The 43,767-nt window shown below is 71.7% G+C and carries 42 protein-coding genes (1 of these 42 running past the window's edge); 19 read left to right on the forward strand and 23 right to left on the reverse strand.

The genetic code is table 11. The features are described from left to right. Positions 1-723, reverse strand: the 5' portion of a protein-coding gene (gene pstC / locus AB0F77_RS01490; protein ID WP_361939520.1) for a phosphate ABC transporter permease subunit PstC. It extends 219 nt beyond the left edge of the window; 723 of the gene's 942 nt are visible here — the first part of the coding sequence; the start codon lies at positions 721-723; the stop codon falls past the left edge of the window. A 263-nt stretch (positions 724-986) separates the two neighbouring features. Next, positions 987-1,373 (reverse strand): hypothetical protein, encoded by a 387-nt coding sequence (locus tag AB0F77_RS01495; protein WP_361939523.1) that lies wholly within the window; start codon positions 1,371-1,373, stop codon positions 987-989. A gap of 463 nt (positions 1,374-1,836) precedes the next feature. On the opposite strand from AB0F77_RS01495, the gene AB0F77_RS01500 reads away from it, so the two are divergent. Continuing rightward, positions 1,837-2,601, forward strand: coding sequence for a calcium-binding protein (locus AB0F77_RS01500; protein ID WP_361939526.1), 765 nt, complete (start codon positions 1,837-1,839; stop codon positions 2,599-2,601). Positions 2,602-2,753: 152 nt separating this feature from the next. Here the strand turns inward: AB0F77_RS01500 and AB0F77_RS01505 are convergent, their stop codons facing one another. Further along, positions 2,754-3,149 (reverse strand): hypothetical protein, encoded by a 396-nt coding sequence (locus AB0F77_RS01505; RefSeq protein WP_361939529.1) that lies wholly within the window; start codon positions 3,147-3,149, stop codon positions 2,754-2,756. 671 nt (positions 3,150-3,820) lie between these two features. Then, positions 3,821-4,549 (reverse strand): PH domain-containing protein, encoded by a 729-nt coding sequence (locus AB0F77_RS01510; protein ID WP_361939532.1) that lies wholly within the window; start codon positions 4,547-4,549, stop codon positions 3,821-3,823. Between the two features lie 271 nt (positions 4,550-4,820). Between AB0F77_RS01510 and deoC the strand changes: the two genes are divergently transcribed. Genes deoC through AB0F77_RS01525 form a run of 3 tightly spaced genes read left to right on the forward strand, consistent with a single transcriptional unit; the run spans position 4,821 to position 8,120 of the window. Beyond that, complete coding sequence (gene deoC / locus AB0F77_RS01515) at positions 4,821-5,777, forward strand: deoxyribose-phosphate aldolase (protein ID WP_361939663.1); 957 nt, start codon at positions 4,821-4,823, stop codon at positions 5,775-5,777. Beyond that, positions 5,774-7,237 carry an aldehyde dehydrogenase family protein gene (locus AB0F77_RS01520; protein WP_361939666.1) on the forward strand — a complete coding sequence of 488 codons (1,464 nt, stop codon included), beginning with the start codon at positions 5,774-5,776 and terminating at the stop codon, positions 7,235-7,237. Before deoC ends, AB0F77_RS01520 begins: the two co-directional genes overlap by 4 nt. Further along, positions 7,230-8,120, forward strand: a complete 891-nt coding sequence (locus tag AB0F77_RS01525) for an aldehyde dehydrogenase family protein (protein ID WP_361939535.1) — start codon at positions 7,230-7,232, stop codon at positions 8,118-8,120. Before AB0F77_RS01520 ends, AB0F77_RS01525 begins: the two co-directional genes overlap by 8 nt. A gap of 42 nt (positions 8,121-8,162) precedes the next feature. On the opposite strand, the gene AB0F77_RS01530 is transcribed toward AB0F77_RS01525, so the two are convergent. Beyond that, positions 8,163-8,549, reverse strand: a complete 387-nt coding sequence (locus tag AB0F77_RS01530) for a hypothetical protein (protein WP_361939538.1) — start codon at positions 8,547-8,549, stop codon at positions 8,163-8,165. Positions 8,550-8,676: 127 nt separating this feature from the next. Between AB0F77_RS01530 and AB0F77_RS01535 the strand changes: the two genes are divergently transcribed. Continuing rightward, positions 8,677-9,321, forward strand: coding sequence for a uridine kinase (locus AB0F77_RS01535; protein ID WP_361939541.1), 645 nt, complete (start codon positions 8,677-8,679; stop codon positions 9,319-9,321). Positions 9,322-9,536: 215 nt separating this feature from the next. Here AB0F77_RS01535 and AB0F77_RS01540 read toward each other — a convergent pair whose 3' ends face one another. Continuing rightward, positions 9,537-10,247, reverse strand: a complete 711-nt coding sequence (locus tag AB0F77_RS01540; RefSeq protein ID WP_361939544.1) for a SigE family RNA polymerase sigma factor — start codon at positions 10,245-10,247, stop codon at positions 9,537-9,539. Positions 10,248-10,463: 216 nt separating this feature from the next. On the opposite strand from AB0F77_RS01540, the gene afsQ1 reads away from it, so the two are divergent. The 5 genes from afsQ1 (at position 10,464) to AB0F77_RS01565 (ending at position 14,318) form a co-directional block, all read left to right on the forward strand. After that, positions 10,464-11,141, forward strand: a complete 678-nt coding sequence (gene afsQ1, locus AB0F77_RS01545; protein WP_361939547.1) for a two-component system response regulator AfsQ1 — start codon at positions 10,464-10,466, stop codon at positions 11,139-11,141. Further along, positions 11,138-12,727 carry a HAMP domain-containing sensor histidine kinase gene (locus AB0F77_RS01550; protein ID WP_361939550.1) on the forward strand — a complete coding sequence of 530 codons (1,590 nt, stop codon included), beginning with the start codon at positions 11,138-11,140 and terminating at the stop codon, positions 12,725-12,727. The genes afsQ1 and AB0F77_RS01550 overlap by 4 nt, the downstream gene beginning before the upstream one ends. Further along, complete coding sequence (locus AB0F77_RS01555) at positions 12,724-13,359, forward strand: hypothetical protein (RefSeq protein WP_361939553.1); 636 nt, start codon at positions 12,724-12,726, stop codon at positions 13,357-13,359. The genes AB0F77_RS01550 and AB0F77_RS01555 overlap by 4 nt, the downstream gene beginning before the upstream one ends. 104 nt (positions 13,360-13,463) lie before the next feature. Next, entirely contained in the window at positions 13,464-14,015 is a 552-nt protein-coding gene (locus tag AB0F77_RS01560) for a VanZ family protein (protein WP_361939556.1), read from the forward strand. Between the two features lie 93 nt (positions 14,016-14,108). Then, positions 14,109-14,318, forward strand: a complete 210-nt coding sequence (locus AB0F77_RS01565; RefSeq protein WP_361939669.1) for a PspC domain-containing protein — start codon at positions 14,109-14,111, stop codon at positions 14,316-14,318. Between the two features lie 82 nt (positions 14,319-14,400). Here the strand turns inward: AB0F77_RS01565 and AB0F77_RS01570 are convergent, their stop codons facing one another. Continuing rightward, positions 14,401-14,754: an ATP-binding protein gene (locus AB0F77_RS01570; protein ID WP_361939559.1), complete on the reverse strand. Its 354-nt coding sequence runs from the start codon at positions 14,752-14,754 to the stop codon at positions 14,401-14,403. Positions 14,755-14,904: 150 nt separating this feature from the next. Continuing rightward, complete coding sequence (locus AB0F77_RS01575) at positions 14,905-16,068, reverse strand: adenosine deaminase (RefSeq protein ID WP_361939562.1); 1,164 nt, start codon at positions 16,066-16,068, stop codon at positions 14,905-14,907. 113 nt (positions 16,069-16,181) lie between these two features. Here AB0F77_RS01575 and AB0F77_RS01580 point away from each other — a divergent pair, with 113 nt between their 5' ends. After that, positions 16,182-16,943, forward strand: a complete 762-nt coding sequence (locus AB0F77_RS01580; protein WP_361939565.1) for an alpha/beta hydrolase — start codon at positions 16,182-16,184, stop codon at positions 16,941-16,943. 179 nt (positions 16,944-17,122) lie between these two features. Here the strand turns inward: AB0F77_RS01580 and AB0F77_RS01585 are convergent, their stop codons facing one another. Continuing rightward, positions 17,123-18,085 carry a LysR family transcriptional regulator gene (locus tag AB0F77_RS01585; RefSeq protein ID WP_361939568.1) on the reverse strand — a complete coding sequence of 321 codons (963 nt, stop codon included), beginning with the start codon at positions 18,083-18,085 and terminating at the stop codon, positions 17,123-17,125. Between the two features lie 62 nt (positions 18,086-18,147). Here AB0F77_RS01585 and AB0F77_RS01590 point away from each other — a divergent pair, with 62 nt between their 5' ends. Together AB0F77_RS01590 and AB0F77_RS01595 are read left to right on the forward strand one after the other, a co-directional pair. Further along, positions 18,148-19,449 (forward strand): MFS transporter, encoded by a 1,302-nt coding sequence (locus tag AB0F77_RS01590; RefSeq protein ID WP_361939571.1) that lies wholly within the window; start codon positions 18,148-18,150, stop codon positions 19,447-19,449. Between the two features lie 186 nt (positions 19,450-19,635). Continuing rightward, positions 19,636-20,649, forward strand: a complete 1,014-nt coding sequence (locus tag AB0F77_RS01595; RefSeq protein WP_361939574.1) for a sigma-70 family RNA polymerase sigma factor — start codon at positions 19,636-19,638, stop codon at positions 20,647-20,649. On the opposite strand, the gene AB0F77_RS01600 is transcribed toward AB0F77_RS01595, so the two are convergent. From AB0F77_RS01600 to AB0F77_RS01645, 10 genes are all read right to left on the reverse strand, one after another. Beyond that, positions 20,533-20,919 carry an STAS domain-containing protein gene (locus AB0F77_RS01600; RefSeq protein ID WP_361939577.1) on the reverse strand — a complete coding sequence of 129 codons (387 nt, stop codon included), beginning with the start codon at positions 20,917-20,919 and terminating at the stop codon, positions 20,533-20,535. The genes AB0F77_RS01595 and AB0F77_RS01600 overlap by 117 nt on opposite strands. 26 nt (positions 20,920-20,945) lie before the next feature. After that, entirely contained in the window at positions 20,946-21,530 is a 585-nt protein-coding gene (locus tag AB0F77_RS01605; RefSeq protein WP_361939580.1) for a Uma2 family endonuclease, read from the reverse strand. A gap of 95 nt (positions 21,531-21,625) precedes the next feature. Further along, entirely contained in the window at positions 21,626-22,909 is a 1,284-nt protein-coding gene (locus tag AB0F77_RS01610; RefSeq protein WP_361939583.1) for a thymidine phosphorylase, read from the reverse strand. Between the two features lie 71 nt (positions 22,910-22,980). After that, on the reverse strand, positions 22,981-23,382 hold the full coding sequence (locus tag AB0F77_RS01615) for a cytidine deaminase (RefSeq protein WP_361939586.1): 402 nt from the start codon (positions 23,380-23,382) through the stop codon (positions 22,981-22,983). After that, positions 23,379-24,641, reverse strand: a complete 1,263-nt coding sequence (locus AB0F77_RS01620) for an ABC transporter permease (RefSeq protein ID WP_361939589.1) — start codon at positions 24,639-24,641, stop codon at positions 23,379-23,381. Before AB0F77_RS01620 ends, AB0F77_RS01615 begins: the two co-directional genes overlap by 4 nt. Then, a complete protein-coding gene (locus AB0F77_RS01625) occupies positions 24,638-25,762 on the reverse strand; it encodes an ABC transporter permease (RefSeq protein ID WP_361939592.1) in 1,125 nt (374 codons plus the stop codon). The genes AB0F77_RS01620 and AB0F77_RS01625 overlap by 4 nt, the downstream gene beginning before the upstream one ends. Beyond that, positions 25,759-27,429 carry an ABC transporter ATP-binding protein gene (locus AB0F77_RS01630; protein ID WP_361939672.1) on the reverse strand — a complete coding sequence of 557 codons (1,671 nt, stop codon included), beginning with the start codon at positions 27,427-27,429 and terminating at the stop codon, positions 25,759-25,761. Before AB0F77_RS01630 ends, AB0F77_RS01625 begins: the two co-directional genes overlap by 4 nt. A gap of 246 nt (positions 27,430-27,675) precedes the next feature. Continuing rightward, on the reverse strand, positions 27,676-28,728 hold the full coding sequence (locus AB0F77_RS01635) for a BMP family ABC transporter substrate-binding protein (RefSeq protein WP_361939595.1): 1,053 nt from the start codon (positions 28,726-28,728) through the stop codon (positions 27,676-27,678). Between the two features lie 225 nt (positions 28,729-28,953). After that, entirely contained in the window at positions 28,954-29,982 is a 1,029-nt protein-coding gene (locus AB0F77_RS01640) for a BMP family ABC transporter substrate-binding protein (protein WP_361939598.1), read from the reverse strand. Positions 29,983-30,255: 273 nt separating this feature from the next. Further along, positions 30,256-31,488, reverse strand: coding sequence for an amidohydrolase (locus AB0F77_RS01645; protein WP_361939601.1), 1,233 nt, complete (start codon positions 31,486-31,488; stop codon positions 30,256-30,258). Between the two features lie 298 nt (positions 31,489-31,786). Here AB0F77_RS01645 and AB0F77_RS01650 point away from each other — a divergent pair, with 298 nt between their 5' ends. Next, entirely contained in the window at positions 31,787-32,434 is a 648-nt protein-coding gene (locus AB0F77_RS01650; RefSeq protein WP_361939604.1) for a class I SAM-dependent methyltransferase, read from the forward strand. An 84-nt stretch (positions 32,435-32,518) separates the two neighbouring features. Here the strand turns inward: AB0F77_RS01650 and AB0F77_RS01655 are convergent, their stop codons facing one another. The 4 genes from AB0F77_RS01655 to AB0F77_RS01670 form a co-directional block, all read right to left on the reverse strand. Then, positions 32,519-33,607, reverse strand: a complete 1,089-nt coding sequence (locus AB0F77_RS01655) for a hypothetical protein (RefSeq protein WP_361939607.1) — start codon at positions 33,605-33,607, stop codon at positions 32,519-32,521. Positions 33,608-33,677: 70 nt separating this feature from the next. Then, on the reverse strand, positions 33,678-34,616 hold the full coding sequence (locus tag AB0F77_RS01660) for an N-acetylneuraminate synthase family protein (protein WP_361939610.1): 939 nt from the start codon (positions 34,614-34,616) through the stop codon (positions 33,678-33,680). A gap of 14 nt (positions 34,617-34,630) precedes the next feature. Next, positions 34,631-35,965 (reverse strand): N-acylneuraminate cytidylyltransferase, encoded by a 1,335-nt coding sequence (locus AB0F77_RS01665; RefSeq protein ID WP_361939613.1) that lies wholly within the window; start codon positions 35,963-35,965, stop codon positions 34,631-34,633. A gap of 65 nt (positions 35,966-36,030) precedes the next feature. After that, positions 36,031-37,362 carry a DUF6716 putative glycosyltransferase gene (locus AB0F77_RS01670; protein WP_361939616.1) on the reverse strand — a complete coding sequence of 444 codons (1,332 nt, stop codon included), beginning with the start codon at positions 37,360-37,362 and terminating at the stop codon, positions 36,031-36,033. Between the two features lie 198 nt (positions 37,363-37,560). Here AB0F77_RS01670 and AB0F77_RS01675 point away from each other — a divergent pair, with 198 nt between their 5' ends. From AB0F77_RS01675 to AB0F77_RS01695, 5 genes are all read left to right on the forward strand, one after another. Continuing rightward, positions 37,561-38,538: a glycosyltransferase family 2 protein gene (locus AB0F77_RS01675; RefSeq protein ID WP_361939619.1), complete on the forward strand. Its 978-nt coding sequence runs from the start codon at positions 37,561-37,563 to the stop codon at positions 38,536-38,538. Continuing rightward, positions 38,535-39,869, forward strand: a complete 1,335-nt coding sequence (locus tag AB0F77_RS01680; RefSeq protein WP_361939622.1) for an alpha-2,8-polysialyltransferase family protein — start codon at positions 38,535-38,537, stop codon at positions 39,867-39,869. Before AB0F77_RS01675 ends, AB0F77_RS01680 begins: the two co-directional genes overlap by 4 nt. Positions 39,870-40,217: 348 nt before the next feature. Continuing rightward, the gene (locus AB0F77_RS01685; protein WP_361939675.1) at positions 40,218-41,318 is read left to right on the forward strand and encodes an acyltransferase; all 1,101 of its coding nucleotides are present in this window, start codon (positions 40,218-40,220) and stop codon (positions 41,316-41,318) included. Between the two features lie 163 nt (positions 41,319-41,481). Beyond that, positions 41,482-42,645, forward strand: a complete 1,164-nt coding sequence (locus AB0F77_RS01690; protein ID WP_361939625.1) for an acyltransferase — start codon at positions 41,482-41,484, stop codon at positions 42,643-42,645. 97 nt (positions 42,646-42,742) lie between these two features. Continuing rightward, positions 42,743-43,678 (forward strand): class I SAM-dependent methyltransferase, encoded by a 936-nt coding sequence (locus AB0F77_RS01695; protein WP_361939628.1) that lies wholly within the window; start codon positions 42,743-42,745, stop codon positions 43,676-43,678. Positions 43,679-43,767 lie beyond the last annotated feature (89 nt).

Consider the following 43,767-nt stretch of genomic DNA (forward strand, 5'->3'; position numbering starts at 1 on the left):
CAGGTACACGGCGATGGTCTCGCCCAGCGCCCGGCCGAGGCCCAGCATGGTGCCGCCGATCATGCCGCCCTTGCCGAACGGCAGGACGACGCTGCGGATCATGCCCCAGCGGTGGGCGCCGAGCGCGTAGGCGCCCTCCCGCTCGCCGACCGGTGCCTGCGAGAACACCTCCCGCATCACCGAGCAGATGATCGGCGCCACCATCAGGGAGACGACCATGCCCGCGATGAAGGTGGAGGAGGTGAAAACGGTGGCGGTGGCGAGCGGGTCCCGCGGATCGGCGCCGTCGACCTCGAAGAGCGGTATCCACCCGAAGTACGTCGAGATCCAGCGGGAGACGGTGACCACGTGCCCCTGGAAGAAGAACAGGCCCCACAGGCCGTAGACCACGGACGGCACGGCGGCCATCAGGTCGACGACGCTGATGAGGGTCTGCCGGATGCGCGGCGGCGCGTACTCCGAGATGTAGAGCGCGGTGCCGAGGGCCAGCGGCACCGCGAACACGATGGCGACGAGCGCGATGAGGATCGTCCCCACGAGCACGGCCGCGATGCCGAAGCTGCCGCCCTCGGGCTCCCACGCCTCGGTGGTGACGAAGCCCCACTTCGCGATCGACAGCGCCTGCCAGGCCCGGTACGACAGGAAGCCGCCGACGAGCAGCATGATCACCAGAACCAGGGATCCGCCGCCCCGCAGGACGCCCCGGAACACACGGTCGGACACGCCCGGATCCGGGTACAGACGTCGCGGCGGCCGGTCCGCCGGAGTCGCTGGTCGCTCAGATATTCGCGTGGTCACGTGCCCCGAGGCTTCTGGGACGGAATGGACTCCACAGCGCACGAAAGTGAACGAGGCCACTCCAAGGGGCAACTTCCGGTGACGAACATGTGGTGATTCCACGTCGGCCGCCGGTCGACGCCCCCGTCACCGGCCGACGCCGGTCACCGCCGCCCGGCATCACCGCCGCCGGTCACCGCTCCCCGACGTCAGTCGTCGCCGTCCCACACGGTCAGCCGGCCCGCGCCGAGTTCCACGAGGAGCGCCCAGAAGCGGTCGTACGCCGTCCGGCACGTCGAGTGCCGCTCATAGGTCCGCGCGGACACGGCCGCGAGCCCGCCGCCGGAGTCCCGCAGCCGCCACGCCCAGCCGGTCCCCTCCTGGACGTGGTGCAGCTCGCCCTGCAACCCCTCGGCGTCGGCGCACAGCCGCTCGAACGCGGCACGGCACGCGCCGTGGTCCCCGTAGGACCGCGCCGCCACGGCGATCACCCGCCCGTTCGACGCGGTCAGCCGCCACCAGGAGGAACCGTCCGCGTCGATGTCCACGTGGCAGCGCGTGCCCGATAAGGCCGCGCCCCCCTTGAGTCCTGCCATCCCCACCCCTGTCGGCTCGTGTCGCGGGACGTCGTGTGCGCCGTTCGCAGCCGAGCGCCCCGACGACAAACGCAGGGTAAAGACGCACGTGCGACACGTGGTCGCCCGTTCGAGTCCACAGGGCTTGATTCACACAAAGGTTGTCTCGCATTCATCTTTCCGCCCCGGGGCGCCCACGGCCGGAACGTTCCGGCCGCGCGGGCCGGACCCGCCGGCGAGGGCACGGCACGGCCCGTGGCCGCCGGGTCGGCTGAAATTCGGATCGAATTTCTCCTTCGGTCTCCCGGGAAATCGATAAGGTCGATATTCGGCACTGTTTCCCCGGCAGGGAAATCCGCAGCCCATCACGATCTTTCGACAAAAGCGTTCCTAAATCTCCACAGGATGACTACGCTGCACACGTCAATTCGGGTCTGCCCGGGGGAAAGGGGCAGACTCCGGCTCTCATCCTTGGGGAATTCGCATGCGCATACACGCTGCCGTCGCCGCCGCGACCGGCGCCCTGGCCCTGTCCGCCCTCGCCGTTCCCACCGCACACGCGGACGAGACGTTCGGCGACACCAAGATCACGGGCGTCGTGGTCAACGGCGGCCGGCCGGTCGTCCTCGGTACGGACGCGAGAACCGTCACCGTCAAGGTCACCGCGACCGACCCGGCCGGCTTCGACGAGATCAACGCCACGCTGTACCACGGCTCCTACGGCGCCCAGGACGCCACCGTGCCCGCGGCGGCGGCCTGCGGGCCGACGACCGCCACGACCAGCACCTGCACGCTGACCTTCACCCTCACGCCCGGCACCGTCCCGGCCGACGGCACGCTGGCCGGCGCCTGGTCCGTCAGCGCCTACGCGCTCGCCTCGGACAGCGACGCGGTGTTCCTGGACAACGCCGCCGGCCTCACCGTGCAGCGGGACACCCGGGTCACCGTCGACGCCACGCCCGAGCGGGTGGCGCGGGGCCGCAGCATCACCGTCACGGGCGGGGTGCGCCACGCCGACTGGGCGACCGGCGCCTACGCCGCCGCGGCGGCCGGCCGGCCCGTGGAACTCCAGTTCCGCGCGGAGGGCTGCTCCTCCTACACCACCGTCAAGACCGTCAGGACCGCCGCGGACGGCACCCTCTCCACCACCGTCCGGGCGTCCTCCGACGGCTCCTACCGCTGGTCCTACGCCGGTACGGCCGACACCGCGCCGGCCGTGTCGACGGGCGACTTCGTCGACGTGCGCTGAACCTCGTCATTCCTGAAAGCAAAGGATGACACAGGCGCACCGCACGGCATTCTCCCGTGCGGTGCGCCGCTCCTTTTCCGCACCGGCCCTCCGGTATTCCCCACGTCGGGAAATACCGGAGAGCCGGTGCGGTTTCCCGCGTGCCCGGTGATTCAGCCCTGCGCCCACAACTCCGGACCCGCCACGGCCAGCCCGGGTAACAAGGTGCGGAAGCGTTCGTACGCGGAACGGCATGTGGCGTGGCGTTCGTACGTGCGTGCCGACCGGGCCAGGTGACGGCCCGCGGTGTCCCAGAGCACCCACACCCAGCCGCCGCCCTCGGAGCTGTGCTGGATGCCGCCGCCCATGTCCGCGTGGCCGCTGCACAGCCGGTGGAACGCGGCGCGGCAGCGCGCGTGGGTGTCGTAGGAGTTCAGCGACACCGCCACCGAGCGCCCGTTGACCGCCACGAGCCGCCAGCCGAATCTGCCGTCGCCGTCGATGTCGACCTGGCACCTGATCCCCGCCGCAGCGGCGGCAGGTCTTCCCGTCGCGTTGGAACGGTCCATTTCCCCACCCCCGCCACCCCTTCGAAGAGTAAAACCCGCAGGTACGGCGCTATGGGGCGGCAGGAGAAATCTACTGAGCCAGGCGTGACAGCGCGCGGACAAAAGTGACGGCCGCAACCATGCTTCATGTCGAAGTATCCCCTAGGCAACCCCTAGGAAAGACAGCCGGAAAGCGCTCACCGTCCATGCACCTGGCATGTGCCCAAGGACGCGGAGCCCAACGGGAGACGACCGACCCCGGCCGCGCGGGGCGTGAGACGGGGATGAGGTGGGGCCGCGGGGCGGGGCGGCGCGGGGCGCGGGGGCGGCGCGTGGAGAGCACGCGCGGGACGGCCACCGATCAGCCGTGTGAACAACGCTGCAGGTCAATACACCTAGGCCGCCCCTCGCCCCGCGGCCGACCATCCGCTGCATCGGCGGCCACTCAACCAGCGCCCGTCGCTCCCTCGGCGGGCGCACGTCGCCCCGTCGGCAGGCACCCGTCACTCCCCCGCCGCCCGCTCAAACGGCGCCCCGCTCCTCGGCCGACCGCCCGGTCGGCGCCCACCGCTTGCTCGGCCGACCCCTCAGTCCATCGGCGGGCACCTGAACCAGCACCTTTGCCCCCTCGCCCACCGCCCGGCCAACACCCCGCTCTCTCGGCCGGCCGCGCGGCCGGGGCTCGCCGGTCGTCAGGCGATCGCGAACAGGATCGCCAGCAGGATCGCTCCGGCCACCGCGGGTGCCATGACCTCGTAGGCCCAGCGGACCGTGACCTCGCCCTGCGCCGACTCCTCGTGCTCCCTGCGTTCCAGCGTCTCGCGCAGGTCGTCCATCACCCTGTCGCCCTCGGCGCGGATCGGCCCGGTGTGACCGGCGACGTCCCGCGCACCCCCGCCGAACCCACCGAGCCCGCCGAACCCTCCGAGACCGCCACCGAGGCCGCCCGACCGGCGCCCGCCGCGCCCCGCCGCGCCGTCCTGGGCCGCTGCCGCCGCCCTGGCCTCCCGGTTCGCCGCCCTCTTGCGGGCCCGCAGCGACACGGGCACCGCCCACAGCTGGTACTTGGCGCCGGACTTGACGACGACCTCGTTGGAGTAGCCGGAGCGCAGCGAGGCGATCTCGCCCCAGGGCAGCGTGATCACACGGAACGGGTTGCGCACCTTCAGCCGGTCCTCGCCGGAGAAGACGGCCGGGCGCAGGCTGAAGGCGATCACGAGGGGCACGGCGAGGATCAGACCCGCCAGCGCCATCCAGGGGGCGTGCCCGTGTCCCGTGACCAGGGCGTCGATGCCCAGCCACAGGATGATGACGAGCAGCAGCACACCGCCCACCAGCCCGGAGGGCGAGCGATGGACCCGGTCCCTGGCGGCGGGCGCCGGGGGCTGGGGCGGGGGCGACTGGTCGTCGGGAGTCGTCATGCTGCGATTCTGCCCCACGCCCCCGAGAACCGACCGACCGACCGGGTTCGCCCACGCCCGGCGGGGGGTGCGGGACCTGGGAACGCCGGGCGCCGGAACGCCGAACAACAGGGCGCCGGACAGCGAGGCCCCGGGCACCGGACAGTGAGGCCCCGGGCGCCGGGTCACCGGGCGCCCGGTGACGGACCGGCAAGGCTCCGCAGGACTCCGCAGGAGAACGTCCCCCGGCCTGTACAGCCGCTACGCGCGTAGATATGCTCGCCTGGTGACCATGCCCACTACTCCACCCGCTCACGCTCTCGCCGACGTCACCGCGTCCGACAGCACGCTGCGCCGCTTCCTGCACGGGCTGCCCGGCGTCGACGCGGTCGGCCTGGAGGCGCGCGCCGCCTCCCTCGGCACCCGTTCCATCAAGACCACCGCGAAGGCGTACGCCATCGACCTCGCGATCTCGATGGTCGACCTGACGACGCTGGAAGGCGCGGACACCCCGGGCAAGGTCCGGGCGCTCGGCGCCAAGGCGGCCCACCCCGACCCCACCGACCGGACGACGCCCACGACCGCGGCCGTCTGCGTCTACCCCGACCTGGTGGCCGTCGCCAAGGAGGCCGTCGCCGGGTCGGGCGTCAAGGTCGCCTCCGTCGCCACCGCCTTCCCCTCCGGCCGCTCCGCGCTCGACGTGAAGCTGGCCGACGTGCGGGCCGCCGTGGCCGCGGGCGCGGACGAGATCGACATGGTCATCGACCGCGGGGCGTTCCTCGCGGGCCGCTACCTCCAGGTGTTCGACGAGATCACCGCCGTGAAGGAGGCGTGCGGCGCGAACGCCCGGCTGAAGGTCATCTTCGAGACCGGCGAGCTGTCGACGTACGACAACATCCGCCGCGCGAGCTGGCTCGGCATGCTGGCCGGGGCCGACTTCATCAAGACGTCGACCGGCAAGGTCGCCGTCAACGCGACTCCCGCGAACACCCTCCTCATGCTGGAGGCCGTGCGCGACTTCCGCGCCCAGACCGGCGTCCAGGTCGGCGTGAAGCCCGCCGGCGGCATCCGCACCAGCAAGGACGCCGTCAAGTTCCTGGTCCTGGTCAACGAGACCGCCGGCGAGGACTGGCTGGACAACCACTGGTTCCGCTTCGGCGCCTCCTCGCTCCTCAACGACCTGCTGATGCAGCGTCAGAAGCTGGCCACCGGCCGCTACTCCGGCCCCGACTACGTGACGGTGGACTGATCATGGCTTTTGAGTACGCCCCCGCGCCCGAGTCCCGCGCGATCGTCGACATCGCGCCCTCGTACGGCCTGTTCATCGACGGCGAGTTCACCGACGCGGCCGACGGCAAGGTCTTCAAGACCGTCTCCCCCAGCACCGAGGAGGTGCTGTCCGAGGTCGCCCTGGCCGGCGCCGAGGACGTGGACCGCGCGGTGCGGGCCGCCCGCAGGGCGTTCGAGAAGTGGTCGGCGCTGCCCGGCTCCGAGCGCGCCAAGTACCTGTTCCGCATCGCCCGGATCATCCAGGAGCGCAGCCGCGAACTGGCCGTCCTGGAGACGCTGGACAACGGCAAGCCGATCAAGGAGACCCGCGACACGGACCTCCCGCTGGTCGCCGCGCACTTCTTCTACTACGCGGGCTGGGCGGACAAGCTCGGCCACGCCGGGTTCGGCCGGAGGACGACGGATGGACACAGCGGCGTGAATCCGCGTCCGCTCGGCGTCGCGGGCCAGGTCATCCCGTGGAACTTCCCGCTGCTGATGCTGGCGTGGAAGATCGCCCCGGCGCTGGCGACCGGCAACACGGTCGTCCTCAAGCCCGCCGAGACCACCCCGCTGTCGGCCCTGTTCTTCGCGGACGTCTGCCGCCAGGCGGGCCTGCCCAAGGGTGTCGTCAACATCCTTCCCGGGTACGGCGACACGGGCGCCGCGCTCGTCGCGCACCCGGACGTGAACAAGGTCGCGTTCACCGGCTCGACGGCCGTCGGCAAGGAGATCGCGCGCACGGTCGCGGGCACGGACAAGAGGCTCACGCTCGAACTGGGCGGCAAGGGCGCCAACATCGTCTTCGACGACGCCCCGATCGACCAGGCCGTCGAGGGCATCGTCGCCGGCATCTTCTTCAACCAGGGCCAGGTCTGCTGCGCGGGCTCCCGGCTGCTGGTGCAGGAGTCGATCCACGACGAGCTGCTCGACTCCCTGAAGCGCCGCCTGACGACGCTGCGCCTCGGCGACCCGCTCGACAAGAACACGGACATCGGCGCGATCAACTCCGCCGAGCAGCTGGCCCGGATCACCGCGCTGGCCGAGCAGGGCGAGGCGGAGGGCGCCGAGCGCTGGTCCCCGGCCTGCGAACTCCCGTCGTCCGGCTACTGGTTCGCGCCGACGCTGTTCACGAACGTCACCCAGGCCCACACCATCGCCCGTGACGAGATCTTCGGCCCGGTCCTGTCGGTGCTGACCTTCCGCACCCCGGACGAGGCCGTCGCCAAGGCCAACAACACGCAGTACGGCCTGTCCGCGGGCATCTGGACGGAGAAGGGCTCGCGCATCCTGGCCGTCGCGAACAAGCTGCGCGCGGGCGTCGTCTGGTCCAACACGTTCAACAAGTTCGACCCGACCTCGCCGTTCGGCGGTTACAAGGAGTCCGGTCACGGCCGCGAGGGCGGTCGTCACGGTCTGGAGGCGTACCTCGATGTCTGACGAACGACTTTCCGTCTTCAAGACCTACAAGCTGTACGTGGGCGGCAAGTTCCCGCGTTCCGAGAGCGGCCGGGTGTACGAGGTGACGGACTCGAAGGGCAAGTGGCTGGCGAACGCGCCCCTCTCCTCCCGCAAGGACGCCCGTGACGCGGTCGTGGCCGCGCGCAAGGCGTTCGGCGGCTGGTCGGGCGCGACGGCGTACAACCGCGGGCAGGTCCTCTACCGCGTCGCCGAGATGCTGGAGGGCCGGCGCGAGCAGTTCACGCGCGAAGTGGCCGACGCGGAGGGCCTGTCCAGGTCCAAGGCCGCCGCCCAGGTCGACGCGGCGGTCGACCGCTGGGTCTGGTACGCGGGCTGGACCGACAAGATCGCGCAGGTGGTCGGCGGCGGCAACCCGGTCGCGGGCCCGTTCTTCAACCTCTCCTCGCCCGAACCGACGGGCGTGGTCGCGGTCCTGGCCCCGCAGGAGTCGTCGTTCCTCGGCCTGGTCTCGGTGCTCGCCCCGGTGATCGCGACCGGTAACACGGCGGTGGTCGTGGCGTCCGAGGGGTCGCCGCTCCCCGCCCTCTCCCTGGCCGAGGTGCTGGCCACGTCCGACGTGCCCGGCGGTGTCGTCAACGTCCTGTCCGGCCGTACGGCGGAGATCGCGGCGCCCCTGGCCGCGCACCAGGACGTCAACGCGATCGACCTCGCCGGAGCCGACGAGGTGCTGGCCAAGGAGCTGGAGATCGCGGCGGCGGACAACCTGAAGCGCGTCCTGCGTCCACAGCCTGTGGACAACTGGACGGAGACGCCGGGGACCGAACGGATGACGGCGTTCCTGGAGACGAAGACGGTCTGGCACCCGACAGGCGCCCTGGGCGTATCGGGCTCGTCGTACTGACGGGTCCTGGCGGGTCCTGACGTCCTGGCGGGTCCTGGCGGGTCAGTCGGCCAGGGTTCCCAGGAGCCCGCCCGCCATCGGCACCGAGCCCAGCGACTCGGCCTGGGCGATCGGGGCCGTCAGGGTGTGGGAGGCCAGGGGCCGGAAGTCGGCCAGCTGGGTGGCCACGCCGTTGTCGAGGGGGTCCACGCCCGTGCCCGCGAGGGGGTTGGGCTTGAGGTCCTGGAGCGCGCCGACGGAGTACCGCAGCGAGGTCGTGAGGGCCGACAGCCCCGCCCCGGGGTCGACGTCGCCCAGCGGGGCGGGCCGGGAGGGCGCGGTGGCCGCGGACGCCGTGGCCGTGGCCGCGCCCAGGGCCGCGCCCGCGGTGGCGAGGGCGATCAGCGCGCGCCGCGCGGTGGAACGGGAGGGGGAGGCGTGTCGTGCCATGACGGGTACCACCTTCGGATGCGCAGGGTGATTGTCTCGGCACGAAGGGTAGTTGAGGTGTGACGCCCGTTCCAAAGCCGACCCGCGGGGTCGGCAGCGGGCGCCCGATGCGTCAAACTGGTGTTCCGTGAGCATTCATCCCCCGTCCTCCGCCCGTGTCGTGCTGCTCTGCGGTCCCTCGGGCTCGGGCAAGTCACTCGTCGCCGCCCGCTCCGGGCTGCCCGTCCTGCGCCTCGACGACTTCTACAAGGAGGGCGACGACCCGACGCTGCCCCTGGTGGCGGGGAGTGCGGACATCGACTGGGACCATCCCGGCTCCTGGGACGCGGACGTCGCCGTGGACGCGATCCTGCAACTGTGCGCGACGGGTTCGGCCCCGGTGCCGGTGTACGACATCGCGCTGAGCGCCCGCACCGGCGAGGAGACGCTGAGCATCGGACGCACCAAGCTGTTCGTCGCGGAGGGCATCTTCGCGGCCGAGATCGTGCGGCGCTGCCGTGAACTCGGTGTGCTGGCCGACGCGTTGTGCCTGAACCGGGGCCCGGTCACCACCTTCAGACGGCGCTTCCTGCGCGATCTCGAGGAGGGCCGCAAGTCGGTGCCGTTCCTGCTGCGCCGCGGCTGGCGGCTGATGCGCGCGGAGCGCGCGATCGTCGCCCGCCAGGTCTCCCTGGGCGCCCGCCCCTGCGACCGGGACGAGGCGCTGGGCCGGCTCGCGGCGGCCGCGGTGGGCCGGCAGGCACACGGCAGCAGGACACAGACGGCGGCCTGAGGAACGTACGGACGGACGGACAGCGCCGACAGCACGCTCGGGCTCCGTACGCACGAGAACGGGACTGGACGGACCCCCCGGCCCTCCAGTCCCGTCTCCCGCTCCGCCGCGTGTCCCCCGTGGCGGAGTTCCCCCGTGCGGTCCCCCGTGTTCCCCCGTTCCTGGTCCCCCCGTTGCGGGTTTCCCCCGATCCCCGTGTGGTCCCCCCTGAACCTTCAGGCCACCAACTCGCCGAAGGCGTCCTCCTCGTCACGGCCGAAGCTGAGGACCTCGTCCTCGCGCAGCCGGCGCAGCGAGCGCCAGATGCTGGACTTCACCGTGCCGACGCTGATGCCGAGGATGTCGGCGATCTCCGGGTCCGTGCGGCCCTCGTAGTAGCGCAGGACCAGCATGGTGCGCTGGAGTTCGGGCAGCCGGGCGAGCGCCTGCCACAGGACCGCGCGCAGTTCGGTGCCGCGCATCGCGTCCGTGTCGCCGGGCGTCTCCGGCAGTTCCTCGGTCGGGTACTCGTTGAGCTTGCGGCGCCGCCAGGCGCTGATGTGCAGGTTGGTCATGGTGCGGCGCAGATAGCCGCCGACCGCCGCCTTGTCGGTGATCCGGTCCCAGGCCCGGTACGTCGAGAACAGCGCGCTCTGGAGCAGGTCCTCGGCCTCGAAACGGTCTCCGGTGAGGTGGTAGGCCGTCGCGTACAGGGAGGCGCGGCGCTCCTGGACGTAGGCGGTGAACTCCGCCTCCGTCAGCGAACGACGCTCCCCCGTGTCCTCCCCGTGCGCGTCGACCACCGAGATGTACGCGCTGTGCTGACGTCCGGTTCCGCGGGCGCATCCGCGCCCTCCCCCGACGGAACCCGACATCTCGGTCCCCCGGTGCATGTCGTGCAGGCGCGTGACAACCGCGCTGGTGTCCATGCCGTGCAGCGTGTTCATCTCGCGCCCCCCGTCGTGGACTTCTGTGTTCGGTTTGCTTCCTTGCCTGTGCCGAAAAGCTTGCCCGGGCCACTTCATGGCCGTGTCCGCCGACTGTCACAGACCTGTCACAGAGGCCGCCCCTACGTACGCGTGGCGCGGTCGTGGACGGGGCGCCGCGTGTACGTAGACGTACGGGTGTCGAATCCGGCCCTGCCATGGGCCAGAATGAGCCCCGTGCCTTCCCTGTTGCTGATCGAGGACGACGACGCCATCCGCACGGCCCTGGAGCTGTCCCTGACGCGCCAGGGACACCGGGTGGCCACCGCTGCCACCGGCGAGGACGGTCTGAAGATGCTGCGTGAGCAGCGGCCGGACCTGATCGTGCTGGACGTGATGCTGCCCGGCATCGACGGGTTCGAGGTGTGCCGGCGCATCCGGCGCACGGACCAGCTGCCGATCATCCTGCTGACCGCGCGCAACGACGACATCGACGTGGTGGTCGGACTGGAGTCCGGTGCCGACGACTACGTCGTCAAGCCCGTGCAGGGCCGGGTGCTGGACGCGCGCATCCGCGCGGTGCTGCGGCGCGGGGAGCGGGAGGCCAGCGACTCGGCGACGTTCGGCAGCCTGGTCATCGACCGTTCCGCGATGACCGTGACGAAGAACGGCGAGGACCTCCAGCTGACGCCGACCGAGCTGCGGCTGCTGCTCGAACTGAGCCGGCGGCCCGGACAGGCGCTGTCCCGGCAGCAGTTGCTGCGGCTGGTGTGGGAGCACGACTACCTCGGCGACTCCCGCCTGGTGGACGCGTGCGTCCAGCGGCTGCGGGCCAAGGTGGAGGACGTGCCGTCGTCCCCGACCCTGATCCGTACGGTCCGTGGCGTCGGCTACCGCCTGGACGCCCCTCAGTGACGGACGCTCAGGGGGGATTCCGCGGCTGGGCCGCGGAGCGCAGGGGAGCCGTGTCACGGCTGCGCTTCACGAGTCTGCGGCTGCGCCTCGTCGTGGTCTTCGGGCTGGTGGCGCTGACCGCGGCCGTGTCGGCGTCGGGCATCGCGTACTGGCTGAACCGCGAGGCGGTGCTCACGCGCACCCAGGAGGCGGTGCTGCGTGACTTCCGGCAGGAGATGCAGAACCGGGCGGGTTCGCTGCCGGTGCGGCCCACGCAGGACGAACTCCAGCGCACGGCGGTCCAGATGGCGGGCAGCAGCCAGCGCTTCAGCGTGCTGCTGGTCGCCGAGGACGCGGACGGCCGTACGGTGTACGGCACTTCGGGCGGCCTGAGCGGGTTCGCGCTGGAGGACGTGCCGACGTCGCTCCAGGCCGCGGTGGGCAAGCGGCAGCGGACGACGGGCGGCAACTCGTCGGCGTACCACCTGTACTGGCAGCGGGTCGTGGACCACGGCACGCCGTATCTGGTGGCCGGGACGCGGGTGATCGGCGGCGGGCCGACCGGCTACATGATGAAGTCGCTGGAGCCGGAGGCGAAGGACCTCAACTCGCTCGCCTGGTCCCTGGGGATCGCCACGGGGCTGGCGCTGATCGGTTCGGCGCTGCTCGCGCAGGCCGCGGCGACGACGGTCCTCAAGCCGGTGCACCGGCTCGGGGTGGCGGCTCGGCGGCTCGGCGAAGGCCGCCTCGACACCCGGCTGCGGGTGTCGGGCACGGACGAACTCGCCGATCTCTCACGGACGTTCAACAACGCGGCCGCGGCGCTGGAGAAACGCGTCGACGACATGGCCGCGCGCGACGAGGCGTCCCGGCGGTTCGTCGCGGACATGAGCCACGAGCTGCGGACGCCGTTGACCGCGATCACGGCCGTGACGGAGGTGCTGGAGGAGGAGTTGGAGTCGGAGGGCGGCGGCATCGACCCGATGGTCGAGCCGGCCGTGCGCCTGGTGGTCAGCGAGACCCGGCGGCTCAACGACCTCGTGGAGAACCTGATGGAGGTCACCCGCTTCGACGCGGGGACGGCGCGGCTGGTCCTGGACGACGTGGACATCGCCGACCAGATCACCGCCTGCATCGACGCGCGGGCCTGGCTGGACGCGGTGGAGCTGGACGCCGAGCGCGGCATCCACGCGCGGGTGGACCCGCGCCGGCTCGACGTCATCCTCGCCAACCTGATCGGCAACGCGCTCAAGCACGGCGGGTCGCCGGTGCGGGTGTCGGTGCGGACGGCGGAGGACGATCTCGTGATCGCCGTACGGGACCACGGTCCCGGCATCCCGGAGGACGTGCTGCCGCACGTGTTCGACCGCTTCTACAAGGCCAGCGCCTCCCGGCCGCGTTCCGAGGGCAGCGGGCTCGGTCTGTCCATCGCGATGGAGAACGCCCACATCCACGGTGGCGGCATCACGGCGGCCAACTCCCCCGAGGGCGGTGCGGTGTTCACGCTCCGACTGCCCCGCGACGCATCGGAGCTCGCGGAGGAGCGGGAGAAACCGCAGGAGCAGCCCCAGGAACCGGGCGACGGGGAACAGGGGGGCACACGATGAACGACGCGTCCAAGGACACCCGCCACAGCGCCGGGTGGCGGCTGCTGATGGGGCTTCCGTTGGTCGGGCTGTTGCTCGCCGGGTGCGGGATCCGGGCCACCGAGGTGCCCACCGACTTCGGCGGGGCGCCGTCCCGGGTGCCGTGTTCGCTGGCCGAGCCGGACCTGTCGGTGCAGTCCTCGCGGGGTGTGCCCGTGCAGGTGTTCCTGCTGTGCGGCTCCTCGCTGGTGACCGTCGACCGGGCCGTGCGCGTCCCGGACGGCACGGCGGACGCCCGGCGGCGGCTGATCGTGGCGCAGGGGCTGCTGGACCAGCTCGCCCAGTCGCCGTCGGCGACCGAGAAGAACGCCGGGTACACGACCCACGTGCACGGCGGGATGAGCGTGGGCGGTCCGCGCCGGGGCGACCCCGAGGACACGCTGCGGCTCAGCTCCGCGCCGGAGCAGCTCACGTCGTACGCGCTCGCCCAGATCGTGTGCACGTTCTCCGACTCCGCGGCGGCCGAGGGCGACGGCTCGGTGATCCTGGGCGGCCCGGACGGCGAGCCGCTGCGGCGCTACGAGTGCTCCGACGACGTGCGCTCCCGGCCCGGTGACACACCTCCGCCGTCGACCGTGGTGACGGCGGGGTGACCCGCCGGGGCCGGGCTCGGCCGTAGGCACATGTGTGCTGGACCTCACCCGTGCGCGGGATCGGACGCGGAACCGTTCGCGCGCGGGGCCGCGTCTAGGGCAGCGTGCAGCGTCAAGGCTCCATCGGCGGCAGCGTCGCCATCCGTATCCGTGTCACCGGGTGTCTCCTCCTCGTCGCCCATCTCGCGCTCGTCGCCTGGTTCACGCTGCGCCCACTGGACGTGCCCTGGGTGACGCCCGCCAATCTGCGTCCCCTGGCCGGCATCCGCGCCGACCTGGCCCTGGGCCCGCTGACGGCGGCCCGGCGGATCGGCGAGGGCGTGGCGCTGCTCGCTCCGCTGGGTGTGCTGCTGCCCATGGCGCACGGCCGGCTCACCGTCTCCCCGCTCGCCTCGCTGGTCCGTACGACCGCCGCGGGCGCCCTGATCTCGCTGGGCATCGCCCTGTTGCAGACCGGTGTGCCGGGGCGGGTCGTGGACGTGGACGTGCTGCTGCTGAACACGGCGGGCGTGGCGCTGGCGCATCTCGCGGTGGTGCCCGCGGCCCGCTGCGGGCTCCGCCGCAGGGGTGAGCGCAGGCACCCGGCGGCCGCCCTCCAGGAGGAGGCTCCTCAGGGGCGGACCCCGACGATTCCCAGGGTCGGGATCGCACCGTAGAGCGAGGCTTCGCCCCTGTTCGTCCGCGTAGCGTGGAGATCAGACGGGGCGACCAGCGGGGGAGCCCCGGACGACGCTCACGAAGGAGCCATGATGACCGCCCTGGCCCGCCCCACCAACGGCCGCATGATCGGCGGAGTGTGTGCCGCGCTGGCACGGCGCTTCGGCACCTCCGCGACCACGATGCGGGCGATCTTCCTGATCTCCTGCCTGCTGCCCGGCCCGCAGTTCCTGCTGTACATAGCGCTGTGGATCCTCTTCCCGTCGGAGGAGAAGGCCGCGGGCGCGCGGACGGCCTGGTAGTGGGGCACGGCGAGGGGTACGGCGGCGGGGCGCACCCCGGGAGGAGGGGTGCGCCCCGTCGGCGGGTGCGCGGGCGGAGGGGTCAGCCGAGCGGGATCCCGTTCACCGGCAGGCCGTGCGTGGGCAGGCCCTTGAGCGGCAGTCCGCCGAGGAGGCCCGTGACCGGCGCGGCCGGGCCGTCGGCGAGCACCTTCTGGACGGCGGGCTGGGCGGCGGCCAGTCCGGTGCCGACCGCGCCCTGGCTCTGGGCGAGCGCCTCACCGGCGCCGGGGAGCGTCCGGGCCACGTTCTGCGCCGGGAGCGTCTGGGCGACGCCGCCCAGGGCCTGGGTGGCGTCCGGGACGGCCGGGGCCGCGGTGGCGGCGCCCGCGCCGACGGCGGCGAAGGCGGCACCGAGGGCGGCGACACCGAGGGTCTTGGCGGCAGACTGCTTCATGGTGAATGCGTCCTTGAATGCGATGACGGGGGATCAAAAATCAATCGAGCGGTCCACGACCGTAAACACGGCGACCCGCCCATCGCAAACATCGAAATGCGGACGGTTCGTGAAGACCGTCCGCATTCCGTACAGGTGGCCCGCGGGGAATCAGCCCTGCTCGGGGGAAGAACCGCTGGTGGAGGCGGTCTGCCGGAACAGCCATTCGGATTTCAGTTCGGCGTATCCGGGCTTCACCACGTCATTGATCATGGCCAGTCGTTCATCGAAAGGAATGAACGCTGATTTCATCGCATTGACGGAGAACCACTGGAGGTCGTCGAGCGTATAACCGAACGCCTCGACGAGGTGCTCGAATTCCCGGCTCATTCCGGTGTGCGACATCAGCCGGTTGTCGGTGTTGACGGTGACCCGGAAGTGCAGCCGGCGCAGCAGCCCGATCGGGTGCTCGGCGTAGGAGGCGGCGGCCCCGGTCTGGAGGTTGGAGCTGGGGCACAGCTCCAGCGGGACGCGCTTGTCGCGGACGTACGAGGCGAGCCGGCCGAGCTCCACCGAGCCGTCCTCGCGGACCTGGATGTCGTCGATGATGCGCACGCCGTGGCCGAGCCTGTCGGCGCCGCACCACTGGAGGGCCTGCCAGATGGACGGCAGCCCGAACGCCTCGCCGGCGTGGATGGTGAAGTGGTTGTTCTCGCGCTTGAGGTACTCGAACGCGTCCAGGTGCCGGGTGGGCGGGAAGCCGGCCTCGGCGCCCGCGATGTCGAAGCCGACGACACCGCGGTCCCGGTAGCGGTTGGCGAGTTCGGCGATCTCCAGGGAGCGGGCGGCGTGCCGCATGGCGGTGAGCAGGGCGCCGACACGGATGCGGTGACCGTTCTCCCGGGCGAGCCGCTCGCCCTGCCGGAAGCCCTCGTCGACCGCCTCGACGACCTCTTCGAGGGTGAGCCCGGCCTCCAGGTGCTGTTCGGGGGCGTAGCGCACCTCGGCGTAGACGACGCCGTCCTCGGCGAGGTCCTCGGCGCACTCGCGGGCCACGCGGACGAGCGCGTCGCGGGTCTGCATCACGCCGACGGTGTGGGTGAAGGTCTCCAGGTAGCGCTCCAGAGAGCCGGAGTCGGCGGCCTCGCGGAACCAGATCCCGAGTTTGTCGGGGTCGGTCTCGGGAAGGCCCGCGTAGCCGTTCTCCCGGGCGAGTTCGACGACGGTGCCGGGACGCAGGCCGCCGTCGAGGTGATCGTGCAGCAGGACCTTGGGGGCGCGGCGGATCTGGTCCGGGGTCGGGACGTGCCCGCTCGGGGCGGTCTGGCTCGTCATGGACGCACTCTAGATCCTACGCGCGTAGAACGCGGGGGGCGCGCGGTCGCCGATACGCAACGGTGACCGCACGGAAGGGTCGCGTACACCCGCACTTCTGACACTGTTCTGTCATGGGACAGCAAGCGACGCCGGTGCGAACGGCCAGGCTGGGAAGGGCAGTCGGCCAGGAGCCGACGGCGGTGAGCGGGGTGGCGCTGCTGCTCCCCGCGGGCCAGGAGGTGTCGGCGCGCAAGCCGTCCTCCGTCTGGGCGACCCAGTCCGTGCGCGCGGTCGGGCGGGCGCTGACGCGCGCGGGGCGCGGCGAGGGGCTGGCCACGCACGCCGTGCACTACCGCTACCGCGGGTGGAACGGCAGCGAGGCGCATCTGGCCGCGGACGCGCTGTGGGCGGTCGACGAGGTGCAGCGGCGCTACGGGGACGTGCCCGTGTGTCTGGTCGGGATCGGGATGGGCGGCCGGGCGGCGCTGCGGGCGGCGGGGCACGACGCGGTCACCTCCGTGGTGGCGATCGCCCCCTGGCTGCCCGAGGACGACGTGGCGGCACCGCCCGAGCCGGTACGGCAGCTGGTGGGGCGCCGGGTGCTGATCGTGCACGGCACGAACGACGAACGCACCGATCCCGAGCTGTCGTTCCGGCTGGCGGCGCGGGCGAAGAAGGCGAACCGGGACGTGTGCCGGTTCGAGGTGCACGCGGACGGGCACGGGCTGCACCAGTACCGGGAGGAGGTGCTCGCGCTCACCTCGGACTTCGTGAGGGGCGCCCTGTTCGGCCACGCGCTCGCCCGCCCCCTGGAGGACGCCCTGGCCGCCCCGCCCCCACTCGGCCTCCGCATGCCCCTGGCAGCGGGCTTCGGCCGCTCACTGCGCGGCTAGTGCCCCGACAGGCAACGTTCGCCCGTCGGGGCACTAGTCCCTGCGGGCGGCCGAGCCGGAACCCACGGCTTACGCCCAGCCGCGTACGCCCTCCCGGTGCCCCCCGGCCCAGGCATTCCTCCCCCGCCCGACGATCCGTCGCGGCACCCCGGTGAAAAACCCGGCGCACCCGCGGAGCGCTACGCGAGGAGCTTGCCGCGGCGGGACAGGAGGAACTTCTTGAAGGCGGCCACCGGGGGTGTGTCCGGGTGGCCGTCGAGCCAGGCGACGCCGATCTCGCGGACCGCCCTGGGGGCCGTGACCGTCAGTTCCACGACTCCGGGACGCGGCACCGCCGGTGGTGGCAGCAGGGCGACGCCGAGCCCGGCCGCGACCAGGCCCCGCAGGGTCTCGGCCTCCTCCCCCTCGAAGGCGATCCGGGGCCGGAACCCCGCCTCCTGGCAGAGGTCGTCGGTGATGCGGCGCATCCCGTACCCGGGTTCCAGCGTGACGAAGGTGTCGTCGGCGGCCTCGGCGAGCCGCACCCGGCGGCGGCCGGCGAGCCGGTGGTCGGCCGGGACGACGAGCCGCAGCTTCTGCTCGTCCAGGCGCCGGCCCACGAGGTCGGGCGCGTCCGGGACCGGCGAGGTCAGACACAGGTCCAGCTCCCCCGCGCGCAGCCGTTCGAGCATCGCCTCGCCGTAGTTCTGGACGAGGCTGAACCGCACGCGCGGATGATCGGCGCGGAAGGCGTGCAGCAGTCCGGGGACGGTCTCGGCGCCCATCGTGTGCAGGAAGCCGAACGCCACCTTCCCGGTGGCCGGGTCGGCGTCCGCGCGCACCTCCTCGGCGGCCCGCTCCAGCTCGGCGAGGGCCCGCTCGACGAAGGGCAGGAAGGTGCGCCCCGCGGGGGTGAGGGAGAGGGTGCGGCCGTGCCGGGCGAACAGGTCGACCCCCAGGTCCTGTTCCAGCCGGACGACCGCCCGTGACAGGGTCGACTGCGGCACCTGGAGCTCCTGCGCGGCCCGCGTGACGTGCTCGGTGCGGGCGACCGCGGCGAAGTGGGCGAGGCGCGGGGCGAGCAGCGCGACGACGTCGTCCCGCAGGTCTTTTGCGTCACCGTCCGACGACGACCACCCCGCCGAGCTCTGCTGATGCACCATGGGAACGATTATGGCGTTTCCATGCATTGGACGCATGAACGGCGGCTGCTTAGCGTGGACACATGCCTGCCAGTACCGGGGCGTCCAACGCGGTGGACGCCGACGCCGCCCCCGCCCCCGACACCTCCCCCGAGCCCACCCCTGGCACCGACACCCGGATGACCCCGGGCGGCCCCGGCTACCGCCGGATGAGCCTCGCCCTCTTCCTCGCCGGTGTCGCGACCTTCGCGCTCCTCTACTCCACACAGGCACTGCTGCCGCTGATCTCCGGCGAGTTCGGGGTGGCGGCGAACGAGGCGAGCTGGACGGTGGCCGCCGCGACGGGCGGACTGGCCCTGTTCGTCCTGCCGATGAGCGCCCTGTCGGAGCGCTTCGGCCGCCGTACGGTGATGACCGCCTCGCTCGCGGTCGCCGTGTCGGTCGGTCTGCTGGTCCCCTTCGCACCGTCGCTCGGCCTGCTGGTGCTGCTGCGGGCGGTGCAGGGCGCGGCGCTGGCCGGGCTGCCGGCCTCCGCGACCGCCTACCTGGCCGAGGAGGTCGGGCCGCGCGCGCTGGTCACGGCGATCGGCCTGTTCGTCGCGGGCAACAGCATCGGCGGCATGAGCGGCCGGGTCATCACCGGCTGGGTGGGGCAGGAGTGGGGCTGGCGGGTCGCCGTCGGCGTGCTCGGTGTGCTCGCGGTGGGCTGCGCGGTGGCGTTCCGGCTGCTACTGCCGGCGCCGCGCCACTTCACCCCGGGTTCGCTGCGCCCCCGCGTGCTCGCCCGCACGGTCCGCGACCACCTCGCGAACCCGCTGCTGCGGCGGCTGTACGCGATCGGCGCGCTGTTCATGACGGTGTTCGGCGGCGTCTACACGGTGATCGGCTACCGGCTGACCGAGGCGCCGTTCAGCCTCCCGCAGGGATTCGTCGGCTCGATCTTCCTCGTGTACCTGGTCGGTACGGTGTCGGCGTCGACGGCGGGCCGACTGGTCGGACGCCTGGGCCGCCGGGGCGCGCTGTACCTGGCCGGCGGGACGACCGCGGCGGGGCTGCTGCTGTCCCTGGTGCCGTCGCTGCCGCTCGCGCTGCTGGGTCTGGTGCTGATCACGGCGGGCTTCTTCGCGGGGCACGCGGTGGCGTCCTCGGCGGTGAGCAGGACGGCGACCGAGGGGCGGGCGCAGGCCGCCGCGCTGTACCAGTCGGCGTACTACGTCGGCTCCAGCGTCGGCAGCACGGTCGGCGCGATGGCGTTCCACGCGAGCGGCTGGGCGGGCACGGTCGGGGTCGGCCTGTTCGCGGTCGCCGGAGTCGTGACGATCACCGTGCTCGGCTCCCGCGCGGCGCGGCTGACCGGCGGCACGGACCCGGTGCCCGCGCACTGAGCCACCCCCGCCTCCCTCGCCTCCGGCCCCTGGCCCCCGTCGACGACCCTGCGCCCCCGGGAGAAACGCCCTCCGAGCTGGGCCTTCGTCGGCTCCGGGGGCCGTTGTCAGTGGGCTGCGGTAGCTTCCGAAGTGCTGGGGCGCGACGACGCGCGACAGGGACGCCACAGGGGTGGGTGGACGACGATGACCGACAGCACGGCGACGACGGACCTCGACAGCGCGCTGGAGAAACACCGCGTCGAACTGACCGGCTACTGCTACCGCATGCTCGGCTCCTCCTTCGAGGCCGAGGACGCGGTGCAGGACACCCTGGTCCGCGCCTGGAAGAGCTACGGCACGTTCGAGGGCCGCTCCAGCCTCCGCTCCTGGCTGTACCGGATCGCGACGAACGTGTGCCTGGACATGCTGACGGCCGGAAGCAAGCGGGCCCGTCCGATGGACCTCACGGAGTCCACCCCGCTGGCCCGGGCGGCCCTCGCCCCGCGCCCGGACAACACCTGGCTGGAGCCGGTGCCGGACGCCCGGGTGCTGCCCTCGGTGGACGACCCGGCGGAGGCCGCCGTCGCCAAGGAGTCGGTGCGGCTCGCCTTCATGGCCGCGCTCCAGGGGCTGCCGCCGAAGCAGCGGGCGGTGCTGATCCTGCGGGAGGTGCTGGCCTGGCGGGCCAGCGAGGTCGCCGAGCTGCTCGGCACCACGGTCGCGTCGGTCAACAGCGCCCTCCAGCGGGCACGGGCGACGCTCGCCGAGCGGAACGACAAGGGCACGGAGGCGGCGGTCTCCGACCCGCTGGACGAGGAGCAGCAGAAGCTTCTGGAGCGCTATGTGACGGCGTTCGAGGGGTACGACATGACGGCGCTCACCGAGCTGCTGCACGAGGACGCGGTGATGACGATGCCGCCGTTCGACCTGTGGCTGACCGGGCACGACGACATCACGGGCTTCATGACGACGCTGGGCTCGGCGTGCGCGGGGTCGCGGCTGGTGCCGGTGCGGGTGAACGGGATGCCGGGTTTCGCGCAGTACAAGCCGGACCCGGAGGCGGGGGGTTTCAGCCCGTGGTCGATCCAGGTCCTGGAGATATCACGGGGCCGGCTGACCGGGTTCCACTTCTTCCTCGACACGAAGCGGTGGTTCCCGCTGTTCGGGCTGCCCCTCCATCTCGAAGCGGAGGCCGACGAGATCGAGCAGGGCGAGTAGCGCGGGATCGGGGGCGCGCAGTCTGATCCGCCCGCCGGCCCGCCGCGCGGTCAGCTCCAACCGCGCCAGCAGCTCGACGGTCCCGAGCCCGCCCGCCCCGACCCCACTCACGTCACAGACGACGACCCCGCCCCCACCCACGCCCAACAGCCCCCGCAACACCTCGCACACCCCGTCCACCTCCCCCTTCCCGACGCGCCCGTCCAGCACCAGCACAGCGGGTGTCGTGTCATCCACGTGCGGTAGACCGCGCAGACCGACGGAAGTCATCGGCGTGGCGCCACGGGAGCGACGTACTAGGCCACGGGGAACTCGCCGGTGTCGATGACCACGTCGAAGGGCGCCGGGATCGTGAGCGCCTCGCCGAACTTCGCGGTGCGCAGGTGGCGGTAGACATCCCCCGCCGGCTCGCCGTACAGCGTCGCGGAGGGCCCTTCGGGAGCCCAACGGTCCACCAGGAGGTAGAAGGGGATGCCCGCGGTCGCGTAGGCGGCGGGTTTGCTGACCCGGTCGTGCCGGGCGTTGGACTTGGAGGTGACCTCGACGACGAGTTCCGCCACGGCGGCCGGACCATGGGTGTCCATGTCCGCGCACTCCCCCACGGGGGTCACCACGATGTCGGGGATGAGCGGGCCCAATCGCGACGGCACGGCGATGGCCAGAGTTTGGAACACCCCCCAGTCCTCGGGGATCACGGGGTACAAGCGACGCTGAATGCGTGCCGCAATCACGTGGTGACGGTAGGCGGGAGCGGGTGACACGGTGACGATCCCCTCGATGATCTCCACCTTGCCGCCCTCAGGCCATTCCATCTCCTCCCAGAACCGAACAAGGTCGTCCCAGCTCTGCTCGGGGTCATGGCTGACGGTGAGTGCGATCATGGCGGTCTCCTAACGACGCGTCACCGATGGGAGCATGCCGAACGGGACCGGCGCCGGTCCACCGATCCCGTTCACCCGAATGAGGAAACCGCAGGTCAGGCGATACGTTCCAGCACGACCGGAGTCGGTGTGAACGGCGTGCCGGGAGCCGCGACGTCGTACGAGCCCTCCAGGGCGGTCAAGGCGTACGCGAAGCGTTCCGGGGTGTCTGTGTGGAGGGTCAGGAGGGGGTGGCCCTTGGTGATCGTGTCGCCGGGCTTGGCGTGGAGTTCGACGCCGGCCGCCGCCTGCACCGGGTCCTCCTTGCGGGCGCGGCCCGCGCCCAGGCGCCAGGCGGCGACGCCGATGTCGTAGGCGTCGAGGCGGGTCAGGACGCCCGACTCCGGCGCCCGCACCACGTGCTGCTCCCTCGACGTGGGCAGCGGGGCGTCCGGGTCGCCGCCCTGCGCGGCGATCATGCGCCGCCAGACGTCCATCGCGGAGCCGTCGGCCAGCGCCTTCGCCGGGTCCACGTCCTTGACGCCCGCCGCGTCCAGCATCTCCCGGGCCAGGGCCAGGGTCAGTTCCACGACGTCGGCGGGGCCGCCGCCCGCCAGGACCTCGACGGACTCGCGGACCTCCAGCGCGTTGCCCGCGGTCAGGCCCAGCGGGGTCGCCATGTCCGTGAGCAGCGCGACCGTCCTGACGCCGTGGTCCGTGCCCAGGCCCACCATCGTGGACGCCAGCTCACGGGCGTCCTCGACCGTCTTCATGAAGGCGCCCGAGCCGACCTTGACGTCCAGCACCAGCGACCCGGTGCCCTCGGCGATCTTCTTCGACATGATCGAGGAGGCGATCAGCGGGATCGCCTCGACCGTGCCGGTGACGTCCCGCAGCGCGTACAGCTTCTTGTCCGCCGGTGCCAGCCCGTCACCGGCCGCGCAGATCACCGCGCCGACCCCGTCGAGCACGGACAGCATCTCCTCGTTGGACAGCAGCGCGCGCCAGCCGGGGATCGACTCCAGCTTGTCCAGCGTGCCGCCGGTGTGGCCGAGGCCGCGGCCCGACAGCTGGGGCACGGCCGCACCGCACGCCGCGACGAGCGGGGCCAGCGGCAGCGTGATCTTGTCACCGACGCCGCCCGTGGAGTGCTTGTCTGCGGTGGGGCGGGACAGCGCCGAGAAGTCCATCCGCTCGCCGGAGGCGATCATGGCCGCGGTCCAGCGGGCGATCTCGCGGCGGTTCATGCCGTTGAGGAGGATCGCCATGGCGAGCGCGGACATCTGCTCGTCGGCGACCTCACCGCGGGTGTACGCGTCGACGACCCAGTCGATCTGCTCGTCGCTCAGCTCGCCGCGGTCCCGCTTGGCGCGGATGACGGAGATGACGTCCATGGCCATGGCTGATGGCTTCCTTCCGGAGGTGCGAAGTGCGCGGCCCCCCTGCGCCGGTCAGGGGGGCCGTACGGGAGTTACTTGGCGAGATGGTCCGGGCCGAAGGCCTGGGGCAGCATCTCCGACAGCGGGACGACGCCCGCCGGGGTGTCGAGCAGCAGATCAGGGCCGCCGAACTCGTAGAGCAGCTGGCGGCAGCGACCGCACGGCACGAGCAGCGCGCCCGTGCCGTCCACGCAGGTGAAGTGGGTGAGCCGGCCGCCCCCGGTGCGCTGGAGCTCCGAGACGAGCCCGCACTCGGCGCACAGGCCGAGCCCGTACGAGGCGTTCTCGACGTTGCAGCCGGACACCGTGCGCCCGTCGTCGACCAGGGCCGCCGCGCCGACGGGGAAGCCCGAGTACGGGGCGTACGCGTGGGACATCGCGTCCCGCGCCCCGGCGCGCAGCGCCTCCCAGTCGACGTCGGCGGTCGGGGTCACGTGCCCTGTCCCTTCCGGTACGGCAGACCGTCCGCCTTCGGCATCCGCAGGGACTGCGCGGACAGCGACAGCACGAGCAGGGTGACGATGTACGGGGTGGCCGTCACGAGCTGGCGCGGGACCTCGTTCGTGGTGGCGTACCAGACGAACATCAGGGCCGAGATCACCAGGGTGACCAGCGCGGGGACGTACCGCTTGCGCCAGGCGAGGTAGGCCGCTCCGAACACCAGCAGGATCGCCAGCAGCAGGATCAGCGCGTGGACGTTCACCGTGCCGCCGCGCAGGTTGAGGCTGTCGGTGTAGCCGAACAGGCCCGCGCCGAGGGCGAGGCCGCCCGGCATCCAGTTGCCGAAGATCATCGCGGCGAGGCCGATGTAGCCGCGGCCCGCGGTCTGGCCGTCGAGGTACACGTTCGAGGCGACGATCGACAGGAAGGCGCCGCCGAGGCCGGCGAAACCACCCGAGATGATCACCGCGATGTACTTGTACTTGTAGACGTTGACGCCCAGGGACTCGGCCGCGACCGGGTTCTCGCCGCAGGAGCGCAGCCGCAGGCCGAAGGCCGTGCGCCACAGCACCCACCAGGTCAGCGGGACGAGCGCGACCGCGATCACGGTCAGCGGGGAGAGGTCGGTGACCAGACCGCCGAGCAGGCCCGCGACATCCGAGACCAGGAACCAGTGCTTCTGGTTGAGGGTGTCGAGCCAGCCGGACAGTCCGGGGATGTCGAAGGTGCCCAGCGAGTCGATGGGCGGGGACTGCTTGGCCGAGCCCTGCGGGGCGTCGGCGAAGGTGAACTTCGACAGGTAGCGGGTGGCGCCGAGCGCCAGGATGTTGAGGGCCACACCGGAGACGATGTGGTTGACGTTGAAGGTCACGGTGGCGACGGCGTGCAGGGCGGCGCCCAGCGCGCCGCCGATGATGCCGAACGCCACACCGGCCCACGGGCCCCACTGGTAGCCGGCCCAGGCGCCGAACCAGGTGCCGAGGATCATCATGCCTTCGAGGCCGATGTTGACGACGCCGGAGCGCTCGGACCACAGGCCGCCGAGGCCCGCGAGGCCGATCGGCACGGCCAGGCGCAGGGCCGTGGACATCTGGCCGGTGGAGGTGATGCCGTCCGCGCCGGTGATCAGGCGGACGATCGAGGTGAGCACCAGCACGCCGGCGATGACGAGCAGGAGCACGGGGAGCGAGAGCCGGCGGCTGCCCCGGCCGGGCTGCTGCGTCTGCGGCTTCGCGACGGTCGCGGTGGTCATCGGGCCGCCACCTCCTTCTGGGTGTTCTGGGCGGCGGCCGCGGCCAGTTCGGCGCCGACCTGGCGCTGCTGGCGGCGCAGACCCCACTGGCGTACGGCCTCGTACGAGATGACGACCGCGAAGACGATCAGGCCCTGCATGATCGTGGCGATCTCCTTCTCGTACGCCACCGGGGTCGCGTAGTCGAGGGCGGGCGAGGCCTTCTCCAGGAAGGCCCAGAGCAGGGCGGCGAGGGCGATGCCGCCTGGGTTGTTGCGGCCGAGCAGGGCGATGCCGATGGCGGTGAAGCCGACGCCCGTGGGGAAGCTCAGGCTGTAGGTGTGGGTGTCGCCGAGCAGCAGCGGCAGGCCGGCGAGGCCCGCGACGGCGCCGGAGATCAGCATGGAGATCAGCACCATGCGCTTGGCGTTGACGCCGGAGGCCGCGGCGGCGGACTCGGAGGCGCCGGTGGCGCGCAGGTCGAAGCCGAAGCGGGTGCGGTTGAGGGCGACCCAGTACAGGACGCCGAGCAGGACCGCGAGGAAGACCAGGCCGTAGATCTCGCCGACGTCGGCACCCAGGTTGATGCCGGGGAACCAGCCGGACTTCGCCATGACGCCGGTCGTCATGTTGTTGCCGACCTGGACGCCCCAGACGTCGGCGAGGGTGATGTAGCCGATGAGGGCGGTGGCGATGGAGTTCAGCATGATCGTCGCGACGACCTCGCTGACCCCGCGGGTGACCTTGAGGACGCCCGCGATGCCGGCCCAGAAGGCGCCGGTGAACATGGCGGTCAGCAGGAGCAGCGGGATCTGGAGGACGCCGGGCAGGGCCACGTGGGCGCCGACCACGGCGGTCATCACCACGGCGAGCCGGTACTGGCCGTCGACGCCGATGTTGAACAGGTTCATGCGGAAGCCGAGGGCAACCGCGATGGCGGCGATGTAGTACATCGACGCCTGGTTGACGATCAGCACCTGGATGTCGGAGTAGGGCAGCTGCTCCAGCATCAGGCTGTACGGCTCGATCGGGTTCTTGCCGGACGCGACCAGCACGATCGACGTCAGCACGATCGCGAGGACGAGCGCGATGACCGGGCCGGCCACCGCGAGGAGCACCCGCTCCTTGTTGAACTTCTTCATCGGGCCTCGTCCTCCGGACCGGCGGCTTCCGCGTTGTCGGAAGGGGATTCCACGTGCTCGAGGTGACCGGAGGCGGCGCCGGTCATGGCGGACCCGAGCTCCTCCGGGGTGATGGTGGCCGGGTCGGCGTCGGCGACCAGACTGCCGTTGTAGATCACCCGGAGGGTGTCCGACAGGCCGATCAGCTCGTCGAGGTCGGCGGAGATCAGCAGCACGGCCAGGCCCTCGCGGCGGGCCTCGCGGATGCGGTCCCAGATCTGCGCCTGGGCGCCGACGTCCACGCCGCGCGTGGGGTGGGCGGCGATCAGGAACTTGGGGGCGTGGCTCATCTCGCGGCCGACGATCAGCTTCTGCTGGTTGCCGCCGGACAGGGAGGCGGCGGTGACGTCGATGCCGGGGGTGCGGACGTCGTACTCCTCGACGATCCGGCGGGTGTCGGCCTGGGCGCCCTTGGGGTCGAGCCAGAAGCCCTTGGCGTTGGGCTTCTCGGTGACGTGGCCGAGGATGCGGTTCTCCCAGAGGGGGGCCTCCAGGAGCAGGCCCTGGCGGTGGCGGTCCTCGGGGATGTAGCCGACGCCGGACTCACGGCGCCTGCGGGTGGGCCAGGGCGTGATGTCCTCGTCGAGGAAGGTGATCGTGCCGGAGTCGGCGTTCTTGAGGCCGATCAGCGCGTCGATCAGCTCGGTCTGGCCGTTGCCCTCGACGCCGGCGATGCCCATGACCTCGCCGGCGTGGATGGTGAAGGAGACGTCGTCGAGGACGCGCTTGGCCTCGCCGGCGCCCGCGAACTCGGTCAGGCCCTCGCCCGCGGGTTCGGCCTCGACGCCGAGGGAGGTGCCTGCGGCGTAGACGGTGAGGCCCTTGACCTCGACGACGGCGCGGTCGGTGACGGTGGACTCGGCGGTCTCGGGGGTGGGCAGCTCGCTGCCCACCATCATCTCGGCGAGCTGGCGGGGGGTGGTCTCGGCGGGGACGGCCGTGCCGACGGTGGTGCCGCGGCGGATGACGGTGATGTCGTCGGCGACCGAGAGGACCTCGCCGAGCTTGTGCGAGATGAAGATGACGGACAGGCCCTCGGACTTGAGCTCGCGCAGGTTGTCGAAGAGCGCGTCGACCTCCTGCGGGACGAGGACGGCGGTGGGCTCGTCGAGGATCAGGGTGCGGGCGCCGCGGTAGAGGACCTTGAGGATCTCGACGCGCTGGCGGTCGGCGACGCCGAGGTCCTCGACGAGTTCGTCGGGGCGTACGCCGAGGCCGTAGCGGTCGGAGATCTCCTTGATCTTCTTGCGGGCGCCGCCGCCGATGCCGTGCAGCTTCTCGCTGCCGAGGACGACGTTCTCCAGGACGGTGAGGTTGTCGGCGAGCATGAAGTGCTGGTGGACCATGCCGATGCCGCGGGCGATGGCGTCGGCCGGGGACGAGAAGGCGACCTGCTCGCCGGCGACCGCGATGGTGCCCTCGTCCGGCTTCTGCATGCCGTAGAGGATCTTCATGAGGGTCGACTTGCCCGCACCGTTCTCGCCGACCAGGGCGTGCACGGTTCCCTTCCGGACCGTCAGGTGGATGTCGTGGTTGGCCACGACACCCGGGAATCGTTTGGTGATCCCCGCCAGCTCGACCGCGACTGTCGACTCTGCGGTGAGCGGAGGGCTGCTGGACGCGTCGATGGCGCACTCTCCTCGGGAAAAGGGCCGCTCTACGCGCGTAGCGTCCCTGCTTTACATACTGCTCGGACCCGATCGATCTCGTTGAAATCCCGATCCGTTCCGAGCATTCTGCCGCGCGAACGGGGCGCGGGCAGGTGATCCTCCCCGTGCCCCGTTCAGTAGCGGTTACGGTGTTGTCACGGCCCGGATTCGGCCATGGTCACGACCGGCCGCCGGTGGGCGGCGCGGCCGTGGTCGCGCCGTGCGTCAGGAGGTCTTCACCTGGATGGAGCCGTCCTTGATGCCCTGCTCCGCCTTCTCGACGGCGGCCTGGAGGTCGGCGTCGCCCTTGAAGGCCGGGTTGGACTCGGAGATGCCCACGCCGCCCGACTTGAGGTCGCCGCGGATATCGCCCGACAGCGGCTTCTTGTCCTTGAGGACGGACTTGGACAGGTCGTACACCGCGCCCTCGACGTTCTTGAGGGCCGAGGTCAGGATGTAGTCCTTGTACTTGGCGAGCGCGGACTGCGCGTACTGGTCGGAGTCGACGCCGATCGCCCACACCTTGTGCTCGGCCGCGGCCTTGATGACGCCCTGGCCGGACAGGCCGGCCGCGTGGTAGACGACGTCGGCGCCGGCGTCGATCTGGCCGTTGGCCGCGTTCTCGCCCTTGTCGGGGCTGGAGAAGCCGCCCTCCTGGGCCGTCTCGGTGAGGTACTGCTTCTCGATCTTGATCTTCGGGTCGACCGACTGGGCGCCCTGGACGAAGCCCGCCTCGAACTTGTGGATCAGCGGGACGTCCACACCGCCGATGAAGCCGACGTGGTGCTTCTTGGAGGCCTTGGCCGCGGCGACGCCGGCGACGTAGGAGGACTGCTCCTCGTGGAACACCATGTCGGCGACGTTCTTCGCCTGGACGGTGTTGTCGTCGATGATGCCGAAGGTCACCTTCGGGTACTTCGCGGCGACCTCCTTCACCGCGGGGGCGTAGGAGTAGCCGACGCCGATGATCGGGTTGTAGCCCGACTTGGCCAGGGTCTCCAGGCGCTGCACCTTGTCCGCGTCCGTCTCGCCGTCCTGCGGCTCGATGTCCCTGCCGCCGACGCCGAAGTCCTTCTCGGCCTTCTGGAGGCCGGCGAAGGCCGCGTCGTTGAAGGACTGGTCGCCCTTGCCGCCGACGTCGTACGCCAGGCCGATGCCCTTGGACGTACCACCCTTCGCGGCGGAGGACGAGGTCGACGAGCTTCCGCAGGCGGAAACCGTGACGGCAAGGGCCGCGGTTGCAACGCCTGCAACCGCGATACGGGACACCCGGCGCATGGAACGAGACTCCTTTGTGCAAGCGCCCATACCAGGCGCTGGTTCCGCGGCAGCGTAACGCGCGTAGACCAGACGGAAAACCCCTTCTGTCCGGTCCGTTATCGAGCTGTGGCCACACTCACGCCCCAAGGTTACGGACAGCAAGACGCCCCTCGCACGAGGCGAGGGGCGCCGGGTCCCGGGCACCGCGGGTCGGGCCCGCGGATGCCGCCAGGTGCCGGTGGATCACTGGGTGTTGACGGTGATCTTCCCGGAGATGATGTCCTGCTTCGCCTGGTCGACCGCGGTGACGACGTCGGTGAGCGCCTTGTACTTCGGGTTGGAGTCGGCGAAGCCCACCCCGCCCGACTTCAGGTCGCCGCGCACCTCACCGCTGAGCGGCTTGCCCTCGTACACGGACTTGGTCAGGTCGTAGACCGCGCCGCCGACGTTCTTGAGGGCGGAGCCGAGGATGTAGTCCTTGTACTTGGCGAGCGCGGACTGCGCGTACTGGTCGGAGTCGACGCCGATCGCCCACACCTTGTGCTCGGCCGCCGCCTGGATGACGCCCTGGCCGGAGAGACCCGCGGCCTGGTACACGACGTCCGCGCCGGCCTCTATCTGGCCGTTGGCCGCGTCCCTGCCCTTGTCGGGGCTGGAGAAGCCGCCCTCCTGGGGCGTCTGGGTCAGATACTGCGACTCGATCTTGATCTTGGGGTTCACGGACCGGGCGCCCTGGTCGAACCCGGCCTCGAACTTGTGGATCAGCGGGATGTCCACACCGCCGATGAAGCCGATGTGGTTCTTCTTGGTCGCCTTGGCCGCCGCGACGCCGGCCAGGTACGAGGACTGCTCCTCGTGGAAGACCATGTCGGCGACGTTCTTCGCCTGGATGGTGTTGTCGTCGATGATGCCGAAGATGAGCTTCGGGTACTTGGCGGAGACCTCCTTGACCGCCGGGGCGTACGCGAAGCCGACGCCGATGATCGGGTTGTAGCCCGACTTGGCGAGCTGCTCCAGGCGCTGGACCTTGTCCGCGTCGGACTCGCCGTCCTGCGGCTCGACGTCCCGCCCGCCGATCTTGAACTCCTGCTCGGCCTTCTGGAAGCCCGCGAAGGCGGCGTCGTTGAAGGACTGGTCGCCCTTGCCGCCGATGTCGTACGCCAGGCCGATGCCCTTGCCCGAGTACTTCCCGGACTCGGAGCTCGACCCGCCGGACTCCGAGCTGGACTTGCCGCACCCGGCGGCCGCGAGGGCGACGACCGCGACGGTCACCGCAGCTTGGGAGAACCTCGTCCTCCGCGAATTCAGACGCACAGCAAGCACCCTTCGTCCCCACGGCGCCGTCACCGGGCCGCTGTCCCCGACCGCCGCACACGGTGGCGATTTCGGCGCACAGTAACGCGCGTAGAAGAGGAGGGGAACGGGGTTGCTCCCCGCCGTTACCGAACCGTGCCGCCCGCGCGTTACGGGCGGGCGCCGCGCATTACGCCGGGATGACACAACCGGACGAAGGGGCACCGAACCGGCGCCCCCTCGTCCCCGGTGTCAGCGCTCCGGGTGCAGCAGGGCGGCGGCGGTGAACATCTCGACGCCCACCGTGATCGCGTGCTCGTCGGCGTCGAAGTCGCCCTGGTGCAGGTCGCGCACGGTGCGCTCCCCCGGCCTGCGCACCCCGAGCCGGGCCATGGCGCCCGGGACGTGCTCCAGGTACCAGGAGAAGTCCTCGCCACCGAGGCTCTGCTCGGTGCCCTCGACGGAGTCGGCGCCGCGCCGCAGGGTCATCGCGTCCCGCAGCAGCTCGGTGACCGCGGCGTCGTTGACGACCGGCGGCACACCGCGCACGTAGTTGATCTCCGACTTGGCGCGGTGCAGGGTGGCGACCTCGTCGACGGCGGCGTGCACCACGTCCGGGGCGGTGCGCCACGCCTCCAGGTCCAGGCAGCGCACGGTGCCCGACAGCTCGGCGTGCTGCGGGATCACGTTCGGCGCGTGGCCCGACTCGATGCGCCCCCAGGTCACGGCGAGCCCGCTGCGGCTGTCCACCCGGCGGGCGACCAGGGCGGGCACGTCGACGGCCACCCGGGCGGCGGCGGTGACCAGGTCGGTGGTCAGGTGCGGCCGGGCGGTGTGGCCGCCGGGGCCGTCCAGGGCGATCTCCAGCCGGTCGCAGGCGCTGGTGATCGCGCCCGTGCGCAGGCCGATCCGCCCCGCGTCCACCCGGGGGTCGCAGTGCACGGCGATGATCCGGCCGACCCCGTCGAGCACCCCGCACTCGATGGCGTCGGCGGCGCCCCCGGGCAGCACCTCCTCGGCGGGCTGGAACAGCAGCCGCACGGGGCGGGGCAGCAGGCCCTGGCGGTGCAGGTCGGCGAGGACGAGGCCGGCGCCGAGGACCACGGTGGTGTGCACGTCGTGGCCGCAGGCGTGCGCGCGGTCGGCGACGGTGGAGCGGTACGCGCACTCGCTCTTGGTGTCCGGGATCGGCAGGGCGTCGATGTCGGCCCGCAGCGCCAGCATGGGCGCGTCGGGCGCCTCCCCCTCGTCGAGACCGATGTCGCACACGAGTCCGGTTCCGAGGGCGAGCACGCGTGGGCTCAGGCCCGCCTGCTCCAGCCGGGCCTTGATGGCGGCCGTCGTGCGGAACTCCTGGTTGCCGAGCTCGGGGTGCATGTGGAGGTCGCGCCGGAACGTGACGAGTTCGGCGTACAGCGCCTCGTCCAGCACGCCGGGGAGCGCTGCTGCCCCGGGGAGATCATCGGCCTCGGACTCTGGGGACATCAATTGGTTCACCCTCTGAAGGGTAGGACGTCAGGCCGGTCGGCCGACCTGCGATCAACAAAACTTCAACCTGTCAGGGCAAGAAAATCCGACCGTCGACGCATAGCTGACAACCGAGATGGGTACACTCGCCCGGCTTCCGGCCGGATGATCATGAAACCCCTCTCCTACCACTCCAACGGATACCACGGGGCGCCTGCGTCACGCTGAGACAGTCCACCCACCGAAACCCCCCAGCCATCCGCCCGCAACCGGACCGCACCCGTCCGGCACTTGGCCCCCGGTAGCCTCCGCCCCCGTGACCGAGCCTTTTCTGAGTACCACCCGTATGTCCTACGACAACATCGCCAAGGACTACGCCGCCCTGCACCCCGACGGGATGGCCGCGCACCCGCTCGACCGGAGCCTCCTCGGGGTCTTCGCCGAGCTGGTCGCGGCCAACTCCTCCGCCCCGGTGGCCGACCTCGGCAGCGGACCCGGCGGTGCGGCCGCCCGGCTGCACGCGCTCGGGGTTCCCGTGTTCGGGATCGACGTGTCGCCCCGTATGGTCGCCCTCGCCAGCGAGACGCACCGCACGCTGCGCTTCCACGTGGGCACGATGACGTCCCTGGACCTCCCGGACGAGAGCCTGGGCGGCATCCTCGCGGCGTACTCGACCATCCACGTGCCGGACGAGGCCCTGCCGAAGGCGTTCGCGGAGTTCCACCGCACCCTCGTCCCCGGGGGCCACGTCCTGCTGGCCTTCCAGACGGGCGCGCAGGACGGGGGACGGCGCCTCACGGAGCGGTTCGGACGCGAGATCGAGCTCGACTACCACTGGCGGACCCCGGAGACGATGGCGGCCCACCTCGAAGAGGCGGGCCTGTTCCCCCGCACCCGCATCCTGCGCGAGGCCCACGACCCGGAGACGATCCCCCGGGCCTTCGTCTTCGCCCAGAAGCGCTGACCCGGAAGTGAACCAGGAGTGATCCCCGGCCCGGCCACCCGGCCGGGCCGGGACCGACGGGCCGGGCCGGGCCGACGGGGGTGGCTACGCCGCTCCGGGGGCCGCCACCGCCGCCAGGTGGTGGACGTCGCGGGCCGTTCCCGTGACGCCGGACAGGAAGCCCTGGGCGCGCGGCGAGGCGTGCGCGGTGAGCCAGGCGGGGTCGATGTCGCACACGGCGACCCTGACCCCGGTGCCGGCCAGCGCCAGCGGCAGGGTGTGCACGACCGTCGACGGGAAGCTCAGGACGGTGCTGCCGATGGGCCCGCGCCGGGCGATCAGCTCCAGCGGCAGGTCGGGCCGTACGATCTCCAGCCCCGTCTCGGCGGCGAGCCGGTGGAGCTTCTCGGTGCTCTCGCGCCGGTGGGCGAAGTAGCGCGTCGCCCCGTGCGTCTTGGCCAGCGCCCGGACGGCCTCCAGATACCGGTCGCCGTCCACCACCCCGGTCTCGACCAGGGACGTGCCGACCATGTCCGCGCCCTTGGTGATGCGCGGGGGCCCGAAGCGGGCCCGGGTCCAGCCGAAGTCGTTGGCGCTGACGGTCACGTCCTTCGGCGTCTGCTCCATCGGCATGGAGGAGAACACCTCCACCCGCCGGCCGCCCCGGGGGGTCAGCCTGCGCCGCGCGGAGGACGAGACCGGCGCGAACAGCAGATCGCGCGCGCCGGGCCGCCCGCCCTTGCGGTGCCAGCGCACCAGGCGCTCGCCGCGGGCGAGCTGGGCGACGAACTCCATCGTCGCCGTGCCGTCGTCCACGACGACCAGCTCCTTGGCACGGGTGATCGTCAGGAGCAGCTGCACGTACCGGGAGAACGGGTCGCCCATGACGACCCGCTGGGCCCGGCGCAGCGCCCCGGCGAGTCCGCCGATGGTGTGGAAGGGCGCGGTCGCACCACCGCGCGCCTCCTCCCAGCGGACCTGGTGTCCCTCGTCCCGGGCCAGGTCGGCCATGCGGCGCAGCTGGCCCCGGGTCATGGGGTCGGTCGGGGACAGCACGACGACGAGGAGCTCCGCCGCACCCCCCGGCAGCGCGTGGAGGTGCGCCCACTCCAGCACGTTGAGCAGCTGGACCGGGCTCTCCACGAAGGCGAGCGTGCGGGGGGTGGAGCCGGCGTGACCGGCGCGGGGGCTCATCGACGTACGACCGTCCCGTCGTCGTAAGGCGTTAAGGACACGCGGTGGTGCTCGGTTGTTCGGACCGGCGTCAGACGCCGAGGGGCTCGCCCGCCGCGGCCGCGATCTCGGCCTCGGCGACGGCACCGGCGACACGGCGCAGCTTCTTCATCGGGCCGAGCTCGGAGTCGTAGACCTTCTTGACGCCGTCGCCCAGGGATGCCTCGATGATGCGGATGTCGCGCACGAGGCGCTGGAGGCCCTGCGGCTCGACGGAGGCGGCCTGGTCGGAGCCCCACATGGCGCGGTCGAGGGTGATGTGGCGCTCGACGAAGGTCGCCCCTAGCGCGACCGCGGCGAGGGTGGTCTGCAGACCCGTCTCGTGGCCGGAGTAGCCGATCGGCACGTTCGGGAACTCCTGCTGGAGGGTGTTGATGACGCGCAGGTTCAGCTCCTCCGCCTTCGCCGGGTAGGTCGAGGTGGCGTGGCACATGAGGATGTTGTCGCTGCCGAGGACCTCGACCGCGTGGCGGATCTGCTTCGGGGTCGACATGCCGGTGGAGAGGATGACCGTGCGGCCGGTGGCGCGCAGCGCCTTCAGCAGCTCGTCGTCGGTCAGCGACGCGGACGCGACCTTGTGGGCCGGGACGTCGAACTTCTCCAGGAAGGCGACGGCCTCGGTGTCCCACGGGGAGGCGAACCAGTCGATGCCCTTCTCCTTGCAGTAGGCGTCGATCCGGGCGTAGTCGTCCTCGCCGAACTCCACACGGTGGCGGTAGTCGATGTAGGTCATCCGGCCCCAGGGGGTGTCGCGCTCGATGTCCCACTGGTCGCGCGGGGTGCAGATCTCCGGGGTGCGCTTCTGGAACTTGACGGCGTCGCAGCCGGCCTCGACGGCCACGTCGATCAGCTTGAAGGCGTTCTCGAGCTCACCGTTGTGGTTGATGCCGATCTCGCCGCAGACGTAGACGGGCTTGCCCGGGCCGACCTCACGCGTACCGAACGTGCGCAGACGGGAGTTGGTGCTCATGGCAGGTGATGTCCTTACTGGGTGAGGGAATCGAGAGAGGGGCCGAGGATCCAGCTGGCGATCTCTCGGATCGCGCCGTCGCCACCGGGGACGGTGGTGACCGCGCGTGCGGCGCCGCGCACGACGTCGTGGGCGCTCGCGACCGCCACGGGCCAGCCGACGAGGGCGAAGCACGGGAGGTCGTTGACGTCGTTGCCGACGTAGAGCACGCGCTCCGGCGCGATGCCCTGGTCCTCGCACCACTGTTTGAGGGCGAGGTCCTTGCGGTCGATGCCGTGCAGGACCGGGATCTTGAGTTTCCGGGCCCGGGCGGCGACGACCGGGTTCTGTTCCGTGGACAGGACCAGCATCCGGAGGCCGCTCCTGCGGAGGGCCGCGATGCCGAGTCCGTCCCCGCGGTGCACGGAGACGAATTCCTTCCCGTCCGCGTCGATCAGCACCCGGTCGTCGGTCTGGGTGCCGTCGAAGTCGAGGACGACCGCGTCGATGTCGTCGGCGGTCGGCAGGGCGCCGATGGGGGGCCCCCCGCTCGAGTCGGTTCGAGAGTGGGGGAGGTCCGCGTCGAAGAGCGGGGCGAGGGCGCGGGCGCGTGCGAGGTCGTGCGGGTCGTCGACCTCCAGGACGCGGGCCGGGTCGGTGCGGACCAGCTCGGTGCGGCCGAAGAAGCGGTGCCGCTGCTCGCGGAAGCCCTTGGCCTCCATGGCGTAGGCGGCGCCGGTCTCCAGCAGGTCCTGGGGGCGGTCCTGGCGGCGGGGGCGGAACGACTTGTCATGGTTGACGCCGTAACCGCCTTCCGTGGTCGTGCTGTTGGCGACGGTGACCGACCCGCCGACGGCCGCGGTGGTCTCGGGGGCGACGGGTGCCGGGTCGTCGCCGGCGTCGCGCCAGACGAAGCCGTGGAAGGGCGCCACGGTGACGGCGGTGTCGGCGCCGTTCTCGACGACCGCGCCGGCGACGCCGTCGATGTCCTCGCGCAGGATGAACGGGCTGGTGCACTGGACGAGCAGGACGACGTCCACGGACGCCCCGTGCAGGGCCTCGTGGGCGTCCATGGCGTGCAGGACGGCGGCCTCGGAGGTGGCGGTGTCGCCGGCGATGGCGGCGGGGCGCAGGACGACCTCGGCGCCGGCCAGGCGGGCGGCGTCGGCGATGGCCTGGTCGTCGGTGGAGACGACGACGTCGGTCACCAGCCGGGCGGCACGGCACTCGCGCACGGCGCGGGCCACCAGGGGCGCTCCGCCGACGGGGGCGAGGTTCTTCGCGGGAACGCCCTTGGAGCCACCGCGGGCCGGGATCACCGCGAGGACCCGGCGCACCTCGGCGCCGTGCCCCTCTTCGGGGTGGGACATGGGTTCTTCTCCTTGACGCGACTTGCGCTGGCGCGGCTCACGCGGCCGGTGCGGTATCCGCTCGCTCACAGCTCCCCCATGCGCCGGATCACCGGGGCGACCCGCTGGACGCCGTGGCGGTAGGCGCCGCGGGCGGCGCGGCGCACGATCTGGCGCACGGGTCCCGGCGCCTTGTCGGCGGCGGGCGCCCCGGGCAGCGGGGAGCCGTCGGGACCGAGGTGGTGGCGGGCGAGGATGCCGGGCAGATAGCCGGGCGCGCTCTCGGTGGTGTAGTAGGGGTTCAGGGGCGGCAGTCCGCCGGGGCGGCCGAGCAGCTTGGTGATGCGCTCGCGCGCCGCGTCGAAGGCGGTGCCGTACGATCCGTCGGCGGCGACGCCCTGCCGGGAGACCCACTCCGCGTCGGGCACCGGGCGGTGTCCCTCGTCGAGCTGGTTCCAGGAGGCGAGGCAGCCGGAGCCGACGAAGTGGTGGTTGCCGAGCGCCTCACGCACGCCGAGGTCGCTGAGGACGACGGTGGGGATCCGGCGGTGCAGGGATTCGAGGGCGGCGGTCGAGCTGACCGTGACCAGGAGGTCGGTGCGGTCGAGGACCTCGCCCATGTGCCCGTACACCAGGCGGAAGTTGGCGGGCAGGTCCTTGCCCTGGACCAGCTTCTGGTAGGGGAGTTCCTCGATGTGGGTGGTGTGCTCGCCGGGCTTGGAGCGCAGCTTGAGCAGCACCTCGCGCTCGGGGTGCCGGCGGGCGTGCTGGATCAGCCGGTCGAGCAGGTACGCCCGGTCCTTGCGGCTCTCCGGCACGGAGGGCTGGGCGGCGAACACGACGGTGTACGGCTCGTGTTCACCGGTGTAGGGCGCGCCGCCGAGGAACGGCAGGGCGACCTCGGTCACCGACGAGGCGTCGGCGCCCACTCCCTCGTACACGGCCCGGAAACGGTCCGCGTCCTGGCGGGAGTTGGCGAGGACGAGGTCGGCGCCGTGGCGCAGCAGGAGTCCGTCGGCGAGCTTCTCGTAGACGACACCGACGTAGCCGGTGACGACGACGGGCCGCTCGGCGCGGTCCTCCCACACACGCCCCAGTCCGTGCAGCATGGCCTGCACACCGCCGCCCACGAGGGCGAGGACGAGGACGTCGTACTGCTCGTCGGCGTCCCGGTCCATGGCGCGCAGGAACTCGACCGCGGTCACCTCGCGCAGGGAGTCGGCGTGGACGCCGACCTCCCGCAGCTGGCGGGCGGTGGGCGTGGCCCGGCCCCGCAGCAGGTATCCGTCGAGGCGGAGGTCCGTGGCGGCGGAGTCGTCGGAGGCGATGCGGCTCGCGGTGAGCGCGCCCCACTTCCACCGGGTGTCGGAGTCCGCGAGGACGGCGACCCTGAGGGGCTTCGTAGCACTGGCTGGCACATCCAAGACGCTAGGAAGGCATTCCTAGGTTCTGCCCAACCCGAATGCAACAAACGGTTAACAGCACATCGCCGAATGGCGAATCGAGCCGGGAACGGGCCCGGAAAAAGCCCGGTTCACAGCTTCGCCACGTGCCGTTCACCTCGTATCAAGGCGGCAGTCAGGACTAATCACGGGCGCCGCCCTAACGTCCACTGCGTGGTCAAGCTCTCCGTCATCGTGCCGTTCTACAACGTGCAGCAATACGCCCCAGACACGCTGAGGAGCCTGCGCGCGAACGCGCGTGAGGACTTCGAATTCATTCTCGTCGACGACTGCTCGCGCGACGGGACACCCGAGATTCTGGCGCGCGCCGAACGCGAGCTGCCAGGCGCGGTCCATGTCAGACACGAGCAGAACGGGGGGCTGGCCACCGCGCGCAACACCGGTATCGACCGGGCGCGCGGCGAGTACCTGACCTTCCTGGACGGCGACGACTGGCTCGCGCCGGGCTACTACCAGCAGCTGGTGTCCGCCATGGAGGACCTGGGCTGCGACTTCCTGCGCACCGACCATGTGCAGTGCACCGCGCGGGCACGTGCCGTGCACCGGGTGCCGCACGGCCGGCGGGGGGTGGTGATGAACCCGCGGGACGCGATCCTGCCCGCCGACCGGTCGACCTCGGTGGACTACGCGTACGCCTGGGCGGGCATCTACCACCGCCGGCTGGTGGACCGCGGTCTGCTGCACTTCACCGACGGGCTGCGCACGGCCGAGGACCGGCCGTGGATCTGGAAGCTGCACCGGGAGGCGGAGTCCTTCGCCGCGGTGAGCATGCTCGGGGTGTTCTACCGGCGGGGCGTGGCCTCGTCCCTCACCCAGATCGGCGACGTCCGCCAGCTCGACTTCATCCGCGCCTTCGACCAGGTCGTCGAGGAGACCGCACGGGACCCCCAGGCGGACCTGCTGCTGCCGAAGGCCGTGCGTACCTATTGCGCCATCATTTCCCATCATCTGGGATCCATCGAAAGGTTCGAGCCCGCGGTGGCGAAGAAGCTGAAATCAATGAGCGCCGCGGCGCTGCGGCGCATGCCGCAGGGGGTGCTGGAGGAGGCGCTGGACTCCATGGACGTCCAGCGCGCCTCGAAGCTGCGCCGGCTGCGCCGCCGGCCGGCCTCCTCGGGGGTCGCCGCGTGACCACCCAGATCTTCCAGGCGTCGACGCTGTACGGCATGGCCACGCTCGCCGCCGCCCTGGACTCCGGCGCCTTCCACCCCTCCGACCGGCGCATCCTGCTGGTCTGCAACAACGCGGCCACCCCCGAGACGACGCCGGGCCCGGACGAGATGCCCGGCTTCGAGCGGCTGCGCGACCGCTTCGACGAGGTGATCTCGTACAACGAGACCATCTTCCCCTTCCACCCCGGCGGCTGGGCCCCGCGCCAGGACGACTTCCCGCTCTGGGAGAGGTTCCTGCGGCTGGAGTGGCGGCTGGGCGACGAGGAGGTCGAGTTCGCCGTCGAGTCGATCCAGGTCAACCCGTCGCTCGCGCTCACCCAGATCTTCACGGGCGCCCCGGTCACCGTGTACGCGGACGGCCTGATGAGCTACGGCCCGACCCGCAACAAGATCGACCCGCTGGTCGGCACCCGGGTGGACCGGCTGCTCCACCTCGACCTGGTGCCGGGGCTGGCGCCGCTGCTGCTCACGGAGTTCGACGTCCCGGCGGAGCTCGTGCCGACGGCCGCCTTCACCAAGGTGCTCGCCGAACTCACCGGCAGCGGCGAGGGGTTGCCCGACGTCGAGGAACCCGCCCTGCTGCTGGGCCAGTACCTCTCCTCGCTCGGCATCCTCACGCCCAACGAGGAGGAGGACCTCCACGTCCGCATGCTCAAGGGTGCCGTCGCGCTCGGCCACGACCGGGTGGTGTTCAAGCCGCACCCCACGGCACCGGCCCGGTACGCGCGCACGCTGGAGCAGGAGGCCGAGAAGCTCGGCGCCGAACTGACGGTCCTGGACAGCCCGGTGCTCGCCGAGGTGCTGTACCAGCGGATGCGCCCGGCGCTCGTCGTGGGCTGCTTCTCCACGGCGCTGCTCACGGCGTCGGCGCTGTACGGGCTGCCGACCGCGCGGGTGGGCACGGAGCTGCTGCTGGACCGGCTGACCCCGTTCGAGAACAGCAACCGCATCCCGGTCACCGTGGTCGACGCGCTGCTGCCCGAGGTCACGGACCGCGCCGCGGTCACCGAGCGGCGCGGGGGCATGGAGGTCGGCGAACTCGGCGCGCTGGTGCGGGCGGTGGGCTTCGCGATGCAGCCGAAGATCTACCCGTCGCTGCGCTCCGAGACCGAGGCGTTCCTGGCCCGCCGGCTGAAGCCGCAGACCCTGCGCTACTTCAAGCGGCGGCGGCTGACGTCGCTGGCCCTGCCGGGCGGGGTGCCGTCCCAGCTGGCGTTCCTGCCGCGCAACGCCACGGTGCGCCGCATGGCCCGCAAGGCGAAGTCGCTGCGCAAGGTCACGCGCCGCTGAGGTACGCCACCGCCGACACCCCGTTCCCCTGCCGGTCACGGGCGCTCCGTCTCGTCGTATTTCTCCCGAGAACGACGACGCGGAGCGCCCCTTTTGGTTGCCCCGAGTTCGGGGGAAGAGATCGGGAATCCCGTGCGGCGCGGAGGTGAACCCTTGGGGACGGATCGGCAAAGCGGGATTCCATCGAACAGAAGTGCTCGGGGCGAGTCCTAGGATTTCGTTGACGATCCTCCTTCGACCCGGACATTCGGTCAGGAGCGCGTACGACACAACCCGCGGTGTACTGCGAGGGGTACCAGCGTGACCGAAACGGTCGTGACCACACCGAATCCGCACAACGGCACATCCGTGCCCGAATCCGCCGCCGCGGCCGAGGCGCCGAAGGCGAAACGCCCGGGCGGCCGGCTCCGCGCACTGGACGGGCTGCGGCTGCTCGCCGCGCTGATGGTGGCGTTCTACCACTACGGCGGCCGCGGCGGACCGGTCGGCGACGCCTGGGGCACCTCGCCCCAGCAGCAGTTCCCGACCCTGCACACGGCGTTCTCCTACGGCTGCCTCGGCGTCCAGATCTTCTTCGTCATCAGCGGATTCGTCATCTGCATGAGCGGCTGGGGCCGCCCGCTGCGCTCCTTCTTCGCCTCCCGCGTCTCGCGGCTGATGCCCGCGTACTGGGTGGCGGTGGTGCTGGTGACGGCGGTGTTCGCGCTGCCCGCGGTCGCCTACAGGACGGTGTCGCCGAGCGACGCGCTGGTGAACCTGACGCTGCTCCAGGAGCCGCTGGGCATCGACCGGGTGCTGGGCGTCGACTGGACGCTGTGGGCGGAGATCCGCTTCTACGCGCTGTTCGCGCTGCTCGTCGTCCTGCCGGGCGCGAGCCGCCGCCGGGTGATCCTGTTCTGCGCGTGCTGGATCATGGCCGCCGCGATCGCCCAGGGCGCCCACCAGCCACTGCTCGACATCGTGCTGATGCCGGAGTACGCGCCGTTCTTCGTCGGCGGGATCGGCCTCTACCTGGTCCACCGCGACCGCGGGGACGCCCTCGCCTGGGGCATCGTCGCCGTGAGCTTCCTGATCGGCCAGCACTACGCGGTGCGCAGCCTGTGGAACGCGACCGACCCGAACGCCTTCGCCCACCGCACCTCGTTCGGCATCATCGCGGTCATCGCCTTCGGCTTCCTCGCCGTCGCCGCGATCGCGCTGGGCTGGCTGGACTGGGCCAACTGGCGCTGGCTGACGGTCGCGGGGGCGCTGACCTACCCGTTCTACCTGGTGCACGAGCACCTGGGCTGGGTCGTCATCCACGCGCTGCACCGCGGTCTGCACCTGCCGTCGGCGGTGACCTTCACCGCGACGCTCGCCACCATGCTGCTGCTGGCCTGGCTGCTGAACCGCTTCGTCGAGGACCCGCTGACCCCCCGGTTGCGCAAGGCGCTCAACCAGGTCCGCTGACCGGCCCCACGCCTCCCCGGCTGCACGGGCCCGCCGAAGGAGCCGTGCCACCTCCACCCGAGGGCGATTCGCCCAGGTGCCGGTGGCACGGCTCCTTCGTCCTGGGGACAACCGCCCGTTAGGCGCAGCCTGCCGCGGCGGGCGCGGGTAGGCGTCCGGGACCATGGCACCGATTTCCCCCGCTCTCGCCCCGGCCCCCGCCCCCGCTCCCCCGTCCGTCCCCGATCCGCCCGCCCCGGACGAGCGCCGCGGGCGGCTGCTCGCCCTCGACGGCATGCGGCTCGTGGCCGCGCTGATGGTCTGCCTCTACCACTACGCGGGCCGCGGCGGCACCGTCTCCGCCTCCTGGCACCAGACCCCCGCCCGGGAGTTCCCGGCCCTCGCGCCCGTGGCCGTCTACGGCTGTCTGGGCGTGCAGTTCTTCTTCGTCATCAGCGGCTTCGTCATCTGCATGAGCAGCTGGGGCCGCGGCCTCGGCGACTTCTTCCGCTCCCGCGTCGCCCGGCTCTACCCCGCCTACTGGGTCGCGCTGGTGCTGGTCACCGCCGCCTCCCTCGCCCTGCCCGCCGTCCTCGCACCGGTCCGGCTCGACGAGTTCCTGGTGAACACGGCCATGCTCCAGATGCCGTGGGGCGTGCCCCGGATCCTCGGCGTGTGCTGGACGCTCTGGGTCGAGGTGCGCTTCTACGCCCTGTTCGCGCTGCTCGTGGTCGTGCGCGGGGTCACCTACCGCCGGGTGGTGCTGTTCTGCTGCGGCTGGACGCTCGCCGCGGTGATCGCCAAGAGCGCCCACAACGAGCTGACCGAGCAGCTGGTCATGCCGGACTACGCGCCCTTCTTCGTCGGCGGTCTCGCCCTCTACCTGATCCACCGATTCGGCGGCGACCTGCTGCTGTGGGGCATCGTGGCCGTCTCCTGGGTGCTCGGGCAGAGCGGCGCCACCCGCGGGCTGTGGCAGCCCGGCGCGCACGGCGACTTCCACCGGGACCCGAGGATCATCGTGCTCGTCCTCACGCTGTGCTTCCTCGCGGTGGCGGCCGTGGCCCTGGGCTGGACGAGCCGGGCGGCCTGGCCCTGGCTGGGCACGGCGGGGGCGCTGACGTACCCCTTCTACCTGGTGCACGAGCACCTGGGCTGGTTCGTCATCCGGGTGCTGCACCGGGACCTCGGGCTGCCGCCGTGGCCGACGCTCGTGGTGACGGTCCTCGGGATGCTGGGCCTGGCCGCGCTGATCCACCGCTGGGTCGAGAAACCGCTCGGGCCACGGCTCAGGAAGGGGTTGCACAAGACGAAGTTGGGCTGCCGTTCACCTCGTCTTGGGTTTTGAAGAGGGTCCCGGGGAAGGCACCGTGGTGGCCTTGGCCCCGTACAAGGCCCCCACAGGTGTCCCACAAGCCGCCGCATCGAGGGAGTGTCTCCTCCGCATGGCCACCATCCAGGAAACGATCCGACCGCCCCGGAGTCTCGACGACGTCCCCGGCTGGTTCCCCGTGCTCGACCAGATGCTCTTCGAGTGGTTCCTGACCCGGCAGGAGACCTCGGGAATGCGGGGCGATCTGCTCGAGGTCGGGGTCTACATGGGCAAGAGCGCCATCTTCACCGGCCCGCACCGCCGGCCGGGCGAGGCGTTCACGGTCTGCGACCTCTTCGAGGGCGACGCCCCCGACGACGCCAACCGGGCCGAGTCGACGAAGTCCTACCACCGGCTGACCCGGCGCGTCTTCGAGGACAACTACCTCGCCTTCCACGACGAGCTGCCGCGCGTCCTCCAGGGCCCCAGCTCGGTGGTGCCCGACGAGGTCGCGCCGGGCTCCTGCCGGTTCGTGCACATCGACGCCTCGCACCTGTACGAGCACGTGCGCGGCGACATAGCGGCGGCCCGCGAACTGCTGGTGCCCGAAGGGATCGTGGTCCTCGACGACTTCCGCTCCGAGCACACGCCCGGGGTGTCCATCGCCACCTGGGAGGCCGTGCTCAACGGCGGTCTGCGCCCGCTCTGTCTGAGCACGCAGAAGCTGTACGGCACCTGGGGCGACCCCGAGCCGGCGCAGCAGGAGCTGCTGGCGATGGTGCGGGAGCGCACGGACTGCGGTCTGAGCGTCCAGCAGGCCGCCGGTCACACCATCGTCCGGCTGAAGTCGAAGGGCATGCAGGCCCCGCCGTTCCCGCCGTCCCGGCACCACGTGGCGGAGCCCGAGCCCGAGCCCGAGCCCGCGGGCACGCTGGACGCGGTCCCCGCCCAGCCGACCGCCCCGCCCACCCCGCCCCGCCGCCGCAGCCGGGCCCGCCGCCTCGCCGTGGACCTGCTGCCGCCGATCGTCACCCGGGCGCTGCGCAACGCCCGGCCGGGCCGGGCCTAGGGCGTGTTTCGAAAGTCCCGCCTGGCCCGCGACGCCTGGCACGCACACTCGCTGCGTTGTCGGAACGCCCAAGTACATCCAGTACGAGG

The sequence above is a fragment of the Streptomyces sp. NPDC026672 genome (assembly GCF_040638185.1).
Classification (GTDB): domain Bacteria; phylum Actinomycetota; class Actinomycetes; order Streptomycetales; family Streptomycetaceae; genus Streptomyces.

Bases quoted from the DNA above. Each gene is read 5' to 3' on its own strand.
- AB0F77_RS01495 (WP_361939523.1), bottom strand. From the start codon at position 1,373: ATGGCAGGACTCAAGGGGGGCGCGGCCTTATCGGGCACGCGCTGCCAC.
- AB0F77_RS01500 (WP_361939526.1), top strand. From the start codon at position 1,837: ATGCGCATACACGCTGCCGTCGCCGCCGCGACCGGCGCCCTGGCCCTG.
- AB0F77_RS01505 (WP_361939529.1), bottom strand. From the start codon at position 3,149: ATGGACCGTTCCAACGCGACGGGAAGACCTGCCGCCGCTGCGGCGGGG.
- AB0F77_RS01510 (WP_361939532.1), bottom strand. From the start codon at position 4,549: ATGACGACTCCCGACGACCAGTCGCCCCCGCCCCAGCCCCCGGCGCCC.
- deoC (WP_361939663.1), top strand. From the start codon at position 4,821: ATGCCCACTACTCCACCCGCTCACGCTCTCGCCGACGTCACCGCGTCC.
- AB0F77_RS01525 (WP_361939535.1), top strand. From the start codon at position 7,230: ATGTCTGACGAACGACTTTCCGTCTTCAAGACCTACAAGCTGTACGTG.
- AB0F77_RS01530 (WP_361939538.1), bottom strand. From the start codon at position 8,549: ATGGCACGACACGCCTCCCCCTCCCGTTCCACCGCGCGGCGCGCGCTG.
- AB0F77_RS01540 (WP_361939544.1), bottom strand. From the start codon at position 10,247: ATGAACACGCTGCACGGCATGGACACCAGCGCGGTTGTCACGCGCCTG.
- AB0F77_RS01555 (WP_361939553.1), top strand. From the start codon at position 12,724: ATGAACGACGCGTCCAAGGACACCCGCCACAGCGCCGGGTGGCGGCTG.
- AB0F77_RS01565 (WP_361939669.1), top strand. From the start codon at position 14,109: ATGACCGCCCTGGCCCGCCCCACCAACGGCCGCATGATCGGCGGAGTG.
- AB0F77_RS01570 (WP_361939559.1), bottom strand. From the start codon at position 14,754: ATGAAGCAGTCTGCCGCCAAGACCCTCGGTGTCGCCGCCCTCGGTGCC.
- AB0F77_RS01575 (WP_361939562.1), bottom strand. From the start codon at position 16,068: ATGACGAGCCAGACCGCCCCGAGCGGGCACGTCCCGACCCCGGACCAG.
- AB0F77_RS01580 (WP_361939565.1), top strand. From the start codon at position 16,182: ATGGGACAGCAAGCGACGCCGGTGCGAACGGCCAGGCTGGGAAGGGCA.
- AB0F77_RS01585 (WP_361939568.1), bottom strand. From the start codon at position 18,085: ATGGTGCATCAGCAGAGCTCGGCGGGGTGGTCGTCGTCGGACGGTGAC.
- AB0F77_RS01590 (WP_361939571.1), top strand. From the start codon at position 18,148: ATGCCTGCCAGTACCGGGGCGTCCAACGCGGTGGACGCCGACGCCGCC.
- AB0F77_RS01595 (WP_361939574.1), top strand. From the start codon at position 19,636: ATGACCGACAGCACGGCGACGACGGACCTCGACAGCGCGCTGGAGAAA.
- AB0F77_RS01600 (WP_361939577.1), bottom strand. From the start codon at position 20,919: ATGACTTCCGTCGGTCTGCGCGGTCTACCGCACGTGGATGACACGACA.
- AB0F77_RS01605 (WP_361939580.1), bottom strand. From the start codon at position 21,530: ATGATCGCACTCACCGTCAGCCATGACCCCGAGCAGAGCTGGGACGAC.
- AB0F77_RS01610 (WP_361939583.1), bottom strand. From the start codon at position 22,909: ATGGCCATGGACGTCATCTCCGTCATCCGCGCCAAGCGGGACCGCGGC.
- AB0F77_RS01620 (WP_361939589.1), bottom strand. From the start codon at position 24,641: ATGACCACCGCGACCGTCGCGAAGCCGCAGACGCAGCAGCCCGGCCGG.
- AB0F77_RS01625 (WP_361939592.1), bottom strand. From the start codon at position 25,762: ATGAAGAAGTTCAACAAGGAGCGGGTGCTCCTCGCGGTGGCCGGCCCG.
- AB0F77_RS01635 (WP_361939595.1), bottom strand. From the start codon at position 28,728: ATGCGCCGGGTGTCCCGTATCGCGGTTGCAGGCGTTGCAACCGCGGCC.
- AB0F77_RS01645 (WP_361939601.1), bottom strand. From the start codon at position 31,488: ATGTCCCCAGAGTCCGAGGCCGATGATCTCCCCGGGGCAGCAGCGCTC.
- AB0F77_RS01655 (WP_361939607.1), bottom strand. From the start codon at position 33,607: ATGAGCCCCCGCGCCGGTCACGCCGGCTCCACCCCCCGCACGCTCGCC.
- AB0F77_RS01660 (WP_361939610.1), bottom strand. From the start codon at position 34,616: ATGAGCACCAACTCCCGTCTGCGCACGTTCGGTACGCGTGAGGTCGGC.
- AB0F77_RS01665 (WP_361939613.1), bottom strand. From the start codon at position 35,965: ATGTCCCACCCCGAAGAGGGGCACGGCGCCGAGGTGCGCCGGGTCCTC.
- AB0F77_RS01690 (WP_361939625.1), top strand. From the start codon at position 41,482: ATGGCACCGATTTCCCCCGCTCTCGCCCCGGCCCCCGCCCCCGCTCCC.
- AB0F77_RS01695 (WP_361939628.1), top strand. From the start codon at position 42,743: ATGGCCACCATCCAGGAAACGATCCGACCGCCCCGGAGTCTCGACGAC.